We start from the raw sequence: 47,859 nt of genomic DNA, 5'->3' as shown, positions 1-47,859 counted from the left end.
GCCAAGGACTTGAAGGATGCTCAGGATAAAGCAACAAAGCTTGAAGATGACAAGAAGCAGATTATTGCAGATGGCGAGCAGGCAGCCAAGGACTTAAAGGATGCTCAGGATAAGGCAACTAATCTTGCAACTTCAAATAGAGAGACTATCGAAGCTGGTAAAAAGGCCGATGAAGGCATCAAAGATGCCGAGAAGAAGGCTGATGATCTTTCTAAGAAACAGGAAGAAGCTGAGGCAGCAGCAAAGCAGGCTAAGAAGTACGCAGAAGAGTACAAAGCTGTTCTTGAAAACTACACTAATCTTGAAAAAGCTGCACAGGCAGCAGAAGAGAAACTTCAGGCTGCACAAAACAAACTTGGTGAGCTTAAGAATAAGATAGCAGTGCTTACTGATTCTATTGGCAATCAGAGCTTAGATGATACCACAAACAGGCTTAATGAGCTTAATCAGAAGTACGAAGCTGCTCAGAAGAAGTTTGAACAGGCTGAGAAGGACAAAGAGAAGGCTGATCAGGAACTTGAGAAGGCTGAAGAAAAGCTTAACGAAAAGAAGAACGAGATAGCTGAAAAGGAAAGAAAAGAAAGAGAAGCTAGAGAAAGAGCAGAAAGAGAAGCAAGAGAGAGAGAAGAGAATTCTTCTAACGATTCAGAAAGCGGAAACGCTGGCTCAGACTCAAATTTCGGATCATCTTCAGATTCTTCATCAGACACAGCAATTGTTGTTACTCCTGCAGTATCAAATGCAGCTAACACTCCTTCATCACAGGCTGGCGCAGCGGTTCTTGGTGCTAAGAAGATGGTAGCTGTAAGCACAAAGAAGTCTTCTTCAAAAGCTAAGTCAACATCTTCAGATGTAGTTGTAGCTAAGGCTGATGATAATAAGGAAGCTGTAATGGCAGAAGAGACAAAGGCTTCAGAAGTTGTTGAAGAGACAAAGGATGAGACAAATGGTCAGGAGGCTGTAACTATCGTAGAAGAGGATACAGCTAAGGCAGCAATGCCAACTGAGGAGTCTCAGAAGAGCTTCCCATGGTGGATCGTTGTAGTTCTTGCAGCAGCTGCAGGTCTTACAACTGAGGAGTACATCAGAAGAAAGAACATCAAAGTTACTAATAAGACTGACAAGAAATAATCAGTTTTATTATAAATCACACACATATCCCTCAAAAGGATATATTCAGGGCGGGTTTCGCAAGTTGAAACCTGCCCTGATTTTTTATGTAAAAAAGTAATCAAAACCCTAATGATAAAAATTATCAACTGAAGATATTGTGCACTATACATGGTTAGCATATACTAACAATGCTGCTGCCATCACGGATGACACAGTTAATTAAATAAACAATATATTTAGGGGGTAAGATGAAAAAAGTTAAAGTCGTGGGGAAGAGAATTCTTTCTTTTCTCTGTGCAGTTCTTGTGACTGTATCTATGTTTTTTCCTGGAACAACTGTATATGCTGCTAATGAAGGAGATTCTGATGGAATCAAGCTTAGCAGCGTAGAATTATCCGGAGGCGCTGTGGTATTTACCTTTGGCTATAGCGGCGAAAAATTATTTGAAATTGTCCAAAAGGGGCTTAAGGTTCTGATTGGGGAAAAAGAAATCCCTTATGAACCAAACTATAGCTACTATGGATATAACGCTAAGGGCACTTATGTTAAAAGCGGTAATGCTATTTATTTTTATCCTTCAGATTTTGAAGAGGGAGACAATATAGTTACCCTTTCAACAGAAAGTGCCACACATAAAATTGGCGTAAAAAAGACTACAGTCAGCGAAAGCTGGTTTGGAAATGAATATGCTATAGAAACCTTTGAAATTCAGCAGGATGAGCCACAGGAGCCGGAGCAGGAAGAAACTGTCCCTGAAAAGAAATTATTCATCCGTCTCGTTGGCTCTTTTGCCTCCAAAATGGTAGGGGAAGAGGATATCGATGCCATTTCCAGTGCAACCACAGCTTACTATCTTCCTGAAAACACCAATTCAGTTAAGCTTCAGGCAGCGCTGGTTGACTATGCGGCTTCTGTATCTGATGTGACAGAAGAGGATTGGCATGAACTTAGCTACTTTAATCAGGAAGATGGCGCTATCAGGGTTAATGATGATCCAACCAAGACCAGAATTGTCATGGAGCCTGAATGTCCCGGTGTGGAAGGAAGCTACAACATTTTTACCGGAGACGTTATTCTGTCGGGTAAGCCTGAAAGCGCAGGAACTTACAACGTGTATGTTGATTTTACCGACACAGAGGGTAGAACTGCCACCAGCAATGGCGTTACTTTTACTGTCAATGGGCTTGATGAGAAACTTGTAGATCGACTTACTCTTGAAAATAGCACTCAGACAAGCGACGGGCAGTACATATATGACCAGGAGCCTTGGTATATTGAGGAGTTTGGTTCGTACACAGTTGTTGTGCCAAAAGAGATTAAGGCATGGTATGGCTCGCACACCATGGGCACATATTCTGAGCTTGGTAAGGCAATATCTCTTACAAATGGCGAAGAGCCTGTGCAGACTCTGGTTATTCCTGAGGGCTGCAACCTTACCATGGTAAATGTAAGAGTCCATAGCGGAGTTAAGATTGTGGTTCAAAGCGGAGCCAAGTTCTCCATCAGACAGTCCACTATAGAAGGAATAGTGGAAGTTGAAAATGGAGGAAGCTTTTCTTGTGACTATGTGGACTACGGCGATAATGCCGGCTTTATCTATGGCTCAGCTGTTAATGGTCAGATTAGGTTAAAAGACGGATCTACAATCGAAAATGCAAGAATAATCTCCCACACTAACTATTCTGCAAGGGATGATGTTAACAGAAGAAATCAGGCCCCTGTGGTTGTGGTAGAAGGAAATGTCAACGTTAAGGGCGATGTTTATATTCTGGCTGATGAAGCTCCAAATGGTTCATACGGCCAGACTGCCCTGCAGGTAAATGGAACCTTGAACATTCCTGAAGGCTCTACAGTAGCAGCCTTCGGCGGCGGAAGCTCCAACCTTACAGCCAAAGGCGGCGACGCTGTGGTTATGGCAGGCGGCCTTATTCAAGGCGATGGAAGTCTTATTGCTGTCGGAGGATTCGGTATGAACCTCACAGCTGACAGGTCACTTCTTGGAGGCGGTGCTGCTATATGCGGCGATGGAAAGCTCGATGTACAAAGAGTTTACGCAGAAGGCGGCTCAAGCTTTGATACAATGGTAGAACCTGTTCAGGGCAATATTCTTGTGTCAACCAACACCAAGATCACAGCTTCCTATGGCAAGAATAATGGTGAAACCAGCGATAAATACTGGCATGGAACGGGAGATAATAATACAGTTCCGGTTGTTTCACAGTATTTTGAAAACTCAGGGAACCCAGAGCCTACTGATCCGGAGTCTTCAGAACCATCAAACGATGAAAAGAAATACAAAGATGGTACCTACATTGGCGTAGGCCAGGGTAAAAAAGGCGAAATAACTCTTTCTGTGACAATTAGTGGCGGAAAGGTAACTGACATCTCAGAGGTATCTCAAAATGAAACACCAAGCTTTTGGGAAAAGGCGAAAACTCTTTTAGAAACCATCAAGAATAGACAGCCCGGGGCAACAGATGTGGAGGCTATTGATACTGTAACAGGAGCAACACTTAGCTCCAAGGGAATCAAATATGCAGTTATGGATGCCTATAATCAGGCTGCCAAGGCTTTAGAGAACGAAGAAGAGTTTGACATTACAGATGTTACCCTTTCAGGTTCAGGTACTTGGAGTGATCCATACAGAATCAGCAATGTAAAAGAGCTTATGAAGTTTGCCCGGACTGTAGATGAGGGAACAAACTACTCCGGTGAATATGTTTCTTTTGCAGAGGATATTGATCTGTCCAAGGTGGAGAACTTTAACACAATTGGTACAGAGGATGGATTTAGTTCTTTTGCCGGAACCTTTGATGGAAACGGACATACTATCAGCAATATGAAGATAAAGGCTGAAAATGCTGCCAATGCGGGATTTTTCACAGTTCTTAACTCTAATGCGGTAGTAAAGAATCTTAAGCTCGTTAATGCTAAGGTTGAGGCTTCCGGAGATTACAGCCTCTATGCGGGCCTTGTTGCAGGTAATATCAAGAAAGCTGCCATGATAGACCACTGTGAGGCAAGTGGAACACTCATAGTAAAAACAGATACACAAACAGTAGAAGCTGGCGGAATTGTTGGTAATATGATGCTGAAATCAGCAGTTCTTAACTGCTCTTCCGATGTAGCTATAAAGGCTGAATTATCAGAAGAAAATGTTGCTGACTTCGGTGGCATAGCCGGCCTTTCTAAGATGAATGCTCTGGTGCTTAACTCTTCTTCCAAGGGAACAATATCTGTTTCAGAAAGTGACAGTGTTCAGGCTGGAGGCATTATCGGAAATGCCATGGGTAAAACCTTCAATGTGGTTTCTTCTGTTAATGTACAGAGCACAGGAAACGTAGGAAGTGTATTTGGACTTCTTGATTCTTTTGCTACAGCTTCTGACTATTACACAACAATCACAGACATTAAGGCTGTAGGTAACACAGAAGAAACACCAAATACAGAAATAACTGAGAAGCAGCTTAATAGCAATATATCTGGCCTTCATCAGACCTATAGTGCCTACGATTTTTATAAATGGGTGGAGAGTGACAGCTCTTTTAAGCTGTCCGAGGAACTGTGGCATGAGACTGTAATAGACGCGTCTATATTTGATGGGGGAGACGGATCTGCGGAAAATCCATACAGAATTGCTACAAAAAAGCAGCTGGTAAACTTTGCAGCATCTCTTGATACAGAGATTTTGTACGATGGCAAATATGTGGAGCTTGCTGCTGATATAGATATTTCAGACATTGCAAACTGGGAGCCTATCGGAAAATCAGAGTTTGCTTTCAATGGCTCTTTTGACGGAAAAGGTCATACCATTTCAGGACTTAAAGAGGGAACCAAGGAAAGCCCAAGAAAGCTCAGCACTAATTTGGAAGATTTCTCTAATGCCCTGGGACTTTTCGGAACTCTTGGAGTTGATGCAGTAGTTAAAAACGTAAACCTTACCGGAGTAGAGATGTATGTATACCGCGACGATGCCAGCTTTGTTGGTGGAATCGTTGGTTACATGCAGGGACTTACCGATGAAGGCTCAAGGAAAGGTGCTATCATCGATAACTGCTACGTTCAGGGAACAATTTATTCAACAACTCATGAAAAGAATGCCTATGTAGGCGGAATTGCAGCCCGTCAGTACAAGGGGGCAATTATCAACTGCCACAGCGACGTTGACCTTAGATCCACAGTTGAATACGGCGAGTCCATTGCTGCTGTTGGTGGAATCACAGGTATGACCAACAGAGGTCTTGTGGCTAACTGTTATTCGGAAGGCTCATACTTTGGAAGCATGGTTCGTGACATAGAAAATGAGATAGAGGGAATGTCCTCCGTAGGCGGTCTTATCGGTGTTGATGCCGGAGATGTGGTAAACAGTTATGTTAGTGGTGATACAACTTCTGAGCACTACAGTATTTACACAGGAGCTGTAACCGGATGGATAACAGGAATTGGTAAGGCTTACCAGTGCTATTATGATCAGAACACAAATATGTTCATTGCAGGTCGCAGAGAAGCTCAGGTTCAGGCCTACGGAACCAAGACGGTTGGCGGTGTAAATGAAGAGGGTGTTGCCTACGAAGGTGGTGTTGCAGACCTACTTGATGCCTATAATGCCGACACCTATGCTAAGGTGGCCGATAAACTGAATGATAACTTTAGCTCTTTTGCCATCGATATTACTAAGTACGGCCTTTCAAATGATTCACTTAGAAAGTGGACCTATAACGGTAGCAAGGTTGTGCTGGGAGGCGACTATGCTACAGCCACATATGTGCAGCCTGAGGCAGAAAAGGTCCCTGTTACTCCGCTTGTAATGCAGGATGGAATCTGGTACGGAAGAGACAGTGCAGCTACCGTTACAGTTAAGATCGAGGTAAAAGAGGGAGCGATTGTAGCTGAAGATGTCCTTACCGGAAGTAAGGATGACACAGAGAACTACGAGAAAGCCCTTGAAAGAGCAAAGAGTAAGGCTATATACGGCGACTGGACCGGATATGGAAAAGGAGATGCCTCCAAATTTGCCGGTGGTAATGGAACAAAGGAAAATCCTTATCTTATTGCCAATGAGGAACAGCTTAGATACATTGCAAAATCAATTTGCGAAGATGAGACCTGGGATGGTAAGTATTTTAAGCAGACTGCAGATATTACTCTTTCAGGTGAAGATTGGACACCAATTGGATTTGCCGTTAAGGCCAAGATAAAGGGTGATCCTGTGCTGTATAGCGCTTATCCATTCAGAGGATGCTTCGATGGTGGTAACCACACTATTTCAGGAATGAAGATTGGTGACCGCGTAAATCCTGCAAGCATGTATACGGCTGCTATGTTTGGCTTTACAGGCGGTGACTATGAGTCAAACCTTTTGTACGGGGATGATGTATTCAAGGTTGAGATTAAGAATATTAACCTTAGAGATATCTTTATCAATAATGAAGTTCCTTATGATACCTATACAGCGGGCCTTGTTGGAACCGGTCAGAACGGTGTGTTTATTGATAACTGCAGCGTTACAGGTAAGATTTCCGTTAAGGCAGATGATATCGCAAGCAGAGGCGCAGGTCTTGCTGCAAGTATGCTTAGAGGAGCTGCTACAAACTCCTGGACTGACGTAACTATCAGAGCTATCACTGTAGAAGGCGACGTATATGCAGGCGGAATGTTCTCTGTAACAAACCGAATCAATGCAATTAACTGTTATACCCTTGGAGATGTATACGGAACAGCCAACACCAATAATAAGGTTCATATCGGTGGATTTACCGGAATGGCTGGAGCTTTCCAGTACAACTGCTACGCTATGGGTAATGTTACATCAAGCAGACCTACTATAGACATTGGTATTGCTGATGGTCGAATTGCCAACATTGCTTATGACAGAAACTGCTATTTCAATTCTGATGCAAGACTTACAGAGAACGGAGTAGTTCTTGAAAGCGTATATACAGGGGCTGACGGAACAGGAAGCAGTAAGGATACTACCTTCGGTAAGACCGCAGCGGAGATTGGAAGTCAGTCTTTTGCAGATCTTCTTAATCAGAATGTAGACAACGTTGTATCTGAGCTTGAAGCAGCAGACGAAGAACTTGGTGGCATCATGAGCATCTACTATCAGGGCGGAGTTTCAGGCCTTAAGAGATGGAAGATTGAAGGCGGCAAGGCTGTATTGGTGGCAAAAGAAAATGCGGCTGAATCAGGTTCTGACAACAAACCGGGAACTGACAACAAACCTGGTAACGAGAATAAGCCATCTGCAGGCGGACAGAGTGGCAATGAAAATCAGTCATCATCCACAGATAGACAGAATGGTGGGAATTCAGGCAACAACGAATCATCAGGTAGCGGAAGTACATCAGCAGATTCGGGTAGCAGTGAATCATCAAGTAGAGGATCTGTAAACAATAATAGTAGTAATGTACTTCCTAAGACAGGTGCTTCTGCAGTCCTTGGTGCAAGCAAAACACAGACAACAATCGACAACAAAACTGAAAAGTCTCAGACAGTTAAGAAATCAACCACAAACAAAAAATCGTCTAAGCAGGAAAATGTGCCTGAAACGGAAGTTGTAGAAAATGTGGATGAAGAGTCATTGACTCAGGCCAAGGAAGAGACTGCGGATGCTGTCGAAAATACAGATGACAATGCAGAAATTAAAGATTCGGCATTGGAAGAAAAGGAAACAGATATAACTGAAGCTGCAGATCAGGAAAAAACAGAAATAAGCGACGGTGAAGTTCCTCTGTCTGATGGAACAGTGGTTTCTAATCAGGTAAGTCCTGTGACTATAGTACTTATAGTTATCCTTGCCGTAGTATTCGTATCAGGCGGCATAGTAATCAGGAAGCGATTATTTAAGAAATTTTAATGATTTTGCGATTACAAAAACTACTTTACATAGAACACTTTCTATGCTAAACTACATTAGTTGCTGACAAGAATTCAGTGACAGTTACAGAAACTACCTTTTACCCGGATATTGGATACTCCAACCTATGTCTGCGTATGAGGCGGATTCAAGTTTTTTAAGAGGCCAATATAATTAAACTCAATTGGCCAGACAAGGAGAATGAAATGATCGCAAAAGAGAAGAAAACAGAAGTAATCGAAAAGTTCGCTAGAAAGGCTGGCGACACAGGATCACCAGAGGTTCAGGTTGCTATCCTTACAGAGAGAATCAAGGAGCTTAACGCTCACCTTGACAAGAACCCTAAGGATCACCACTCAAGAAGAGGTCTTCTTAAGATGGTAGGTCAGAGACGTAGCCTTCTTGGTTACCTCAAGAAGAAGGACATCGAGGCTTATCGTAAGCTTATCGCTGATCTTGGTCTTAGAAAGTAATTTTTCGAACTCAAAAAACGGGATAAAGCTGATGCAACGTCAGCTTATTCCGTTTTTCTATTTTTGGGAATTTTCATGTGAGAATATGCGCAAAATGCGCTTTTCTAAATAGAAGATGTAAACAAGTTTAAATGCACACGCGCCCGAAGCACTGAGGGTTTATGCGGCTTGACGCTGCTGGGATAGCCCTTTTTGGATGAGGGGCCGCGGATGAGCAGAAGGAGAAAAAATGGTAAAAACTTATTCAATGGAACTGGCTGGTCGTACACTTAAGGTTGAGATTGGCAAAGTAGGCAAACAGGCAAATGGCTGCGCTTTCATGCAGTACGGAGATACAACTGTTCTTTGTACAGCAACAGCTTCAGCTAAGCCAAGAGATGGAATCGACTTCTTCCCTCTTTCAGTAGAGTATGGCGAGAAGTTCTACGCAGTAGGTAAATTCCCAGGCGGATATAACAAGAGAGAGGGTAAGCCTTCAGAGAATGCTATTCTTACAAGCCGCGTTATCGATCGTCCTATGAGACCTCTTTTCCCTAAGGATTACAGAAACGACGTAACAATCGAGACTATGGTTATGTCAGTAGATCCTCAGTGCCGTCCTGAGCTTGTAGCTATGCTCGGCGCATCAGTTTCAGTTTCAATTTCAGATATCCCATTCGATGGCCCTTGCGCTATGACACAGATGGGTATGATCGATGGAGAGCTTATTGTTAACCCTACTCAGGAGCAGTGGAACACAGGTGACCTCAAGCTTACAGTTGCATCTGTAGGACAGAAGGTTATCATGATCGAGGCTGGTGCCAACGAGATTCCTGAGGAGAAGATGAAGGAAGCTATCTACAAGGCTCACGATGTGAACCTTCAGCTTATCGAGTTCTTCAAGGGTATCGTAGCTGAGGTTGGTAAGCCAAAGCACGAGTACACAAGCTGTGCGGTTCCTGAAGAGCTCTTTGCAGCTATCAAGGAAGTTGTTCCTCCGGAAGAGATGGAGAAGGCTGTATTCACAGATGACAAGCAGACAAGAGAGGCAAACATTGCCGATATTACAGATAGACTTACAGAGAAGTTTGCAGACAACGAAGAGTGGCTTGCAATCCTCGGAGAGGCTATTTACCAGTACGAGAAGAAGACTGTTCGTAAGATGATCCTTAAGGATCACAAGAGACCAGATGGTCGTGAGATCAAGCAGATCAGACCTCTTTCAGCTGAGGTTGACCTTATCCCCAGAGTACACGGAAGTGCTATGTTCACACGTGGACAGACACAGATCTGTGACGTTGTAACTCTTGCACCTCTTTCAGAGGCTCAGAAGGTTGAAGGGCTTGATGCTTTCGCTGCTGACAAGAGATATGTACACCAGTACAACTTCCCAGCTTACTCAGTTGGTGAGACTAAGGTTTCAAGAGGACCTGGACGTAGAGAGATCGGACACGGAGCTCTTGCAGAGAGAGCACTTCTTCCTGTTCTTCCTAGCGTTGAGGAGTTCCCATATGCTATCCGTGCCGTATCAGAGACATTTGAGTCTAACGGATCAACATCAATGGCTTCAACATGCGCATCTTGCATGTCACTTATGGCTGCTGGTGTTCCTCTTAAGAAGATGGTTGCTGGTATCAGCTGCGGTCTTGTAACAGGCGATACAGATGATGATTTCGTAGTACTTACAGATATCCAGGGCCTTGAGGACTTCTTCGGAGACATGGACTTCAAGGTTACAGGTACTAAGGACGGTATCACAGCTATCCAGATGGATATCAAGATCCACGGTCTTACAAAGCCTATCGTTGAGACAGCTATTGCACAGTGCCGTGAGGCTAGATTCTTCATCATGGATGAGTGCATGAGCAAGGCTATTGCTGAGCCACGTAAGGAAGTATCCAAGTACGCTCCTAAGATCGTTTCAGTTCAGATCGATCCTGAGAAGATCGGTGATGTTGTTGGTCAGAGAGGTAAGACAATCAACGAGATCATCGCTCGTACAGGTGTTAAGATTGATATTACAGATGATGGTAAGGTATCAGTTTGCGGCGAAGATCAGGATAAGATCAACGAGGCTGTAAACATGGTTAACATCATTGTTTCTGAGTTTGAGAAAGGCCAGATCTTCACAGGTAAGGTTGTAAGCATTAAGGAATTCGGCGCATTCGTTGAGTTCGCACCTGGTAAAGAGGGTATGGTTCACATCAGCAAGATCTCCAAGGAGAGAATCGAGCACGTAGAGGATGTACTTACACTTGGTGACACAGTTACAGTTGTTTGCCTTGGTAAGGACAAGATGGGCAGAATCAGCTTCTCTATGAAGGATGTAGCTCAGAGCTGAGAGAACTTGACGAGGTATTTACGAGTCTAGTTCGAACGTCTTACGGCGAGTGAAACGAGAGCGTAAGTTCCTTGAACTATGGAATTATCGAGATATTGTGGGGCCGGCATGTATTTACATACCGGCCTCATATTAAGTAAAAGTCTATTGATTTATTTTTTAGTAAGGAAAAGAAAATGGGTAACACTAAAGAAACAATAAACGAGATTAATAAGAGACGTACCTTTGCTATTATTTCCCACCCGGATGCAGGTAAGACAACACTTACCGAGAAGTTCCTTCTCTACGGAGGAGCCATCAATATGGCGGGAAGCGTAAAAGGTAAGGCTACAGCAAGACATGCGGTTTCTGACTGGATGGAAATCGAGAAGCAGCGTGGTATCTCTGTAACATCTTCAGTTCTTCAGTTTAATTACGAAAACTGCTGTATCAATATCCTTGATACTCCAGGACACCAGGATTTCTCAGAGGATACCTATCGTACACTTATGGCTGCCGATTCAGCTGTCATGGTTATCGACGCAAGTAAGGGTGTAGAGGCTCAGACCAGAAAGCTTTTCAAAGTCTGCGCTATGAGTCATATTCCGATTTTTACCTTTATCAACAAGCTTGATAGAGATGCTATGGATACCTTCGATCTTCTTGATGATATTGAGAACAACCTTGGTATCGCTACATGCCCTATGAACTGGCCAATCGGTTCAGGTAAGAACTTCAAGGGTATCTATGACAGAAGAGAAGGACATATCGTAACTTTCTCTGAGACTCAGAAGGGTACCAAGGAAGGAAAAGAGACATTTATCAGCCTTGATGATAAGGCAGGAATTGATGCTAATGTAGGTCAGGACGCTTTTGACAAGCTTACAAGTGAGATCGAGCTTCTTGACGGAGCAGGCGCTGAATATGATCTTGAGAAGGTACGCGCCGGTGAGCTCACACCTGTATTTTTTGGATCAGCTCTTCAGAACTTTGGTGTAGAGCTTTTCCTTCACCACTTCCTCAAGATGGCAACACCTCCAACAGGCCGTACATCTTCTGATGGTGAAAAGATTGATCCTCTTGAGAGAGATTTCTCAGCATTCGTATTCAAGATTCAGGCTAACATGAACAAGGCTCACAGAGACAGAATCGCATTCATGAGAATCTGTTCAGGAAGATATGATGCTGACAAGGAAGTTAAGCATGTTCAGAGTGGTAAGGTTATGAGACTTTCACAACCTCAGCAGCTTATGGCTGATGAGCGTAAGATCCTCTCAGAGGCTTATGCCGGAGATATCATGGGTGTATTTGATCCAGGTATTTTTTCAATCGGTGATACAGTATGTATGCCAAAAGATACAATCACTTACGAAGGAATTCCTACTTTCGCACCTGAGCACTTCGCAAGAGTTCGTCAGGTAGATACCATGAAGCGTAAGCAGTTCGTTAAGGGTATCACTCAGATCGCTCAGGAAGGTGCAATTCAGATCTTCCAGGAGTACAACACAGGTCTCGAAGAAATTATTGTAGGTGTTGTAGGTGTTCTTCAGTTTGATGTATTGAAATTCAGACTCCAGAGTGAGTACAATGTAGATATCATCCTTGAGAATCTTCCATATGAGTACATCAGATGGGTAGACAATGAAGACGTTGACATGTCAACTCTTGTTGGAACTTCTGATATGAAGAAAATCAAGGATATGCATGACAGACCACTTCTTTTGTTCATTAACGAGTGGAGTGTTGGCATGACAATGGACAGAAACAAAGGACTGGTTCTTTCTGAGTTTAAAAAGAACTAATATTGTCCGCCAGGATTTTTACGGAGGAATAAGCTTGAGGGAAGAGCGTGTTACAAGAAATATAGCGTTACTTCTGACAGTGGGAATTTGCGCCGGAACTTTGTCCGGATGCAGATACTCTAGTTTTGACGAGTATCTTGAGGCTTTGGGTATCAAGGACCCGCCCTATGAGGAAGTAACTGATGCAGCTACCTACGAGCAAACTCTGGTTGTATCGGAGGATAGCATAACCAGTTCAGAGGAGCCGGTTCCTGCTTTCCAGGCTTCCAAAGAGGACGATTATACCTATAGCACTTTGGACAGCAGCGAGACAGTAGTCTTTTTTGACGAGGCAGCTGAGGAAGATTCAGAGCCTGAGATTGGCTTTGATGCGGACAGAGTATTCAAATCTTCATACAAGGAGCTTACAGAGTCTGAACTTAATGAAGAGATGAAAAACGCCAGACTCTCTGTCGGCCTTACTCCTGAAAACATCGAGGCTATGAAGAAGGAGCAGAAGGGACTGTATGCCTTTGACAGACTTACAGGCTTAGGTCAGACCCTCTATGTAGAGATTCTTGCTATTATCCAGCACCAGGCTGAGAATGTCATGGTTTCAACCACCAGTGATGATGCCATAGACCTTGTTTTTGACTATGTGTGTGCAGATCATCCGGAGCTCTTTTACGTGGATGGTTACAAATATACCAACTACACCATAGACAACACTATTACTAAGATTGGCTTCTCCGGAAGCTATACCTATACACCTGAGGAAGTTTCCCGCAAACAGACCCAGATCAATCAGGCTGTTAATGAGTGTCTTGCGGGAGCTCCGACCTCTACCGATGATTATTATGCCATCAAGTACGTTTATGAATATCTGATCCAGAACGTTGAATATGATCTTGATGCTCCGGATAATCAGAATATCTGCTCGGTATTTATCGGCAAGAAGAGCGTATGTAACGGTTATTCCAAGGCAGCGCAGCTTCTTCTCAATAAGCTTGGGATCAAATGTACTCTGGTAACAGGTACTGTGGATACCAAGAGAGCTAGAAATGTAAGACATGCATGGAACCTGGTTCTGTGTAATGATGCTTATTATTATGTGGATGTTACCTGGGGAGATTCCTCATACCAGGTTGGAAATGGCGAGAATGCTGATGCCACAAGGCTTCCGGCAGTTAATTATGACTATCTCAACGTTACAACCGATGAAATTATGAGGAATCACACAATCTCTGATGAGATTTATATGCCCGGTTGCAATAGCATGAAGGATAACTACTATGTCCGTGAAGATGAGTACTTCACATCTGCGGAACTTGTGCTTATTGGAGATCTTTTTAACAGAAGATATCAGGACGGCAGTTCTTCAGTAGTTATCAAGTGTGCCAACAAGAGCGTCTATGATCAGCTCTTTGAACAGCTTGTGACACAGAGGCAGGTGTTTGACTACTTGCAGGGAGATAATTCCACAGTGTCCTACACATCCTTTGTTGACACAAACACATTGATATTCTGGATTGCATAACCTTTGTATATTTATGCTTAATTTGGCAGAATATGGTATAATAACTTAGTATGGACTTCGAATAATTATTTTGAGGAGTAGATAAAATGGGAAAAGAGTTAGCAGAGATTGGATCAGTTAAGATTGCAGATGATGTAGTGGCTAGAATTGCTGTACTTGCAGCCCTTGAGGTTGACGGTGTATCTGCTATGGCAGGTAATTACACAAGCGATACATTAGAGAAGGTTAGCCGCAAGAATCTTACAAAGGGCGCCAAGGTTATGGTTGGCTCATCTGAGGTTAAGGTTGATCTTGCACTTATGATGGCTTACGGCTTCAACATTCCGGCTACATGCCAGCAGGCTCAGACTCGTGTTAAGACAACAATTGAGAATATGACAGGTCTTACAGTTACTGATGTAAACATCAGAATTGCCGGAATCACAATGCCTAAGGCATAAGATGCATCTGAAATAGTTTAATTTAGAATGGATAAGATTATATGAATAGAACAGAACTAAGAGAGCAGATTTTTCAGCTGCTCTTTCGTGTTGAATTCAATACCAAAGAAGAAATGATGGAACAGGAGGAGCTCTTTACAACAGAGGGCGACCTTGAGTTTTCCAAGACTGATGCAGATTACATCAGAGACAAATATGAGAAGATTGCAGAGAAGCTTGAAGATATTGACAAGGCAATCAATGAGAAGGCAGTAGGCTGGGAAACAAGCCGTATGGCCAAGGTTGACCTTACAATAATCAGACTTGCTGTATATGAGATACAGTTTGATGAATCTGTTCCTACAGGCGTAGCAATCAATGAGGCGGTTGAGCTTGCCAAGAAGTTTGGACAGGATGGCTCACCAGCATTTGTAAACGGAGTGTTAGCTAAATTTGCGCAGTGAATATACAGTCACACAGGTTAATGCATACATCAAGAACATGTTCACTCAGGACTTCCTGCTTAAGGCTATTACGGTCAAGGGAGAAGTGAGCAATTGCAAATATCACTCATCCGGGCATATCTATTTCACAATCAAGGATGCCGGAGGAGCAATAGCCTGTGTAATGTTTCGCGGTGACAGAGAGCGCGGAGGCCTTCGCTTTAATATGCAGGAAGGTCAGCAGGTCAAGGTTACCGGTAGCATCGATGTATATGAGAGAGACGGCAGATATCAGCTCTATGCCAAGCAGATCATGCTGGATGGAGCTGGTGTTCTTTATGAGCGCTATGAAGAGCTTAAAAAGAGACTGGCAGAGACTGGCTTGTTTGCACAGGAATACAAGCAGCCTATACCCAGATACATACATACTCTCGGCGTTGTAACAGCCCCGACGGGTGCAGCGGTGCGCGATATTATCAATGTTGCCACCAGGAGAAATCCACATATTCAGATTATTCTATATCCCGCCATAGTTCAGGGAGATCAGGCTGCTGAGAGCATAGTTAAGGGTATTGAAACCCTTGCTATGAAAAATGTAGATACGATCATTGTGGGACGAGGCGGAGGTTCCATAGAAGATTTATGGGCATTTAACGAGGAGATAGTCGCTCAGGCTATTTTTGACTGCCCGGTCCCAATTATTTCCGCAGTTGGACATGAAACAGATACTACAATTGCAGATTATGTTGCAGACAGAAGAGCTCCTACGCCTTCAGCTGCGGCAGAGCTTGCGGTATTTGAATATTCAAGATTTGAACAGGACATCCAGGATTATGCATATTCACTGCAAAAGTCCATGGATAGAAATATATCTGAGCTAAGACAAAAAGAGCTCAGATATCGGGAGACACTTCGTCTTCTAAGCCCAATGGGCAAGATCAGGGACAGAATGCTGCGTCTTGACCAGTATCAGGATCAGCTGCAGAGCCTTATGGATAGGAAAATAATAAGTGCTCGTCACAGGCTGGATGTTGATATTGAGAGAATGAAGGGTTTATCACCCCTGGATCGCCTTATGGGAGGCTACTCCTACGCAGTGGATGCTGACGGAAAGAATCTACGCAGCATTAAGGCTGTTAATAAGGGAGATGAAATGTCCCTGTATGTTAGCGATGGTGTGATAAAGGCAGAAGTACTTGAAACACAGGAAATGAGCCATGGTGACGGAAATAACGGCCCATTTTAACAGGAGATAGATATGGCAGGAAGAAAGAAGACTGAAGAAGCAAATCAGGAACAGAAACTCTCTGTAGAAGAGGCTTTTTCTCAGATAGAAGATAAGATTCAGGCTCTGGATAGTGATGATATTTCACTTGAGGATTCTTTTAAAGAATATCAGGAGGGCATGAAGCTCCTTAAATACTGTCACGATGCTATCGAAGAGGTTGAACAGAAGGTTCAGAAAATAGCACAGGACGGAAGTCTGGAGGACTTTGAATAATAATGGGTACAGATTTTAAGAGTGGGCTTAATGAGCGAGTAGCCCATATAGAAGATACACTTAAGGCTTTTTTACCGGCGGAAAATGGTTATGCAAAGACTGTTATAGAGGCTATGAACTACAGCCTTCTTGCAGGTGGTAAGAGACTTAGGCCAATGATGATGCTTGAAGCCTACAGGCTTTTTGCAGGGACAGAGGCTGATGAGCAGGTTGTTAAGCCTTTCATGACAGCCATGGAGATGATCCACACCTATTCCCTGGTGCATGATGATCTCCCAGCCATGGACAATGATGAGTACAGAAGGGGCAGGAAAACTACCCACGCAGTATACGGAGCAGGAATGGCTACTCTTGCCGGGGATGGACTTCTTAACCTGGCATATGAGACTGCGGTAGCCGGAGCAATCAAGGGAAAAGAGCTTTCTTCCTATGATGGAGACAACAAGAACAGATATCTTGCAGCCCTTGAGATCCTTACTACCAAGGCAGGCATTTATGGTATGGTTGGCGGACAGTGTGCAGATATATGTGCTGAGAACGCCACAGGTATTCCTGAGGATGAGATGAAGGATACACTTCATTACATCGATGAGAACAAGACAGGAGCTCTTATAGAAGCAAGCCTTATGGTAGGAGCAGTTCTTGGAGGCGCCAGTGCCTCTCAGGTTCGCATGATGGAGCAGGTAGGAAGTAACGTAGGAATTGCTTTCCAGATTCAGGATGACATCCTTGATATCACCAGCACTGCAGAGGTTTTGGGTAAGCCAATCGGTTCTGATGAGAAGAATGGCAAGAGCACCTATGTAAGCCTTTATGGAATGGATAACGCCAAGGCCAAGGTAAAAGAGCTTTCGGATGAAGCGGTGGACATCCTGGACAACCTTGGATTTAAGGATTCTTTTTTACATGAGTTGTTCCAGTATCTGATTTACAGGGAAAAATAAGATTAGTAAGGAACAGATATTTGTAATATAAGTAGCATGACATAAGAAATGGAGCGTGTAAAACAATGCTTCTTGATCAGATAAATAAGACCGGGGACATTAAGGATATTCCCAAGAATAAATATCCCGAGCTTGCCCAGGAAATAAGAGAATTTTTAATAAATAAGCTGTCAGTGACAGGAGGGCACCTTGCATCAAACCTTGGTACAGTTGAACTTACCATGGCGCTTCATGTTGCCCTGAACCTTCCACAGGACAAGATTATCTGGGATGTAGGACATCAGTGCTACACTCACAAGCTCCTTACAGGAAGGAAGGATAAGTTTGACAGCCTTCGTCAATACGGCGGAATGAGTGGTTTCCCAAAGAGAAGTGAGTCCGATACGGATTGCTTTGATACAGGACACAGCTCCACTTCAATTTCCGCAGGCCTTGGTATGGTCAAGGCAAGAGATCTTAAGGGAGAGGATTACACTGTTGTATCCGTTATAGGTGATGGCTCTCTTACAGGTGGTCTCGCCTACGAAGCCCTGAACAATGCGGCCAAGCTTGAGACAAATTATATTATTATTCTCAATGATAACGAGATGTCTATTTCAGAGAGCGTCGGAGGTATGAGCAGATATCTTGATTCTGTACGTACTGCAGAAGGCTATCTTAACCTTAAGTGGGATGTTTATGAGCAGCTTCGTAATACCAATCCCAAGATGGTTGCCAGCATCAGACGTGCCAAGAACACTTTTAAGCAGCTCTTTGTGCCTGGAATGGTATTTGAGAACCTTGGTATTACTTATCTTGGCCCTGTTGATGGACATGACACAGCAAGCCTTATTAAGACCATAAATGAGGCCAAGAAGGTTAAAAAAGCTGTCATGATCCACGTTATGACCAAGAAGGGCAAAGGCTTTGAGCCTGCAGAAAGACATCCTGCAAGATTCCACGGAACCGAGCCATTCCTTATTGAGAACGGCCTTCCAAGGAACCCCAGAACTACAGCTAATTATCAGGATATTTTCAGTACTGTTATGTGTAAGCTTGGCGCAAGGAACGACAAGGTAGTTGCCATAACAGCAGCCATGGCAGACGGAACAGGACTTAAGAGATTCCGTAACATGTATCCGGAGAGATTTGTGGATGCAGGAATTGCAGAGGAACATGCGGTAACCTTTGCAGCAGGCATGGCAGCCGGCGGATATAAGCCGGTATTTGCTGTATATTCATCATTTTTGCAAAGAGCATATGACCAGATTTTAGAGGATGTATGTCTTCAGAATCTTCCGGTTGTATTTGCTATAGACAGAGCAGGCCTTGTAGGAAGCGACGGAGAGACCCACCAGGGAATCTTTGATCTGTCCTATATGTCTACAATGCCTAACATGCATATCATGGCGCCCAAGAATAAATGGGAACTTTCAGATATGCTTAAGTTTGCGGTAGAACTTGATTGCCCAAGTGCAGTCAGATACCCAAGAGGTAATGCCTACGACGGACTTAAGGAGTTCAGAGCTCCGATTGAAATGGGCAAATGTGAGCCTATTTATGAGGAAAAAGATGTATGTCTTCTTGCAGTTGGCAGTATGGTCAAGACTGCAGAAAAGGTCAGAGAAATCCTCAAATCAAACGGTATCAAGTGCTCGCTTGTAAATGCAAGATTTGTTAAACCTATTGATACTGACTACATTCATATGGCCAGCAAAACACACAAACTCTTTGTTACTATGGAAGAGAACGTTGCTACAGGTGGCTATGGTGAAAAGGTAAGACAGTACATTGATGATAACAGACTTGATGCATATGTTTTGCAGGTTGCAATTCCGGATAAGTTTGTAACTCACGGAAGTGTGGATAAGCTTTATAAAGAACTTGGAATGGATGCAGAATCTGTTGCACAGCGCATCATGGATGAGATTCAGAAGTAATTAAGAAAGATAATAAGGATTAGATATGGCAAAAGATAAAGAGAGGCTGGACGTCCTTTTGGTTAACAGGGGACTGGCCCCATCAAGAGAAAAAGCCAAAACTCTTATCATGGCCGGTGAAGTGTTTGTTAACGGTCAGAGAGAGGATAAACCGGGCACTACCTTTGAAGAATCCAAGATAACAAGTCTTGAGGTAAGGGGGGATACACTTCCTTATGTTTCAAGAGGCGGACTTAAGCTTGAGAAGGCAGTTAAGAATTTTGCTTTTTCTTTGGAAAACAAAATTTGTATGGATATAGGTGCATCCACCGGAGGCTTTACTGACTGTATGCTTCAGAACGGAGCAACCAAGGTATATTCAGTGGATGTAGGCCATGGACAGCTTGACTGGAAGCTTAGAAGCGATCCTCGAGTTGTCTGCATGGAAAAGACAAACTTTAGATACATGGTAAGGGATGATATCGCTGATGATCTGGATTTTGCATCCTGTGATGTTTCTTTTATCTCACTTACCAAGATATTACTTCCAGCCAGAAGGCTTCTCAAGGACGGTGGCCAGATGGTATGCCTTATAAAACCTCAGTTTGAAGCAGGAAAAGACAAGGTTGGCAAAAAGGGAGTTGTAAGAGAACCCAAGGTTCACGAGGAAGTAGTTCACAGAATCATGGATTTTGTGGATATTGCAGGCTTTACGGTACTTCACCTTGATTATTCACCAATCAAGGGACCGGAAGGAAATATTGAGTATTTGATACATATCAGCAAGGATCCTGAGAGAAACGACCAGGTTGCTGATCTGACTGAGGCTGAGGGAGAGAAAACTCTTAAAGTCGTGGAGGAGCAGGGCGATGGCTTTTCACACAGCCCTGAAATGGAAAAACTCATTGCAGATACAGTTGCAAGAGCACATGGGAGTCTTGATAAATAACTATGGACCATTTTTGTATAGTCACTAATACCAGTAAAGATCACGGAATGGAAATGACCATGCACATCAAGGATTATCTTGAGAAGCATGGTAAAAAGTGTGTTATAGCCGAGCAGTTCTCCGGTGCTGTAAAAGAGCACAGGGTGGAGAGAGATTTTTTGAGTGATATTCCGGAGGAGTCCGAGTGCATCATAGTTCTGGGCGGAGACGGCACAATGCTTCAGGCTGCCAGAAGCGCAGCGTATCTTGATATTCCACTTATCGGCGTAAATCTAGGAACTTTGGGATATCTTGCGGAAGTTGAAAAGAGTGGTGTCGATGATGCTTTAAGGCGCCTTCTTGCAGGTGACTATGAGATAGAAGACAGAATGATGCTGTATGGTGATGCCTGTGACAGACATGACTATGCACTTAACGACATTATCATTTCAAGAAAAGCATCACTTACAACCATAAATTTTGATGTTTATGTAAATGATCTCTTTTTATGTAACTATCATGCAGATGGAATAGTAATTGCTACACCTACGGGATCTACAGGCTACAGCCTGTCAGCAGGAGGCCCTATTGTGGAACCTTCAGGCAATATGATTCTTGTGACACCGATCTGTCCACATACCATCAATTCCAGAAGCATGGTACTGGCTGCAGATACCAAGATTTCAATTGTCATAAAGGAAGGCCGCGATGGCAGCAACCAGGAGGTAGTTGCTTACTTTGACGGAAGTGGCCGTATAGACATGAATACCGGTGACAGAATCGAGATTGAAAGGTCGGATAAGACCACAAAGATTATAAGACTTAACAGAGTAAGTTTTCTTGAAGTTCTGGGTAAGAAGTTCGAGACGTGATTTGAGTAGTAATTCGGGGGTAGATATGAAGAAAAACAGACATGACAAGATAATTGAGCTTATTGCAAGACATGAGGTTGAGACTCAGGAACAGCTTGCAGAGCTTCTCAGGGGCGAAGGCTACGATGTAACCCAGGCCACAGTTTCAAGAGATATCAGACAGATGAAGCTTAGCAAGCAGGTTACAGAGGATGGCAGACAGAAGTATGTGTACTCAACTGCAGACAGCGATGTAATGCAGGATAAGTATGTAAGCGTACTCAAGGCCGGCTTTGTTAAGATGGACGTAGCTCAGAATCTTCTTGTTATCAAGACAGTTTCTGGTATGGCTATGGCGCTTGCTGCAGCTATTGATGCTATCGAGATGTCAGAAGTAGTTGGCTGTATTGCAGGAGACGACACAATCTTTGTTGCCATCAAGTCTAATGAAGAGGCTCAGATGGTAATGGATAAGTTTAAAGAAATGTTGGCTTAAGGCTCTCATTTTTTTACATAAATCAAGACGGGGTTCTCATTTTAAAATGAGGAAAAATTATGTTATACAGTTTGCATGTTAAGAATCTAGCTCTTATCAAGGAGCAGGAGATTGAATTCTCCAAGGGACTTAATATCCTGACAGGAGAAACAGGTGCAGGTAAATCAGTAGTCATTGGCTCTGTGAACCTGGCCCTGGGAGGAAAAGCTGATGCCGGTCTTATCAGGACCGGGGAGGAGTACGCACTGGTTGAGCTTGTCTTTGGCCTTGAGAATGACAGCCAGAGAAAACTTCTGAAAGAAATGGACATTCCTGTTGAAGAGGATGGAACCGTTGTTATCCAGAGAAAGCTCATGCAGGGTAGGAGCGTATCCAAGGTTTGTGGGGAATCTGTATCTGCCAGGCAGCTCAAAGATATCTCTAACATTCTGATTAATATCCACGGACAAAATGATCATCAGGAACTTCTTCACAAGCAAAAACATCTTGATATATTGGATGACTACTGCGTGAATGAGCTTGGTGAACTTCCAGCCCGGATCAAAGAAAACCTTCAGAAAATGAAGGATTTACAAAGTCAGCTTGAAGAAACGAATATTGATGAAACCGCCAGGATAAGAGAGCAGGAGCTTTTGGAATTTGAGGTTAATGAGATTTCAGAGGCTTCATTAGTCGTGGGCGAGGATGAGAAGCTGGAAAGCGCTTATCACAAGATGGTTAACAGCCGAAAAATTTCAGAGGCTGTCTATACTGCCTATGCCATGACCGGTTCAGCAGAATCAGAGGAGAGTGCTTCTGATATAGTTGGAAGAGCTGTTAGAGAGCTTTCTTCTGTGGTTAATTATGATTCTGAACTCGAGGATCTGCTTGCGCAGCTGTCGGATGTGGAGAATCTTTTAACAGATTTCAATCACTCTTTATCTTCATACATCAAGGATCTGGAATTTGATGATGAGGAGTTCAGGGAGACTGAGGACAGGTTAAATATCATAAACCACCTCAAGGATAAGTACGGCGGAAGTATTGAGTCTGTGCTAAAAGAGCTTGATGAGAAGCAGGCAAGGCTTGATACCTTATCAGACCTTGATGCCCACAGAAATAAGCTGGTAAAAGAGCTTGAGGAGCAGAAAAAAACAGTTCTTGATCTGTGCAAAAAGATTTCCGCTATCAGGAAAAAGGGCGCAAAGGAGCTTGGAGAAAAGCTTAAGAGTGCGCTGATAGATCTTAATTTCCTGGATGTGAAATTTGAGATAGCAGTTAACAGCGACGAAGAAAATATAACTTCAAGGGGCTACGATGATGTGGAATTTATGATTTCCACCAACCCCGGAGAGGAACTGCGTCCTCTTGAGAAGATTGCCAGCGGAGGTGAGCTTTCCAGAATTATGCTTGCCCTTAAAACCGTTGTGGCAGACAAGGACGATATCAGTACCCTTATCTTCGATGAGATTGACGCAGGTATCAGCGGTAAGACAGCCTGGAAAGTATCACAGAAGCTGGGAGAATTGTCCAAAGATCACCAGATTATCTGTATTACCCACCTTCCACAGATTGCAGCAATGGCAGATACCCATTTCATGATTGAAAAGGGATTGTCTGAAGGAAGAACCGTAACAAGCATTTATTCTCTTTCCGAAGAGGATTCCACCAGGGAGCTTTCAAGGCTTCTCGGAGGCGAGGAAATTACAGAGGCAACTATTCAGAACGCCCTTGATATGCGCAAGATGGCAATGGAGAGCAAGGCTTAAGGATTTCTTTTGACATAAAAGGAGTATGAGGACAACGAGATGACAATCGATAATGACGATCTGATTAACAGCATAATAGCGTCACTTGGAAGGATTGATACAATCTCTTTAGATGAGATGCCAAACATTGATCTTTATATGGATCAGCTCACAACCTTCATGGATGAGAGGCTTAAAAAGACCACTCGTCATCCGGGAGAAGACAAGATCCTTACTAAGACCATGATCAATAACTATGCCAAAAATGACCTTCTTCCTCCTCCTGTCAGGAAGAAGTACTCCAAGGACCATCTGATTCTTTTGATATTTATTTATTATCTTAAGAATATTCTGTCCATCAATGACATTCAGACTCTTATCGAGCCCCTTAAGGCTAGATTTCATGTCAGTGATGATGAACTGAGCCTCAGTAAGATTTACAACACTGCCTATGAGCTTCAGAGCGAGGCTCTTGATCCTGTAATTGAGGACCTTAAAAAGAAATACGCAAGGAGCCTTGAGACCTTTGGAGATGAGAAACTTACCGATGAAGAGAAAAAGCGCATGCAGATGTTCTCTTTTATCGTGGAGCTTTCCTACGATGTCTATGTTAAAAAGCTTCTTATTGAGAAAATCCTTGATAATGTAGTTTTGGAAAAAGAGGAAGCGAAGGGTAAGGCAAAGGCCACTGGTAAGGACAAGAAAGAAAAGAAGTAATACAAAGGATTTTTTATATGGGAATTTATGATACACTCAACGCGCAGCAGAAAAAGGCTGTGCTTCAGACAGACGGACCTGTCTTGATATTGGCCGGAGCCGGCTCAGGTAAAACAAGGGTGCTGACTCACAGAGTGGCTTACCTTATAGATGAATGCAATGTTAATCCCTGGAACATCATGGCGATCACCTTCACCAACAAGGCGGCAGGTGAGATGCGAGAAAGGGTTGATAAGATTGTTGGATTTGGTGCAGAGAGCATCTGGGTTTCTACTTTCCATTCCAGTTGCGTTCGTATCCTTAGAAGATATGCGGATAAGCTTGGATACAGCAACAATTTTACAATCTATGATACTGATGATTCCAAAACCCTTATGAAGGATATCTGCAAGAAGTTTCAGCTTGAGACGACTCAGCTCAAGGTCAGAAACATCATGGGCAGCATCTCCAAGTGCAAGGATAATCTGGTTTCGCCTGAAGAGTACGCACTGGCTACTCAGAACGACTTTATAAAGCTCAAGATTTCCAAGGCATATCAGGAATATCAGGCAGCTCTCAAAAAGAACAACGCCATGGATTTCGATGATCTTATCATGAAGACCGTTGAACTTTTTAAGACTAATCCTGAGGTCCTTGATTCCTATCAGGAGAGATTCCGCTACATCATGGTGGATGAGTATCAGGATACCAATAATGCTCAGTTTGAGCTTATAAGGCTCCTTGCGGATAAGTATCGCAACCTTTGCGTTGTAGGTGATGATGATCAGAGTATCTATAGATTCAGAGGTGCCAACATCAGGAATATCCTTGATTTCGAGAAGGTATATCCTGATGCTACAGTTATAAAGCTGGAGCAGAACTACAGATCAACTCAGCAGATTCTTGACGCAGCCAATGCTGTTATTCATCACAACTTTGGCCGTAAGGATAAAGCTCTTTGGACTGATGAAAAGAACGGCGAGACTGTTCACCTTCGTCAGTTTGATACAGCTTATGACGAGGCTGAGTTTATAGCAAGTGATATTGGCAAGCTTAAGAGAAACGGCAAGCTTTCTTATGATGATTGTGCAGTACTCTATAGAACCAATGCCCAGTCACGACTTATAGAAGAGCGTTTTGTCCATGAGGGTATTCCCTATGACATCGTAGGTGGTACGAACTTCTATTCAAGACGCGAGATTAAAGATCTTTTGGCATACCTTAAGACCATTGATAACGGCTCAGATGACATTGCAGTTAAAAGAATCATCAATGTGCCTAAGCGTGGTATTGGTGCTACTACAATTGATTATGTCCAGAACTACGCTGATGAGAGAAAAATCAGTTTCTATGATGCTCTTTGCGAAGCTGATCAGATTATGGCAGTTTCAAGAAGTGCTTCCAAGCTCAAGGACTTTGTATCAATGATCAGGGCCTTCAGAACCAAAATGAAGACTTATTCCCTTGAGGAACTTCTCAAGGATGTAATTGATACTGTGGGATATATGGAGTATCTCAGAACCCTTGATGAGGATGATGACAGCGGAGATAATGACAGAGCCCAGAACGTGGACGAGCTTATTTCCAAGATTGCATCCTATGAGGAAAATGAAGAGGTAGAACAGCCAACACTTTCAGGCTTCCTTGAAGAGGTTGCGCTGGTTGCTGATATAGACAAGATCGGTGAGGATAACGAGAAGGTTCTTCTCATGACTCTTCACAGCGCCAAGGGACTGGAGTTTGAGCATGTATATCTTGCCGGAATGGAAGAGGGAGTTTTCCCAAGCTACATGACTCTTCAAACAGAGGATTCTGATCCTGAGGGAATCGAGGAAGAAAGACGTCTTGCCTACGTTGGAATTACCCGTGCCAAGAAGTATCTTACCCTTTGCGCCGCAAGACGCAGAATGGTAAGGGGCGAGACCATGTACAATCAGCTTAGCCGCTTCGTTAATGAGATTCCGGCGAATCTCCTTGATAAGAAGGCAGGAGCCGATAAGCCGGCATTTCTTTTTGATGACGGCGATTCCATTGACGAGTACGAGGGAGTAGAGGATAGTTACTCAAGCAATAGTTCTGCCTATGGAAGTGGTTATAACAAGAAATATAATACCTATTCGGATGAATATTCTGATGGAGATTATTTTGGTGGATATGGTAAGTCTGGGAAGAAATCAGGATATTCAGGAAATGGTAATGATGGTGGATATTCAGGAATAAAACCAGCGTATGCTAAGGGGATAAGAGCTGCTAACGAGAAGGCAGCCAGCCAGAGCACAGGAAGCGGACTTCCAAAGTCTGGTCTTTCAAGCACCTACAAGCTCAAGGCATCTCCTAAGACTACAACAATTAAGCGTGCTCAGCCCAAGGATAAGCCTTATATTTCAGGGGCAGCAGCTACTCACACCAAGGGAAGTCTCGCGGGCTTGTCCAAGGGAATGCCTATGAAGACTCAGAAACCTGAGTACGAGACTGGGGATAGAGTATCACACATCAAATATGGTGTCGGTACGGTTACTTCTTTGGAAGAGGGACCAAGAGATTACAAGGTAACTGTTGAGTTTGACGATTGCGGACAGAAAATAATGTATGCAGCTTTCGCCAAGCTAAAGAAGGTGTGATATACTATAAATATGAAATTTTCTTTATGAGAAAGGGGTTACTATGGAAGTACAATCAAAGATCAATGACATTATTGAAATGACACGTATCAACGAGTTACTTGACAAGAGAGAAGCCGCTAACGCTAAAAAGCCTTCCAACGTGATCCTTTGGACACTGGCTGTGCTCGGCGCTTGCTCAGCAGTAGCAATCATCTCATTTTTGGTTTATCGCTATATGACACCTGCATTTGAAGATGATTATTATGATGATGACTTCGATGATTTCGATGATGATTTCGATGATGAGGACTTCATCAAAGAGTGATAAACTCGGACAACATTGTAAAATGATAATTCAGAGCCAAGTGGGGGATAAGGGATAATATCTGAAGCTTGGCTCTTAATCTGTACAGAAGTATGGATATGAATAATGGTAATGACCAACTAGATTCAGAGAAGAATAGAAAGATAGAGCAAAATTGAAAAAGAAAGAAATAGTAGAAGGAATTGTAAAAAGGGTAGATTTCCCTAATAAAGGAATAGTTGAGACCGCTGAAGGAAAGGTTGTTGTTAAGGGCGTCCTTCCTGATCAGAAGGTTTCTGTTCAGATTCAGAAAGTCAGAAAAGACAGAGCAGAAGGAAGACTTGTAGAAGTAATAGAAGAACCTTCCGATTCTGTAGAAAGTCCATGCATTCATTTTGGTAAGTGCGGTGGCTGTAGCTATCTTACTATGCCATATGTAAAGGAGCTTGGACTTAAAGAGCAGCAGGTAAGATCTCTTCTTAAACCTGCCATGGACAGACAGACAGAGCGCTTTACCTGGGAGGGAATCAAGACCAGCCCTGTTAAGTTTGCGTACAGAAATAAAATGGAATTCTCTTTTGGAGATGAAGTTATGGGCGGCCCATTGTGCCTTGGAATGCATAAGAAGGGCAGCTTTTACGACATTGTTACAGTCAGCGGATGCAGAATTGTAGATGATGATTACAGGGCTATTTTGTCAGCAACTCTGGATTATTTCTCACCTATGTATGCTAATGGCGAGATATCTTTTTACCATAGAATGAAGCAGAAGGGGTATCTAAGACACCTTCTTGTTAGGAAGGCTGTAAGGACAGGAGATATCCTGGTTGACCTTATCACTACAACTCAGGAAGAACACGATCTGACCGGCTTTAAGGATACTCTTTTATCATTGTCCCTTGATGGCAGAATCACAGGTATTCTTCATACCAAAAATGATTCTCTTGCAGATGCGGTAATTGATGAGGGCACAGAGATTTTATATGGTCAGGATTTCTTTTACGAGCATTTGCTGGGCCTTAAGTTTAGAATTACTCCATTCTCATTCTTCCAGACCAACAGCCTTAGTGCAGAGGTACTTTATCAGACAGTTCGTGGCTACATTAAGAGCCTCTATGACCAGAAGAAGATCAGTAAGGACGGCATTATCTACGACCTTTACTCAGGAACAGGCACTATTTCTCAGCTCCTTGCTCCTGTTGCCAATAAAGTCATAGGTGTTGAGATCGTAGAGGAAGCAGTTGAGGCAGCCAAGGAAAATGCCAAGCTCAACATGCTTGATAACTGCGAATTCATCGCAGGCGACGTCCTCAAGGTTCTTGATGAAATCGAGGACAAGCCGGATATGATCATCCTTGATCCTCCACGTGACGGCATCAATCCCAAGGCTCTCCAGAAGATTATCGGCTATGGCGTTAAGTACATGATATACGTATCCTGTAAGCCTACCAGTCTTGCGCGTGACCTGGAAATCCTTCAGGACAATGGCTACGTTATGACCAGAGCCGTTGCTGTAGATCAGTTCCCATGGACAAACCATGTTGAGACGGTCGTGTTGCTCACTAAGACAACTGCTTAACCATGCGGGTTTGAGGGCTGTTTAGAAGGAAATTGATCGACTAAAATCGAAGCAAAAATTATGTACTTTTGGCGGACGATGAAGCTAAGGGGATATGGAAAAATACATATCTGCGGACGCTTCTGCTGTACGCTGATAAGATAGAATTTGAATATGTACGCCAAGATGTAGGATTGAAGTCCGCCGAGAGGTTAGGATGAAAATGGTAGATATTGGCGGACAGATAATGAGATAGAAAACTGTAGGTTTTGCCTGCAGTTTTTTTATTTGGTCGTGTCCGGATTATAACCCATATATTTGTAGTAAAATTATAAGAAAAGATATATGTGTGGGACAAGAAATAATGAATAGATATAAAGAATGCGTCAGTTCCATTGATCGTCTCATGAAAGAATGGAATTGGGAAGAAAATGAAAAAAGAGGACTCGATCCTAATAAGCTGACGCTGGGAAGCGGAAAAAAAGCCAATTGGATTTGTGCTAAAGGGCATAATTGGGATGCGGATATATGTCATCGAGTTGGAAGAGGCTCTAACTGCCCATACTGTGCAAATAAGAAAGCGTGGCCTGGATATAATGACCTGAAGTCACAACGACCTGACTTGATGTCTGAGTGGGATTTTGACACAAATACAATTGATCCATCTACTGTTGTATTACAATCTAATAAACGTGTTAATTGGATTTGCCCCAAAGGCCATCACTACACTAAGGCTATCTACCTTCGAGTAGCCGGACAAGGCTGTAGAACTTGTACACGGGGGCTGGCTACATCTTTTCCGGAACAGTGTTTTTTCTTCTATACTAGGAAGGTATATCCGGATGCAATGAACAGCTACAAATCTATATTTGATAATCAGATGGAATTAGACATTTTCATTCCATCTATCAATACAGGAATTGAATACGATGGCATCTTTTGGCATGACAAGAAAGACAAAGATGTACTGGCAAGAGAGGAAAGAAAATACAGAATTTGCAAGGAACACAATATTCGCCTATTTCGTATTAAAGAGGGAGATTTTAAAGGATTTACTGATACTTCTGATAGAACTTGGTATATTCCCAGAAAATGTGATAATAAGCTATTGAACATGTATATAACTGAATACCTTAAGTTTTTGACTATGGGAGGAGCTAGATTACCAGTAGTAGATATTGATAAAGACAAGGCTGAAATTTTGGAATACAAGACCCTACGGCTGGAGGATTCGCTGGATTATCTTTATCCTGAAGTTGCAAAAGAATGGCATCCAACAAAAAATGGAAAGTTGACTCCGGATTTATTTACTCCGGGAAGTCCAGAAGAGGTATGGTGGCTATGCTCGAAATGTGGGAATGAGTGGAGAGCTCCGATAGCTAACAGATCTAAGGGACATGGATGTAATGAATGCGCAAATCCGGTCAGGATGAAAACAAGAAAGCAGAATATTTTAGCAAAGCGGAAAAGCATAGATAAAGAAATATGCTTACTTGATTGGGATTATCAATTAAATGAACATGGTCCGGAGTATTATACAAATGGTAGTGGAGAGGTGGTTACCTGGCGTTGTCATGTGTGTGGATATCGGTGGGAGACAGCAATATGTAATCGCACAAAAGACTACAAAAATGGTTGCCCTTTTTGCTCTGGAAAAGTTATTCTCCGTGGATTCAATGATCTGCCTACTGTACGTCCAGAACTAATGCTAGATTGGGACTATAAGAACAATAAAGGTATTGATCCTACTACAATTGGAGTGGGATGTCATGATAGCGTGTCCTGGGTATGCCATAAATGTACGTATAGATGGGATGCTCAAGTTTATAATAGAGCAAATGGAAAAGGCTGTCCTTGCTGTGCTAATAGAGTTGTTGTTCCTGGAATAAATGATCTTGCGACTACTGATCCGGATTTAGCAGCAGATTGGCATCCGGCAAAGAATAGCCTAAAGCCAACAGAAGTAACACGTGGTCAATCAAAGAAGGTTTTTTGGCTCTGTAAAAGATGCGGTAATGAGTGGGAAGATACTCTCAACCATAGAAGTAGTGGCAGAGGATGTAAAGCTTGTAAAAAGTTAAAGTGATTGTTTATTGAGCAGAGATTGAAATATGGAAAAGAATCTACTATCTGAATTCCCAGAAATCGCTAAAGAATGGGATTATAAAAAGAATGAAAAAGCTCCTGAAGAATATGCTCCACATTCAAATAAAAAGGTGTGGTGGATATGCCCTGTTGGCCATTCGTATGAGTGTTCAATTGACCATAGGACTGGTAGAGGGCAAGGGTGTGCTTACTGTTCTGGGAAACGGGTATTAGCTGGATTTAATGATCTCAAAACAAAAGAACCAGAATTGGTAAAAGAATGGGATTATGAAGAGAATGAGTTGGCCCCAGAACAAGTGACGGTAGGTAGTAATAAAAAGGTTGCTTGGATTTGTAGTACTTGTGGAAATAAATGGAAAGCGATGGTTAATGATAGGGCAGGAGTAGAAAGAAGAGGATGCCCAGTTTGTGCAAAGCAGAAGAGAATTAAAAGTTTTTTAGATACTTGGCTTAAGCCAGGAGTCAATGACTTAAAAACTAAACGACCGGATTTGATAAAAGAATGGGATTATTCCAAAAATAAAGATGTAGTACCAGAGGGAATAACCTACGGCTCTGATTATAAAGCATGGTGGATTTGCGCTACTTGTGGCAATAGTTGGCAGGCAACCGTGAGTAATAGAGCAAATAATAGCAGTGGGTGCCCTATTTGCTCACGGCATAAAAGCACTTCTTTTCCAGAGCAGGCTATGTATTTTTATCTTTCCAAGGTTTTTACTAACACAGTTAACAGTTATAAGGATATTTTTTTATCTAAGAAGATGGAATTGGATTTGTATATTCCAGAGCTGAAAACTGGTGTGGAATATGATGGCATCTACTGGCATTCCACTGAATATGCCAAAAAGAAGGCTAAAGAAAAGTATGATATTTGCAGTATGAACGGAATAAGACTGATAAGAGTTTCTGAAGCTATTCAAGAGTCTTATGATGATTGTGATTTGTTTATTCAAAGAGAAGAATTAACAGATGAAGGGCTAAATAAGTGTATTAGGGAATTATTATCCAAAATCACAGATCAACAGATAGATATCGATGTTGATAGGGATAGGGCATCAATAATGTCTTTATACATTACTGTTCTTAAAGATAAGTCCATTGCTGCTTTATATCCTGATGCTGTGTGGGAATGGGATGTTGAAAAAAACCATGGATTAACGGCAGACATGGTCAACGCCAACTCAAACGTTAAGTATTGGTGGAAATGTAAGTTGGGGCATAGTTATAAATCAACTCCCGCTAACAAGCTTCCGTATGGATATGGTTGCTCTGTCTGCACTGGTCATAAATTATTAACTGGATTTAATGATTTAGAAACTGTAGCTCCAGAAATTGCAAAAGAATGGGATTATGAACGCAATAGCCCTTTAGTTCCAAGCAAAGTTAAGGCGGGAACTCAGAAGAGAGTATGGTGGATTTGCCCTAAAGGACATTCATACCAGACGGGTGTGGCTAATAGAACTGTTAATAAGACAAGGTGTCCTGTATGCCATGGAACAGCTACACTTGAAGGATACAATGATTTCCTTACTTCTTTTCCAGAGCTTAGGGATATGTGGGATTTTGAAAAAAATAAAGTCGAGCCTACAAGTTTGCGTTCTGGTAGCACTAAGAGTGTTTGGTGGAAATGTGATAAGGGTCATTCTTGGAAGAAAACTGTGTCCAGTCAGATAAAGACAATAAAGTGCCCCGTATGTAATTACCATAAGCTTGTTCCTTATGTGAATGATTTGTCTGTGTCAAATCCTGAACTTATTGAGGAATGGAATTATGAAAAAAATGGGCAGCTTACACCTCATAAAGTGTTGAGAAGAAGCACGAAGAAAGTATGGTGGAGGTGTAAGGACTGCGGGAATGAGTGGCAAACGAGAATTGATCTCAGAGTTCGTGGAGTCGGATGTCCAGTCTGCGGTTATTCAAAGAAAATGCAGTCTACTAGGGCCACTAATACAATCAGTAAAAAACTCACGCTAAAGGATAAATTTCCTGAGATTGCCAAAGAATGGGATTACTCCCAAAATGAAGGAATGGCTCCAGATAGCATTTCTTATGGAGCAAATTATAAAGTAAGTTGGATTTGCCCTAAAGGGCATAGATATGAGGCTTGGATCAGCGATAGAACAGGCAAACGAAAAACAGGATGCCCAGAATGCTCTTATCTAGCAAAGGCAAAGAAGGTTATGTGCATTGAAACTGGAGAGGTGTATGATTCTCCGAGATTAGCTGCTGAAGCGGTTAATAAGAAAGCTGTGACAATCTCTCATGCTGCAAGAAATCAGTCCAAAACTTGTGGCGGATATCATTGGAAATATGTGTGATATTTATAAGTTAAAGTAATTCTGGCAATTTACGATTGCTATTCGTAAAAGGGATTTTTACTCATTGGAGGGAAAATGAGAAAGAAATCGTACATAACGGATAATAACATATTGGCAAATGAGTGGGATTATGACAAAAACCCTGAAATAGACCCTAAAGAAATATCTTTAGGGAGTCATTTAAAAGTATGGTGGAAATGTGGGAATGGGCATAGTTGGCAGGCAGCTATAAACAATAGGGCACAGGGAAAGGCCTGATCTTATGGGCTATTCCAATCATGTTGTTCAAATATTTATAAAGAATTGATATAGAGGAACCTGTCCTTTTTCTATTATTAAAAAATGTTTGGTAAAGTGGTCGTACTGAAATTATTATTGACAAAACTAACAGTGTTAGTATAATAAGACTAACAATGTTAGCTTGTGAGGAATGGAAGTAAATATGCCAAGAACAGGATTATCTAAGGAAGAAATAATAGAAAAAGCTGCTACATTAGCAAATGAAAAGGGGTTATCATATTTGAGCGTCACAACGCTTTCTGAATATTTAGGAATCAGAAAACCGTCTCTCTATAATCATGTAAAGTCAATAGATGATTTGCACTATAAGCTTATGATCTATGGTTGGAAGAAGGTTTCGGATGAGATAGTTGCAGGAATTGATTCAACCAGTCCAAAAGAAAAACTCAAAAAATGTGCCATAGCATTTTACAGATTTTCTATGGAGAATCCGGGTGTATTTGAGGCGATGCTTTGGTATAACAAATACTCTGATGAAACTTTACTTGAAGCTACAGAGGGCTTGTATTCATTCTTTTTTGAACAAACAGATAGTCTTGGTATAGATAGAGAGATGGCAAATCATTTGCTTAGAACTTACAGAGCTTTTCTTGAAGGATTTATCATGTTACAGATCCATAATTCTTTTGGCAATCCGATTTCTATTGATGAAAGCTTCGAGATATCTATGAATGTACTGATATCTGGTATGGAGCAGTATAGGAGATGATACAATGGGACCGATCGGCATTGCTCCTGAGCTTAAAAGAAAAGGATATGGCAAGGAGCTGATTCCTGGATATCTTGATGGGATCACCGGTGTGTACCAGACTCCAAAGGGCTACTATGTTGAAGATGCTGATGTTGAAGAGTTTGATAAGAACTTTCCGCCAAAAGAAAAGCTTAAGCTGCCCGGACAGATTTTTGAGTAAACTATAAGGAAGATATTGATTATGAGAGCTAATATAGATTTAAAGAATTATACTGACAGTGATTATGAGGCCTTGTGCTCTTTTCTGATTGCATTAAATGAGAACGATGACAGGCATATTAACTGGAACTGGGCAAGGCTGGAATGGATGATTGAACATCCTGAATTTGATAAGAGCTTAAAGAATTCCATTGGCCTTTGGACTGTGGACGACAAAATCGTTGGCGCTGCTATCTACGATATGTATTTTGGCGAGGGCTTTTGTGGAGTACTTCCGGAGTATAAAGATTTATATAAGGACGTTCTGGAATATGCCTGCAAAGAGCTTAGGGATGATTCCGGCTTCGGACTAGCAATCTGTGATGAGAATACGGACGAATTAGAGATGACAAAGAGTCTTGGATTTACACCTTCGGACCTGGATGAGACCATCATGGAAAGGAGTCTTGATGTTCGCTCACTTGATGCAAAACTCCCGGATGGCCTTAAGTTTTTTTGTCCGGATCCTGTTGAAAATGCGTATGATCTGCAATGGCTTTTCTGGCAGGGATTTGATCATGGTGATGATAAAGCAGAATTTGAGAGAGAAGAGGAGATTGTTCCAAGAGTCAGAAAGCATTTTAATAAGGACTTAGGTGTTGCAGCAGTAAATGAAAAGGGAGAAATGGTGGCCTGTTGTCTGCTCTGGTATATGGCAGGGACTGATTATGTTTATGTTGAGCCTGTCTGTACTATACCGGCATACAGAGGGAAGGGCATTGCAAAAGCCTTGATTTTTGAGGCGTTTCGCAGAGCAAAAAAACTTGGAGCAACCAGGGCTTACGTGATTTCCGATATGGAATTCTATGAGAGGCTTGGCTTCAGGAAGAAACATCATTATTCATTTTTCTGGAAAAAGGATGGCAAGTAAGGAGATATATGATAAAAATAGAGACGGAAAGGCTGCTCCTGCATCCGATATCAGATGAGGAAATGCAGAAGATTATAGATGACGAGAAAAATCCGGAAATGCAGAAGGCATATTCAGAGATGCTCCAAGGATGCCTTGATAACCCGGAAGACAGAGTATGGTTTGCAACCTGGAACATGGAACTTAAGGAACAGCCTAATACTATCGTGGGAGACCTCTGCTTCAAAGGAATCACAGATGACGGAATGGTAGAAATAGGCTATGGCCTTAAGGAAGGCTACTGTGGGAATGGATATATGACTGAGGCAGTAAGGGCTTTAACTGAATGGGCCTTGTCTCAAAACATAGTATCACGAGTCGAGGCAGAAACTGATCCGGACAATCTGCCATCAAAGAGAATACTGGCTAATGTTGGATTTATTCCAAACGGTGAAGTAGGAGAGGAAGGACCAAGATTTGTCTTAGAGAAGAAAATAACCGTGTGTGGAAAAGAACACCGGAATTTGAGGAGTATCTGAAGGGGAGATGATGAACCTATCTATCGTGGGAATAAGCTTCTTTATAGTAAAGATGTAACTGAGAGACGATGTGCATTTTATCTGATAAGGATAATGGAGAGGAAAGAGCATGGATTATATCAGGGTAACAAAGGATAATTTGGAAAAGGAACATATTTGCTGTGCCATTTCCAATAATAAAGATGTGCAGGTATCTTCAAAGAAGGCCTGGCTTGCGAACAGATTTGATGAAGGTCTTGTCTTTCTGAAAAGTGTGGAGCGCGGTAAGTGCTTTATCGAATATATCCCGGCGGAAAATGCATGGATTCCGATTGAGGCAGAGGGATATATGTATATTGACTGCATGTGGGTGTCTGGGTCTTTCAAGGGGCATGGATATTCAACGGATCTGCTTAATGCCTGCATCGAAGATAGTAAAGGAAAAGGTAAGAAGGGGCTTTGTATTTTATGTGCAGCTAAGAAAAAACCGTTCCTTGCTGATCCGAAGTATTTGAAGTACAAGGGCTTCTCCGTTTCTGATGAGGCTGATAATGGTATCCAGCTTTGGTATTTTCCATTTGATAAGGGGGCGGATGCTCCGAGATTTAAGGAATGTGCAAGGCATCCTCATATAGAAGAGAGGGGCTATGTTTTGTATTACACGAGCCAGTGTCCGTTCAATACAAAGTATGTTCCAGTTCTGGAGCAGACTGCAAAAGAAAATGATATTCCATTCCATGCTATTCATATTGAAAGCAAAGAAGAAGCTCAGAATGCTCCGACTCCTGTGACGAGTTATGCTTTATTTCATGATGGGGAGTATGTCACAAATGAGCAGATGAATGATAAGCGATTTCTGAAACTTATCGGACATTAAGTTTTCCGCTTTTAACAAAGGCGACTGACAAGGAAATTTCTTAAGGAATAACAATCTTTCAATTTTGTTAGATTATCGATATTTAATTGTTATTTGTTAATAATTATTTTATAATTTAACTATCAAAAATGAAAATGGATGATATAAAATCCATTTTAATGGGGGTATACAATGAAGACTTTTGAAGCACCACAGTTAATGGAACTTGGTTTCGAATTTACAGCTGAAGGTGTTTTTGGCGGAAGTGGAACTCTTGTTCCGAATCCACCCAGCGCATGGCTTAATGACGATAACAACAATGGCGGATCTCATACAGACGTCAGAGTACACTTCCAGAATCCATTAAATGAGGTTTGTGAGAGATTCAGAATCTATATTGATTCAACAGTACCAATTAAGAGCTTTGGAAGTTCTGAGTTTTCAATAACAAAAGAATCTGATACATCTTTTCGTATTGATGTTAATAGACATCTTAATGCTAACGAATGGACAGATTTCATTTTCCAAGCTATTGTTGATGGCGGTTCTATTCGTGAATCAGGTACAAGTGGTACAATGACTGAACTTAAAATAAGAGATGTACAGCCTCTTAACTAATTATTAAAGATTTTTATTGGAGCACCACATATGAACGTGGTGCTCCTTTTTTACGATATGGGGAAGATAAGATATTATTTCAACAAAATTAAAGAAGGAAAGCTAAAAGACAAGCTATTGATATTCAAGTGGATATATGGATATGCAATAAACCATATACCCGCTATTGTAATATACACTTTACTTGGCATGACCGGAATAATACTTGGTCTTTTTACAAGCCTTAATTCACGAGATCTGGTTGATATAATCACAGGACATCGCACAGGGGAACTTTTGCGCACATTTATAATCATGATTGTACTTACAGTAGTGAATACTTGTGTTTCGCAGATATCAGGTTACCTTTCCACCAAAATCAGTCTTAAGGTTAATAATGAGATAAAGGCGCAGATCTTTGAAGGAATATTACGAACGGATTGGCAATCCCTGTCTAAATATCATTCCGGTGACCTTGTTATGAGATGCGGAAGTGACGCTTCCAATATTGCATCAGGAATTTTGACACTTGTACCAAACCTTATAATCTATATTTTCAGATTTGTATCCGCTTTATATATGGTTTGCATATACGATTGGACATTCGCTATTTTTGCGCTTGCCAGCATCCCGATAACACTGATCAGTTCGCGCTATTCTATGAAGATGATGAGAAAGAGCGGAATGGGAACTATGTCAGCATCCGCTAGAATGAACGGTTTTCATCAGGAGACCTTCTCGAATATTCAGACAATAAAAGCTTTTGATATGCTGTCATATCACATAGACAGGCTAAAAGAAATACAAAAAGGATATTCAGAAGCTACGCTTAAGTACCAGAAGATATCAATGCTCAATACTTTTATACTGACATTTGTATCTATGCTTGTATCCTACTCTGCACAGGCATGGGGCGTATATAAGGTTTGGAGCGGAGCTATCACATACGGAACAATGACCATGTTTATAGGCCTTTCAAGTTCTCTTACTGGCTCAGTTTCTAATCTTATCAGTTTTGTACCAACGTCTCTTAGCTTGTTTAACTCAGCTGACCGAGTTAAAAGCATACTGGACCTTCCAAGAGATGATTATTCCAATGCTGAAGATGTTGAAAGATTTGGGCAGGAGCATGCAGGTAAGGGAATAGGAGTAGAAGCCAGAAACGTGTCATTTGCTTACGAAGGTGCAGAAAATGTCTTTTCCAAGGCTGAATTTAATGCTAATCCTCATGAGACAGTTGCATTTGTCGGACCTTCAGGCGAAGGAAAGACAACTATGCTAAGACTACTTCTTGCTATAATAAGGCCCGGTGAGGGACAGGTGCGTATAACGACCGGTGATGGGGAACTTGAAGATAGTCTCTATGCAACAGCTGCAACGAGAAGTCTTTTTGCGTATGTTCCACAAGGAAATACAATGTTCTCGGGAACTATAGCTCAAAATATGAGAAATGTAAAAAAGGATGCAACGGATGACGAAATCATCAAAGCCCTGAAAATGGCTTGTGCGTGGGACTTTGTCAAGAAACTTCCTGAAGGCATAAACAGTGAAATGGGAGAGCATGGCAGTGGCTTTTCAGAGGGACAGGCCCAGAGGTTGTCTATTGCCAGAGCAATCCTTAGACAGTCGCCTATACTTCTTCTGGATGAAGCAACCTCTGCTCTTGATGTATGGACAGAAAAAGAGGTCCTTAAGAATATCATGGCAGATGAATATCCAAGGACCACTATTATTACTACACATAGACCTTCAGTATTAAAACAATGCGATAGAGTATATGCTATCAGAAACGGCAACTGTTGTAAGTTATCTGATGAGGAAATCAGCGAGATGGAAAGCATCGCCTGAATACTTAAGCTGTTGGACTATCGATTTGGGACTTTATGAATGCAGCTGCATCATCTGAGGTGTTGCAGCTGTAATTCCATACAGGATAGTCAGCGCTAACTTCCTGCGCGAAGCGAATAACGCTTAAGGTCATCTCACTATTCCACATCGGAGAGATGATTCGGTTCATAATAGCCAGAGCTTTAGCTTCCGGCTGCAAATGACTTACAAAATTCTTGGGATCCTGACGAAGCAGTACTATTCCTCTAAGCTCATAGTCTTTAGCATCATAGATTCCTGAAGTTCCACACCATGGCATGCCATACGCATATATTTTGCCATCATCACCTTTTCCCAATAGATTCAAATCGCCGTTGATCTGTCTTACGCCGTACAACCTATTCCAAAGCGCTGCATGTGTACTTTTGCCGATTCCGGATCCGGCAGAAAAGAGAAGAGCCTTGTGATCATACTCTACGGAAACCGAATGTATGGCAAATAAGTTATGGATTCTTGCCATATAAAGGAAAGCGTGACGAATAGCCCAGAATACTTCTTCCTTGGCATTATCAGTATCTTTAACAAAAACAGATACCTTCTGTCCGTCCGGTGATATATGAAGCTCGTCAACATGCTCCCATAACGGGAAAATGAGAATATATTCATCACATGTTTTTATGACGGATACCTCTTTATCACGAATGATCAGTTCACCGGATTTATGTATTACAGGTGCAATATGATAGACATAAATATTCTGGGTTTTATCAGCTGAGCAAGTGTATTCATCATCAGCAAAAGACATAAAGCTATCATCAAACATTTCTTCCTTGCCGAACAGATTTACGCAGATACCGGCAATATTCATGCTGACATATTTCTTGAGTTTAAGCTTTTTATAAAAATCAGTATCTATAACCATTCCTGAATAACAAAGGGAATCCATAAAGCTTTGAATGGAACGCTTTGCGTCAGGGCGATCTGCCTCGTCTATCTCAAAGTGTTCATAGCAACTATCAAAGATTTCTTCAATTGTCAGATCTTTGGAGAGTAAATTCCAGATAAAAACACCGGTATCATTTAGAAATAAGCTTTTCTTCCTATCTGCTACGCTTTGACCATGTGTTAGCAGACAAGGAGTGTCGCCGATATATTCAAGAGTAAAATCGTTATTTCTGATCATAGGTTACCCACTCTTAAGAAAATAAGGTTTAATACGAATAATACCAGCATATTATAACATATTAAAACCTGTTGCTCCTTTTTCTCACTATATGTTAAAATTGTTTGCAGTAGTACCGCATGTTGAGACGGTGGTGTTACTTACAAAGACAACCGCTTAACTATGCGGGTGTGAGAGCTGTTTAGAAAGAAATTGGTCGAATTTGACCAATTCAATTGTATTTGTGTAACATTTGGCGGTCTGCCTGTCTGGCAGGCTGCCACTATTCTGAAAATTCGAAATATAGGCAGTGAAAGTTACAGTCTATTTGCTGCTGGTATTCCAAAGTACAACTAAATCTAGTGTCATTTTCTGCTGCTTAAGCTTTTTTGCTCTGGTATCACTTGATTTTGCGTGGTGAATTCTGCCTATTACACCGGTTTGATTTCTAAAACCATCATTATGGTGATCATATCTATTAGGATTTATGTTAGCTAGCTGATTATTTGCCACTAACATATAAATCTTTGTATGTAATTATGTTGGTATGAGGAAAATCTATGGCTAACTTAATGGTAATTACCTAGCATTATGTTCTATTGAACAAAACCCGAAGTGAACATAATGATTTTTTTAGGAGATTATGTTTGTATGAATAAAATGGAGAATTAACATAAATAAAACAGCTTGAAATTATGTTAGTTAGTGAAAAATCTGTAGCTAACATAAATAGTCTTTCAAATATTTATGTTAGCAGGAGAGAAACTTGTAGCGAACATAAACAAGACTGCCAAACACTATGTTCAAAAGAGAAAAAACTGAAAAGAACATAACCATGCCTAATAATGTATATGTTAGTTGGAGAAAAGCTCTGAATTAACATAAATCATTAAAAATAAGATGAACATGAAATATGAATATGAAAAGAGGAGAAAACAATATGTATGGATTAAAACAGATGCTAGAACTCGAGGAGAATAGATTAAAGAATATGAAACAGAAGATAGAAGAAAGTCTATCTAATGCACCAGAGGGAAAAATAAGAGTGTCATCTACTGGAAATTATCCTATGTTTTTTCATTGTACAGATGAAAACTTTAAAAGTAGAAAAATAGGGCAATATATTACAAAAGATAAAAGAGATAATATTAAACCGCTAGTTCAAAAAGAATATGATAAAAAAATGAAGAGGATTGTAGAAAAAAGACTTAATCAAATCCAAAGATTGAACGTGGATTATTATGATAAAGAGCTAGAAGATATTTACAATAATATGCATCCTATAAAACAAAAATATGTAAGTCCGTATGAAGTATCTTGGGAACAAAGAGTTTACGATTGGAAATCAATTCCCTATACCGGTAAAGAATTCGAAGAAGGTACTCCTGAGATATATACCAAAAAAGGAGAAAGAGTAAGATCAAAATCAGAAAAGCTGATAGCAGATACTTTATTTGATATGGGAATTGAATATAAATATGAATGCCCAATATATCTAAAGGGATATGGCCAGGTACATCCTGACTTTACAATGCTCAGTCGTAAAACCGGAAAAGAAATATATTGGGAACACGATGGCAGAATGGATGATCCCAAATATTCCGAAAAAGCTGTAAGAAAGATAAATTCCTATATCTTCAATGGAATACTTCCGGGAGATAGTCTGATGCTTACTTTTGAAACAACAAATGTTGTGCTTAACGATAGGACTATCAAGAAAATGATTGATAATTATCTAATGTAATAGAACTATAGATATCTTAAATAAGGTGCAAGATATATATCCATATAGAGATGAATATAGAGATGGAAATAGGGAGGGATATAGAGAGAAGAAATTATTATAAACGATGATTTACTATGATATAATTGCTCTATATAACGATAGGTAATTGACGTAATAATATGAGGCGATGGGCATGATAAAGAGAAAGAAATCCTTTTTTATCCTTACTGTAACTATGATTGTAATGACGGCTTTTACCGCTTGTGGAAGTACCGCAACAAACTCAGGGGAACCGGCTGCCATAGAAGAAACTCCGGCATCTGCACATGAACACTCTTGGACTGAAGCTACCTGCACAACTCCACGCACCTGCGAGGAATGTGGTGCGACAGAAGGCGAGGCCCTGGGCCATGACTGGGTGGAAGCTACCTGTGAAGCCCCAAAGACCTGTTCACGCTGCGGGGAGACTGAAGGGGAGCCTCTTGAGCATCAGTGGACCTTTGCGACTATCGATGCTCCCAAAACATGCGAAGTTTGTGGCCTAACTGAAGGTGAACCGGTATCGGTAAAAGAAATTGATTTAAGCTCATATACCAAGAATTGGAAGATAGTAGCACCATTTAAAGATACTATCATATGCGAAAAGTCTGCTAATTACGTATATACAATTGCAGTTTTTGATTATGAAGGCAACAAATTAAAAGAGATTACAAAAGCCCCTGATTATGATGAAGCCTGTGGTGTAAGCATCCCATATATATTCCAGGATGATATACAGCTAGGGTTCCAAATTGCGTGCAATAACATATATACCAATGAAGGCACTATTGATTTATACGACACCAAAGGAGAACTTATCAAAACTATCAAATCTTCCTGGGATTCAGGGGATGATGGATATCTTGCAATGGCAAACTCCAACAATTCTGATTATTTCATTGAAGTGGTACGTCCTGATAATTCACCTGTTTTTGGTATGGATGTTCATAAGCTTGAATTGGAGGACCCTTCAGGTCTTAACCTGGCAGAATTTGGAACTCCTGAGTACGATAAGTCTAAATTTGGTTATTGTGGTCGAATCATGACAGATGGCATGAGTGGATATTTAGTGGCTAATGCAGATGAAAGTAAGTATGGCTATGCTGACGATTCTTTCAACGAAATAGCTATGTATGCGGATGCATCAAATTTCAATTACTACGGATATGCTTTGGTTTCCGATGATCTGAAATCCTTCAGTATTATTGATAGAGATCAGCACGTAGTGGCCAAGGATTTTGCCAAGGGAATGGGCTCATATGTTCAAAGAACCTACGGCCCTGTAATTGCACTGATGGTTTCAGATAAGGAGACAAGGTATTTCTATATAGGTGGTGAATTAGGCAATACATCGTCTACGGAAGGTACAACAGAGTCGGCAAAATCGTATTCCGGCGAAAAGTCCTCCTCAAAGGGCGCTGTAGATGCAACGTCTTTAAATGATGGTGTGCATGCTTCTGATTTCCACCCTGATTATGATTTTGACTACAAAAAATATGCCAAGGCAAAAGGGCTTAAGAAGGCAGTAATAGAGGATGAGGACGTTGCCTTTTGCGGAGATGGTTGGCTTGTTGCCACCAACACAAACAAGGACCATATGTCCGGGAAAACAGGTATCTCCTACATAGGAATCGGCAAGTATGATAATGATGATCTTAGTACAAAAGAAATGACATATGTCTGCAAGATTTCTTTTGCCGGTAAAGCCTGGAGGATAGAGGGGATGGAAAAAGACGCTACTGTTATGTGCGAAAGTGCCTCAGAAAAGCTTGATCTTATCATCGACTATATGAAGGCCTATCCTGATCCAAATGAAAAGCCTAATATCGAGGGCCTTCAATTCATTCCGTGGGAATACCTTTATAAATAATAATTATTTATTGAATGAGCATCTGTCAGTCACAGGTGCTCATCTTTTCTTGGAACACCGCCTATACATGGGGAGAATGGGTTGATATAATCAATTCTATGGTGGGAGGTCCTATGGGGACTGTGATTAAGCCTGCTATGAGCGAGCATGTTGATTCTATAGATGTCGTTTAGACTATATATAACTAAAATAAGCGGGGGAAATAGTTTTGGAAATTGTTGTTTTATCAGCAATATTGTGTGAGATATTTATGGGGATTTATGTCAGAATGGAGATCAAGGAGAAGTATCTTCCCGCTGTTATCTTTAAAGGGATAGCTTCCCTTTTCTTTGTTATTATTGGACTTATGTGCAGTAGTGGCGGAAGAACTGCTAACCTAGTAATTCTGGGACTTACTCTTGGATTTATAGCTGATATTTTGCTAAATCTACAATATCTTTTTGATAAAAATGAAAAACGGTTTTTTGCTCTCGGAGCCTTAGTGTTTCTTGCTGGGCATATAGCTTATTTTGCAGCAATATATCCACTTGTTTCAAATCATGCATTATTTCTTGCTTTGGGACTTGCAGTAGCAATAGTTCTGGAAATCATTCTATTTAAGCTTACTACCGTGGATAAGGTGATGCTAATTTTTGGCATTACTTATGTGACCTTAGTAACACTTCTTACAGCTATTTCCTTTGGAGCCTTAGTTGAGTGCATGACAAAATTTACCATATTGTTTTTCTTTGGAATATTTCTTTTCCTTGCAAGCGACTCGGTGCTTATAATTAACTATTTTGGACAGAAAGTAAGAAATAGCCTAAGGGTTATAAATGGGATTTTATACTACACAGGGCAGATTCTTGTGGCAATAAGTCTGATAGGGCTACAGGGATAAAGAAACATATGCCGAAGAAAGTGAAGAAAAACGAGGTTCCTACCAGCGCGAAGATGCAGCCCTTAGAGAGTATATGGAATGGAGAAAGATTGAACGATGATAAAAGCATTACTTACAATGGATGATTTTTCTGTTAGGTGCACACCTGCTATTGTGGATTATCTTGAAGGAAAACATATACCTGTAATACTGTTTGCATGGGGACAGAATGTAGAGCAGTATCATGATGAGGCCTTATATGCGGTGAAAAAGGGAATTGTCATAGGTAATCACAGCTATACCCATCCACATTTTTCTGAGATTTCTTTTGATGAAGGGGTAAAAGAAATTGAAAAATGCGAGAGTGTACTGGATGAATTGTACAAAGAAGCCGAAGTACAGCGAAAATATAGACCGTTCCGATTTCCATATGGGGATAAAGGCGGAGAGAACAAAGAACTACTCCAGAAATACTTAGCAGAGCACGGCTATGATAAAGTTGATGACACCAATATCCCATACCTCTGGTGGAAAGAAAATGGTCTTGATAAGGACATAGATACATTTTGGACTTTTGATTTTGCTGAGTACAATATCAGACAGGGCAGTGGTTTTACGTTGGATGATGTCTTCAAGAAAATGAATGATATGAATCCAACTTCCGGAGCAGCTCTGTTTGCACCTGATAGCTATCACATTTTGCTGTTCCATTCTCATGATGAAACGCAAGAACTGGTACCTGAGTATTATAAAAAGGTGCTTGATGAATGCATTGCAAAAGGTGTTGTATTTGTAGAACCCAAATTCAAGTAACAGTCAGAGGTTGGAATAAGGAATTACAGAAGATGAGTGGAGAGCTTTAAAAGAGCATCTGGAATGGAGGTTTCAATAATGGATTCCCAAAAGCTTGCAGTTATCTTGCCAGGGACAGGATATACCAAGGACAAGCCGCTTTTATACTACGCTTCAACGATAGCTATGAAAAAGGGCTACGAAATCATTAACGTTGGCTATGACAAGTTCTTTGAAGGGGTTAATTACCGCAACAAAGATGAGATGGATGCGGTGACAGGTAAGGCCTACCAATATGCAGCGAAGAGGCTAGATGAGATTGATTTTAGCCAGTATGAGACAGTGGTTTTTATTGGTAAGAGCTTTGGCACTATAGTTGGAACTACATACGCTTCAGAGCACAATCTGGACATTAAGCAGGTGTGGTACACACCTGTCATGGAGGCTTATGAGAAAGCCATCGGTGAGATTGTTGCTTTCATGGGAGACAAGGACCCAATAGCAAATGTTGATGATGCCCATCGCAAGGCCAAGGAAAAAGAGATTCCGCTTCATGTATATCCAGATGCCAATCATTCTCTGGCAACAGGAGATGCACTTATAGACATTGATACACTCAAAAGTGTGATGACAATCACAAATGAGTTTATTGAATGAAGTAAGAGACTCTACTTTACGTAGGTACACTATAAGTTTTCACTGTTCTACAATTTGAACATGGAGGTGAAATGTTATGAACCAATATGTTACAGGAGCAGCTATGATGACACTCAGGAGCGAAGAGAGCTTGAGAAGATAGCCAAAAAGCTGTTTGGATAATGTGATGAAGCGATATAAGTAGGGGAACTAGTGATGATTAAGAGTAAAACAAAGTATGAGGCAACGCCTGAAGAAATTAGAGAGTTGTTCAACACTCACAAAATAGGAGCTGTGACTGACATTAATCCTCTTGGAAATGGTGAATTCAATGCGGCATATAAAGTTACCTGCGACAATCGCGTTAGCTATGCTCTCAAAATTGCACCTCCGGAGGGCGCAACAGTCCTTACCTATGAAAAGAATATGATGGAATCTGAAGTGTTCTGGTATAAAAAAATGCATGAGAATACTGATATTCTCTGCCCGGAGGTGTACGTGTCAGATTTTTCCAAGAACATCATAAAAAGTAACTGCTTTGTCATGCAGATGATGGAGGGAGAGCCTTTGTGGGCTGTAAACTTCTCGGATCAGGAATATGAAAATGTTCAGAAGCAGAAAATCGGAATGCTTGCCAAAATTCACAGGATAACAAATGACAAGTTTGGTTACATACAATCGGGGCTCTATGATACCTGGTATGAGGCACTTAAATCCATGGCATGCAATCTGGTCACAGATTGTAAGGCACTTGGATATGAAACTCCGGATGGAGAGAAATTCTTAAGGCTCATTGATAAGCATGAGCAATTACTTCGCAAAGTTCTATGCCGTATGGTGAATTTTGACCTTTGGGACAGCAATGTTTTATATAACAACGGAAAAATCTGCTGGATTGATCCTGAACGCGGTTTCTGGGGTGATCCTGTGGCGGACTTTATTACACTTGGCCCAGGTCAGAAGAGCCCACTTTCTTCAAAGGGAAAAGAGCTTGAAATCTATAATGAAACAGCAGATGAGAAGATAGTTCTTTCTGATGAGACTGAGATCAGGTATGAGCTGGCTGTATGCTATCTTGCCCTTATTGAAGAGGTTGAGAAATACGTCAGATATGAACCTGATGAGACAAACTACATCAGAAATACCAAGGATGCCAGAATAATGTATGATATGGCTTTTGACATATTGTGAGTATGGTGTAAATATCATAAGATTTTTTATATAAAATAAGATGACACATAAAGCGGCTCTGCCTGGATTAGGCAGAGCCGCTTCACTTAAATTAAATGGGAAATTATGAAGTAAGTTTAAGCTGCTTTAGATTTGTCTGCGTCCTTCTTGGAAACATGCTGATTGTAGAGAGTCTTGGCTGCAATAAATGCAAGTACCAAAGACAGGGCAACTAAGAGAACAGCGATAACTGACTGAATGAGAGCCCAGTAGTCAGCGGCTCCTGTAAGGAAGGCTGTCATCTTGGCTATGATAGTCTGAACCAGAGAACAGATAGTTACAAGAAGCATGAATGTCATTGGAATAAAGAACATCTTGTTGTTCTTGCCAACTTCTCCAAGCCATACACATACAGCAAGAAGGCCAACTGCTGCAAGAAGCTGGTTAGCAGCACCAAATAATGGCCAGATCTTGGTATAGCCTGTCATACCAAGGCTGACACCAAGTACTACTGTGATAACTGTAGCCAGGTAAGGGTTGGACAGGACTTTCTTGTAACCTGTAAGGTCTTTCTGTGTCTCACCCTTTTCAACAAAGAATTCCTGGAACATATATCTTGCAAGACGAGTAGCTGTATCCAGAGAAGTAAGGCAGAATATTGAAACAGCAAGGATAAGCATCTGATACATGATATTCTCAGCACCCGGAATAAATGTTCCGATCATTGCTGATAATCCGCCGGCAAAAACCTGTGTTGGGCTTGCATAGGTTCCATCTGAAGCGGAAGCCCATACGAAACCGATCGCGCAAAGAGAAATAACAGCTACGCTACATTCAATCATCATAGAACCAT

Annotated in this window: 38 protein-coding genes (1 of these 38 only partly in view); 36 read left to right on the top strand and 2 right to left on the bottom strand. The window is 41.4% G+C overall.

What is annotated here, in order from left to right; all coding sequences use genetic code 11:
- From G613_RS19625 to G613_RS0102710, 30 genes are all read left to right on the top strand, one after another.
- Positions 1 to 1,131, top strand: a 1,131-nt coding sequence (locus tag G613_RS19625; RefSeq protein WP_029674444.1) for a hypothetical protein, incomplete at its 5' end; no start/stop codon positions are given.
- A 230-nt stretch (positions 1,132 to 1,361) separates the two neighbouring features.
- Entirely contained in the window at positions 1,362 to 7,973 is a 6,612-nt protein-coding gene (locus tag G613_RS18380; RefSeq protein WP_029231216.1) for an FMN-binding protein, read from the top strand.
- A gap of 206 nt (positions 7,974 to 8,179) precedes the next feature.
- On the top strand, positions 8,180 to 8,446 hold the full coding sequence (gene rpsO / locus G613_RS0102845; protein ID WP_013280372.1) for a 30S ribosomal protein S15: 267 nt from the start codon (positions 8,180 to 8,182) through the stop codon (positions 8,444 to 8,446).
- 229 nt (positions 8,447 to 8,675) lie between these two features.
- Complete coding sequence (locus G613_RS0102840) at positions 8,676 to 10,766, top strand: polyribonucleotide nucleotidyltransferase (RefSeq protein WP_029674443.1); 2,091 nt, start codon at positions 8,676 to 8,678, stop codon at positions 10,764 to 10,766.
- A gap of 176 nt (positions 10,767 to 10,942) precedes the next feature.
- Complete coding sequence (locus G613_RS0102835; RefSeq protein ID WP_029231215.1) at positions 10,943 to 12,547, top strand: peptide chain release factor 3; 1,605 nt, start codon at positions 10,943 to 10,945, stop codon at positions 12,545 to 12,547.
- 34 nt (positions 12,548 to 12,581) lie between these two features.
- The gene (locus G613_RS18375) at positions 12,582 to 14,063 is read left to right on the top strand and encodes a transglutaminase domain-containing protein (protein WP_029231214.1); all 1,482 of its coding nucleotides are present in this window, start codon (positions 12,582 to 12,584) and stop codon (positions 14,061 to 14,063) included.
- An 86-nt stretch (positions 14,064 to 14,149) separates the two neighbouring features.
- Positions 14,150 to 14,503 carry an Asp23/Gls24 family envelope stress response protein gene (locus G613_RS0102825; RefSeq protein ID WP_029231213.1) on the top strand — a complete coding sequence of 118 codons (354 nt, stop codon included), beginning with the start codon at positions 14,150 to 14,152 and terminating at the stop codon, positions 14,501 to 14,503.
- A gap of 41 nt (positions 14,504 to 14,544) precedes the next feature.
- Positions 14,545 to 14,946, top strand: coding sequence for a transcription antitermination factor NusB (nusB, locus tag G613_RS0102820; protein ID WP_029231212.1), 402 nt, complete (start codon positions 14,545 to 14,547; stop codon positions 14,944 to 14,946).
- Positions 14,936 to 16,171, top strand: a complete 1,236-nt coding sequence (gene xseA / locus G613_RS0102815) for an exodeoxyribonuclease VII large subunit (RefSeq protein WP_029231211.1) — start codon at positions 14,936 to 14,938, stop codon at positions 16,169 to 16,171. Before nusB ends, xseA begins: the two co-directional genes overlap by 11 nt.
- A gap of 12 nt (positions 16,172 to 16,183) precedes the next feature.
- Positions 16,184 to 16,426 (top strand): exodeoxyribonuclease VII small subunit, encoded by a 243-nt coding sequence (xseB, locus tag G613_RS0102810; RefSeq protein ID WP_029231210.1) that lies wholly within the window; start codon positions 16,184 to 16,186, stop codon positions 16,424 to 16,426.
- A gap of 2 nt (positions 16,427 to 16,428) precedes the next feature.
- Positions 16,429 to 17,370: a polyprenyl synthetase family protein gene (locus tag G613_RS0102805; RefSeq protein WP_029231209.1), complete on the top strand. Its 942-nt coding sequence runs from the start codon at positions 16,429 to 16,431 to the stop codon at positions 17,368 to 17,370.
- A gap of 65 nt (positions 17,371 to 17,435) precedes the next feature.
- On the top strand, positions 17,436 to 19,289 hold the full coding sequence (dxs, locus tag G613_RS0102800) for a 1-deoxy-D-xylulose-5-phosphate synthase (protein WP_029231208.1): 1,854 nt from the start codon (positions 17,436 to 17,438) through the stop codon (positions 19,287 to 19,289).
- A gap of 25 nt (positions 19,290 to 19,314) precedes the next feature.
- Entirely contained in the window at positions 19,315 to 20,217 is a 903-nt protein-coding gene (locus G613_RS0102795) for a TlyA family RNA methyltransferase (protein WP_029231207.1), read from the top strand.
- A 2-nt stretch (positions 20,218 to 20,219) separates the two neighbouring features.
- On the top strand, positions 20,220 to 21,068 hold the full coding sequence (locus tag G613_RS0102790) for an NAD(+)/NADH kinase (protein ID WP_029231206.1): 849 nt from the start codon (positions 20,220 to 20,222) through the stop codon (positions 21,066 to 21,068).
- A 25-nt stretch (positions 21,069 to 21,093) separates the two neighbouring features.
- On the top strand, positions 21,094 to 21,543 hold the full coding sequence (locus tag G613_RS0102785; protein ID WP_029231205.1) for an arginine repressor: 450 nt from the start codon (positions 21,094 to 21,096) through the stop codon (positions 21,541 to 21,543).
- A gap of 59 nt (positions 21,544 to 21,602) precedes the next feature.
- A complete protein-coding gene (gene recN / locus G613_RS0102780; protein WP_029231204.1) occupies positions 21,603 to 23,291 on the top strand; it encodes a DNA repair protein RecN in 1,689 nt (562 codons plus the stop codon).
- Positions 23,292 to 23,330: 39 nt separating this feature from the next.
- Complete coding sequence (locus G613_RS0102775; RefSeq protein WP_029231203.1) at positions 23,331 to 23,987, top strand: DUF1836 domain-containing protein; 657 nt, start codon at positions 23,331 to 23,333, stop codon at positions 23,985 to 23,987.
- A gap of 17 nt (positions 23,988 to 24,004) precedes the next feature.
- Entirely contained in the window at positions 24,005 to 26,587 is a 2,583-nt protein-coding gene (locus G613_RS0102770; RefSeq protein ID WP_029231202.1) for an ATP-dependent helicase, read from the top strand.
- A 43-nt stretch (positions 26,588 to 26,630) separates the two neighbouring features.
- Complete coding sequence (locus G613_RS0102765; protein ID WP_029231201.1) at positions 26,631 to 26,894, top strand: hypothetical protein; 264 nt, start codon at positions 26,631 to 26,633, stop codon at positions 26,892 to 26,894.
- 154 nt (positions 26,895 to 27,048) lie between these two features.
- Positions 27,049 to 28,452 (top strand): 23S rRNA (uracil(1939)-C(5))-methyltransferase RlmD, encoded by a 1,404-nt coding sequence (gene rlmD, locus G613_RS0102760; RefSeq protein ID WP_029231200.1) that lies wholly within the window; start codon positions 27,049 to 27,051, stop codon positions 28,450 to 28,452.
- A 343-nt stretch (positions 28,453 to 28,795) separates the two neighbouring features.
- On the top strand, positions 28,796 to 30,517 hold the full coding sequence (locus G613_RS0102755; RefSeq protein ID WP_029231199.1) for a zinc-ribbon domain-containing protein: 1,722 nt from the start codon (positions 28,796 to 28,798) through the stop codon (positions 30,515 to 30,517).
- Between the two features lie 25 nt (positions 30,518 to 30,542).
- Positions 30,543 to 32,855, top strand: coding sequence for a zinc-ribbon domain-containing protein (locus G613_RS0102750; protein WP_029231198.1), 2,313 nt, complete (start codon positions 30,543 to 30,545; stop codon positions 32,853 to 32,855).
- A gap of 75 nt (positions 32,856 to 32,930) precedes the next feature.
- The gene (locus G613_RS17805; RefSeq protein WP_029231197.1) at positions 32,931 to 33,113 is read left to right on the top strand and encodes a zinc-ribbon domain-containing protein; all 183 of its coding nucleotides are present in this window, start codon (positions 32,931 to 32,933) and stop codon (positions 33,111 to 33,113) included.
- 184 nt (positions 33,114 to 33,297) lie between these two features.
- Positions 33,298 to 33,864 (top strand): TetR/AcrR family transcriptional regulator, encoded by a 567-nt coding sequence (locus G613_RS0102740; RefSeq protein ID WP_029231196.1) that lies wholly within the window; start codon positions 33,298 to 33,300, stop codon positions 33,862 to 33,864.
- Between the two features lie 4 nt (positions 33,865 to 33,868).
- A complete protein-coding gene (locus G613_RS0102735; RefSeq protein WP_029231195.1) occupies positions 33,869 to 34,066 on the top strand; it encodes a hypothetical protein in 198 nt (65 codons plus the stop codon).
- 21 nt (positions 34,067 to 34,087) lie between these two features.
- Entirely contained in the window at positions 34,088 to 34,975 is an 888-nt protein-coding gene (locus G613_RS0102730) for a GNAT family N-acetyltransferase (protein ID WP_029231194.1), read from the top strand.
- An 8-nt stretch (positions 34,976 to 34,983) separates the two neighbouring features.
- Complete coding sequence (locus G613_RS17800; RefSeq protein ID WP_029231193.1) at positions 34,984 to 35,493, top strand: GNAT family N-acetyltransferase; 510 nt, start codon at positions 34,984 to 34,986, stop codon at positions 35,491 to 35,493.
- Positions 35,494 to 35,602: 109 nt separating this feature from the next.
- Positions 35,603 to 36,349, top strand: coding sequence for an N-acetyltransferase (locus tag G613_RS0102720; RefSeq protein WP_029231192.1), 747 nt, complete (start codon positions 35,603 to 35,605; stop codon positions 36,347 to 36,349).
- A gap of 171 nt (positions 36,350 to 36,520) precedes the next feature.
- The gene (locus G613_RS0102715; protein WP_029231191.1) at positions 36,521 to 36,946 is read left to right on the top strand and encodes a hypothetical protein; all 426 of its coding nucleotides are present in this window, start codon (positions 36,521 to 36,523) and stop codon (positions 36,944 to 36,946) included.
- Between the two features lie 30 nt (positions 36,947 to 36,976).
- On the top strand, positions 36,977 to 38,773 hold the full coding sequence (locus G613_RS0102710) for an ABC transporter ATP-binding protein (RefSeq protein WP_242826119.1): 1,797 nt from the start codon (positions 36,977 to 36,979) through the stop codon (positions 38,771 to 38,773).
- Positions 38,774 to 38,777: 4 nt separating this feature from the next.
- Here G613_RS0102710 and G613_RS18370 read toward each other — a convergent pair whose 3' ends face one another.
- The gene (locus tag G613_RS18370) at positions 38,778 to 39,935 is read right to left on the bottom strand and encodes a PqqD family protein (RefSeq protein ID WP_029231189.1); all 1,158 of its coding nucleotides are present in this window, start codon (positions 39,933 to 39,935) and stop codon (positions 38,778 to 38,780) included.
- 919 nt (positions 39,936 to 40,854) lie between these two features.
- Between G613_RS18370 and G613_RS0102695 the strand changes: the two genes are divergently transcribed.
- The 6 genes from G613_RS0102695 (at position 40,855) to G613_RS0102670 (ending at position 47,027) form a co-directional block, all read left to right on the top strand.
- Positions 40,855 to 41,658: a hypothetical protein gene (locus G613_RS0102695; RefSeq protein WP_029231187.1), complete on the top strand. Its 804-nt coding sequence runs from the start codon at positions 40,855 to 40,857 to the stop codon at positions 41,656 to 41,658.
- Between the two features lie 175 nt (positions 41,659 to 41,833).
- The gene (locus G613_RS18365) at positions 41,834 to 43,549 is read left to right on the top strand and encodes a hypothetical protein (RefSeq protein WP_029231186.1); all 1,716 of its coding nucleotides are present in this window, start codon (positions 41,834 to 41,836) and stop codon (positions 43,547 to 43,549) included.
- 208 nt (positions 43,550 to 43,757) lie between these two features.
- Positions 43,758 to 44,429, top strand: a complete 672-nt coding sequence (locus G613_RS0102685; RefSeq protein WP_029231185.1) for a lysoplasmalogenase family protein — start codon at positions 43,758 to 43,760, stop codon at positions 44,427 to 44,429.
- Between the two features lie 96 nt (positions 44,430 to 44,525).
- Positions 44,526 to 45,221: a polysaccharide deacetylase family protein gene (locus tag G613_RS0102680; protein ID WP_029231184.1), complete on the top strand. Its 696-nt coding sequence runs from the start codon at positions 44,526 to 44,528 to the stop codon at positions 45,219 to 45,221.
- Between the two features lie 78 nt (positions 45,222 to 45,299).
- The gene (locus G613_RS0102675; RefSeq protein WP_029231183.1) at positions 45,300 to 45,857 is read left to right on the top strand and encodes a dienelactone hydrolase family protein; all 558 of its coding nucleotides are present in this window, start codon (positions 45,300 to 45,302) and stop codon (positions 45,855 to 45,857) included.
- Positions 45,858 to 46,052: 195 nt separating this feature from the next.
- Positions 46,053 to 47,027 (top strand): phosphotransferase family protein, encoded by a 975-nt coding sequence (locus G613_RS0102670; protein WP_029231182.1) that lies wholly within the window; start codon positions 46,053 to 46,055, stop codon positions 47,025 to 47,027.
- Positions 47,028 to 47,143: 116 nt separating this feature from the next.
- Here the strand turns inward: G613_RS0102670 and G613_RS0102665 are convergent, their stop codons facing one another.
- Positions 47,144 to 47,859: the 3' portion of a carbon starvation CstA family protein gene (locus tag G613_RS0102665; protein WP_029231181.1), read on the bottom strand. It continues 1,033 nt past the right edge of the window; the window shows 716 of its 1,749 coding nt (coding positions 1,034-1,749); the start codon falls outside the window, past its right edge — the gene reads right to left on this strand; it ends in the stop codon at positions 47,144 to 47,146.

Source organism: Butyrivibrio sp. VCB2006 (assembly GCF_000420945.1).
In the GTDB taxonomy this organism is placed as follows: Bacteria; Bacillota; Clostridia; order Lachnospirales; family Lachnospiraceae; genus Butyrivibrio.
This window is presented reverse-complemented; position numbering and strand designations above follow the sequence as displayed.

Coding starts and splice junctions, on each gene's coding strand:
- G613_RS18380 (WP_029231216.1), top strand. CDS start 1,362: ATGAAAAAAGTTAAAGTCGTGGGGAAGAGAATTCTTTCTTTTCTCTGT.
- rpsO (WP_013280372.1), top strand. CDS start 8,180: ATGATCGCAAAAGAGAAGAAAACAGAAGTAATCGAAAAGTTCGCTAGA.
- G613_RS0102840 (WP_029674443.1), top strand. CDS start 8,676: ATGGTAAAAACTTATTCAATGGAACTGGCTGGTCGTACACTTAAGGTT.
- G613_RS0102835 (WP_029231215.1), top strand. CDS start 10,943: ATGGGTAACACTAAAGAAACAATAAACGAGATTAATAAGAGACGTACC.
- G613_RS0102825 (WP_029231213.1), top strand. CDS start 14,150: ATGGGAAAAGAGTTAGCAGAGATTGGATCAGTTAAGATTGCAGATGAT.
- nusB (WP_029231212.1), top strand. CDS start 14,545: ATGAATAGAACAGAACTAAGAGAGCAGATTTTTCAGCTGCTCTTTCGT.
- xseB (WP_029231210.1), top strand. CDS start 16,184: ATGGCAGGAAGAAAGAAGACTGAAGAAGCAAATCAGGAACAGAAACTC.
- G613_RS0102805 (WP_029231209.1), top strand. CDS start 16,429: ATGGGTACAGATTTTAAGAGTGGGCTTAATGAGCGAGTAGCCCATATA.
- dxs (WP_029231208.1), top strand. CDS start 17,436: ATGCTTCTTGATCAGATAAATAAGACCGGGGACATTAAGGATATTCCC.
- G613_RS0102795 (WP_029231207.1), top strand. CDS start 19,315: ATGGCAAAAGATAAAGAGAGGCTGGACGTCCTTTTGGTTAACAGGGGA.
- G613_RS0102790 (WP_029231206.1), top strand. CDS start 20,220: ATGGACCATTTTTGTATAGTCACTAATACCAGTAAAGATCACGGAATG.
- G613_RS0102785 (WP_029231205.1), top strand. CDS start 21,094: ATGAAGAAAAACAGACATGACAAGATAATTGAGCTTATTGCAAGACAT.
- recN (WP_029231204.1), top strand. CDS start 21,603: ATGTTATACAGTTTGCATGTTAAGAATCTAGCTCTTATCAAGGAGCAG.
- G613_RS0102775 (WP_029231203.1), top strand. CDS start 23,331: ATGACAATCGATAATGACGATCTGATTAACAGCATAATAGCGTCACTT.
- G613_RS0102770 (WP_029231202.1), top strand. CDS start 24,005: ATGGGAATTTATGATACACTCAACGCGCAGCAGAAAAAGGCTGTGCTT.
- G613_RS0102765 (WP_029231201.1), top strand. CDS start 26,631: ATGGAAGTACAATCAAAGATCAATGACATTATTGAAATGACACGTATC.
- G613_RS0102755 (WP_029231199.1), top strand. CDS start 28,796: ATGAATAGATATAAAGAATGCGTCAGTTCCATTGATCGTCTCATGAAA.
- G613_RS0102750 (WP_029231198.1), top strand. CDS start 30,543: ATGGAAAAGAATCTACTATCTGAATTCCCAGAAATCGCTAAAGAATGG.
- G613_RS17805 (WP_029231197.1), top strand. CDS start 32,931: ATGAGAAAGAAATCGTACATAACGGATAATAACATATTGGCAAATGAG.
- G613_RS0102740 (WP_029231196.1), top strand. CDS start 33,298: ATGCCAAGAACAGGATTATCTAAGGAAGAAATAATAGAAAAAGCTGCT.
- G613_RS0102735 (WP_029231195.1), top strand. CDS start 33,869: ATGGGACCGATCGGCATTGCTCCTGAGCTTAAAAGAAAAGGATATGGC.
- G613_RS0102730 (WP_029231194.1), top strand. CDS start 34,088: ATGAGAGCTAATATAGATTTAAAGAATTATACTGACAGTGATTATGAG.
- G613_RS17800 (WP_029231193.1), top strand. CDS start 34,984: ATGATAAAAATAGAGACGGAAAGGCTGCTCCTGCATCCGATATCAGAT.
- G613_RS0102720 (WP_029231192.1), top strand. CDS start 35,603: ATGGATTATATCAGGGTAACAAAGGATAATTTGGAAAAGGAACATATT.
- G613_RS0102715 (WP_029231191.1), top strand. CDS start 36,521: ATGAAGACTTTTGAAGCACCACAGTTAATGGAACTTGGTTTCGAATTT.
- G613_RS0102710 (WP_242826119.1), top strand. CDS start 36,977: ATGAACGTGGTGCTCCTTTTTTACGATATGGGGAAGATAAGATATTAT.
- G613_RS18370 (WP_029231189.1), bottom strand. CDS start 39,935: ATGATCAGAAATAACGATTTTACTCTTGAATATATCGGCGACACTCCT.
- G613_RS0102695 (WP_029231187.1), top strand. CDS start 40,855: ATGTATGGATTAAAACAGATGCTAGAACTCGAGGAGAATAGATTAAAG.
- G613_RS18365 (WP_029231186.1), top strand. CDS start 41,834: ATGATAAAGAGAAAGAAATCCTTTTTTATCCTTACTGTAACTATGATT.
- G613_RS0102680 (WP_029231184.1), top strand. CDS start 44,526: ATGATAAAAGCATTACTTACAATGGATGATTTTTCTGTTAGGTGCACA.
- G613_RS0102675 (WP_029231183.1), top strand. CDS start 45,300: ATGGATTCCCAAAAGCTTGCAGTTATCTTGCCAGGGACAGGATATACC.
- G613_RS0102670 (WP_029231182.1), top strand. CDS start 46,053: ATGATTAAGAGTAAAACAAAGTATGAGGCAACGCCTGAAGAAATTAGA.